Below are 57671 nucleotides of genomic sequence, written 5' to 3'. Positions count from 1 at the left end.
GCCCCCTGGGCTTCCGTCTTCGCTCTATGAGCTACGCCGCGACAAGTCGCCGTGGCGAGTTGAGTTCAGTAATACTCGATTCGAAGTACCAGAAAACTGCCGCCTCCCCATCGCCCGCAATTTGTTGGATCATATCCGCAATATACTCTCCATTTAACAAACGCTGTACCTAGACTTCAATTTATACTTCATAGATACTGTAACAAAAGTTACCAAACTTGATGGCCGGTAAAATAGGCGGAACTATCTTGACCCTCATAATTAAGGATCATGCACCTGTTTACAACATTATTTAGAGTATGATAATCGAATTAAATGGAGGTACAATAATGACAACATTAAAAGGTTTGCTAATAGGTATTTGTATCGTCATTTTTTTTATTTCCTGTGCCGGTAAATCGCAAGTACCGTTCAACACCATGGTAGCGGAGGCAGATAGCCGTGTTGGGGAACCTGTGACTTTGGGGGGATATATTTTATATTCCAAAGCAAGAGGGGAACAGACAGATATTACGATCCTGCAAACCCCGCTGGATTGGAATACGAAACCCCAGACCAGGGATAAATCTGAAGGCAGATTCTTTGCTTCTCACAACGACATATTCGATTCGAATGATTACAGCCCTGATGACCGAATCACCGTGACCGGAACCATAGCCGGTCTGACTGAAGAAACGGTCGAGCACTGCCCCAGCCCGTGCCTCAAAATCGAGAGCAGTGATATACGCATGTGGCGGGAACATGAATATTATCCGCCTATGATGGGAGGAGGCCCCTAACGCTAATTTGTCAGAAAATGAAAATTGTAGTCGGAACACGCTAAGCGGTTGATAATCCATAAGAAGAGTTTAAAAAACCATTTTCGGGCCTAAACATATAAAATGAACAGACGCCCCCTTTGTTAATAGGTCCGACTTTTTCGCTGGATAAATAGGGAGATAACATGGAAACGTACATTATTCTGATATTGGCTGTTGCCAATGTGTTTGGTGTTATTGGCACCTGGATAACTGATGCCAGGGGAAAGAATTTTGCCGTGGGGTACGCGGCAGGATTTATCCTTGGACCGATTGGCATACTGGTCCTTAAACACTTTTTCCTCACAAAGAAAGCTTAGCATCTGTCTAGAAAGACAGTATGCCCTTTGTAAAAGTGGGGGACGCCCATAAAATTATAAGTTTCTAGCTGGCGTAAACAAAAAATTGTACGCTCATGGCTGAATATTAAAAATGGGGTCGCCCGTTAAAGGATCTGTCAAACTTAAACACACCATACCGGGCAGCCTTTCTATAAGAGAGGATTTGATGGAAAAAAGGAAGTGGACGTTTTTCTTCTGGCCTCCTGCTACTGACCCAAATTATAGAAAAATCATGATTCGAATGGGCAGTTTTATGTCCTTTTTTTTGGCAGCAATATGGGGAGTAGCACTTATTGGTGTTATCGCGAGCGCTATTTTTACAAAAGATTCCCTGTCGGTCGGTATTTTCTGGAATGCGCTAATTCATTTTACGGCCGCAGGCCTGATTGGCTGGGGGATCGTCAAAAAATTCAAGGCTGCTCCTGTTGCGGGATTGATAGTATCTGTTATCGCGCTAATTGAGAACCTGGTAAGCAATGGTTTCATACATATAGACACAGTTCTATACTTGAGTATGGCCTGGATGTTCCTTCTATCTGCCCGCGGGATTTTTGAACATCACAAGATTACGTCTGATTAGGATCTTTGAAAGAAAAAGTAGGGGGACGCCCATTATATTGGTTAAAAAGTAAATCCATGACTGAGTGCTGAGGATCCGGCGTCGTTTTGTCAAACTTCCGTCTTCGCATTTACATGCTGCGCCGTGACAAGGCGCCGCGGCAAGTAGGGTTTCATTTCCAAGCCTATAGTAGGTCCGCGCGGGTTTGGATCTAATGGGGTTGGGCCTAAATGCATAAATAGATCGGTCGGTCCTCTTTTCCTTTTTAATTAGCCTGCCTACTAATATAATTGCCATTACTCCGCTTCATATTTTTACTGTGCACCTTGCTTCATGAGCAGTTCCAGAACATCTTTTTCTTTATTGATATTCGCCAAATCCAAAGGAGTTGTGCCATACTCGGTAACCGCGTTCACATCTGCACCTTTTAAGATAAGCAGTTCCGCTACATCAGTATGTTTATTTATAATTGCCAAATGAAGAGGAGCCGCTCTATATTCATCGAGTGCATTTACATTGCCGCCTTTTAAGATAAGAATTTCCGCCACATCCTTGTAGCCAAGTTTTGCTGCCCTGTGCAAAGGGGTTTTTCCGTCTTTATCGACCGCATCTATATTAGCGCCATTTAAAATGAGCGTTTCCACCACATCCTTGTGCCCACTGTCTGTAGCCCAATGTATAGGATAAGTCATAGATTTTGTGCAGGCATTTACATCAGCACCCTTTGAGATAAGCAGTTGCACTACCTCCTTATGTCCTCTATCGGCAGCAAAATGCAGCGGGGTTACACCACCTGGGGCAGTCATATTTACATCGGCGCCTTCTGCAATCAAAAGATTTACTTTTTCAAGGTCCCCTCTTATTGCACAGTCGCATAGGGATTCTGCTGCAGCGTATCCGCCCAAGACAAAAACGATTGCACATACGCATAAGAGGGTATGTTCCCATCGTTTCCTTGATTTAAACATGATACACCTCCCTTTATTGGTTTAGTGTTGAAGCTAACCCAAACGCATCAATTAGCAGGCAGGCTAATATAAAGTGGGTCTTCCAGCTTGTTTTCACCTAATTTTCAAATTTTAATCTGAAAAAATTCCGTTTACTCGCGCAGGAAATGTAAACTAGAAGTGAGGTGTCGCTGCACAGCGAAGGGATAATAGAGAGTATTGAAAATGAAATTGAATTTACGGCGTCAAACTGAGCTTAAAGAAGCGTATATTTGGCTACCAAATACCGGAAAACTGACATTCGTGTCAAGAATAATCGATAAATGCTGCAAATGGGGTCGGGCCGCGGTAAGTACTGGTTTATTTGTAAGAACCGCTAAAAACGGGGTTGTTTTTAGCGCTTCTAAAAGATGGGCGCATCTGCGCTTGCTGTCCGCTTTTTTAAACCATCAGAAATTTTTTCTGCCGGTTCTCAAATCTATTTTTTTCGTAAAAAAACCATCTCAGATACTTTTGCGACGGTTTGCTCGTCCTGTGTGAGTTCCACCTGCACGCGGGCAATCCGTCCCTGGGTATCGATTACGCGCGCAGAAGCGATGACATCTTTTGCGGGATCCGCTGCTTTCAAAAACTGAACATCACAATTCAAGGGCAATCCAACATGTCCCAGGGAATTGGCGGCAGCTGCCATGGTTTGCTCAGCCAAGGTAAACAGGGCGCCCGTATGGGTATACCCCAAAAAATTGGGCAATTGATTGGTGCCCGGCAAACGGGCTGAGGCGCGACCGGCTTCAAACTCCGTAAACTGGATGGAAAGGGCGCGGGTTAAAGGGGAGGCTTCAAGGGCCTTGCGCAATGCTTCCAGATCTTCTTTTTTAATGGCATCGCGAACGGCTTTGGATTCTTTGCTTGATTCAGCTACCTGGCGTTTCTGGCGGTTTCGCTCTTCTACACCGCGGGTCAACCAGGAAACCGCCTCATTGTAGGGTGTCGGGATGTTGTATCGCCGGCCTTCGGATACGATGACTTCATTTAAGTTGCCAATCTCGGTGGGGCGACCGGCTTCAACATCCTGCAGCATGGAGACGCGGTTGTCCTTGGTAGAGCCAAAGGCCTTTAAGGAAAAATCAAGGGGATCGTCGAGCTCGGGTAGATCGATGCCTTTGGCGCGTGCCACCTGGCCCAGCTCGAGCGAGAGGGCTTCGATGATACTAACCGACGGCTCATGCTTTACAGCGACCCCGCCGGTCAGACCGGTCAGGGCGGCCACCACATTGGTTGAGACATTGGCAATGAGTTTCTTCCAGATGACGCTGTTGATGTCGCTTGTGGCATGCACGTCCAGACCCACCGACTGGAACTGCTCAACCATATTCTCAAATCCCGGACGGGATACCCCGTCATAAGGGCCGATCACCAGTAAAGGGCCGAGGCCCCCTACGTAGCGAACTTCATTCATGCTCACCGGCATCCCCGAATGGGCCGTGATACCGCCCACCACCCGTTCCGATCCGACGCTTTCGGCAATGGCCTCTAAATTCCCAAGGCCGTTTTGAACCGAAAGAACGATCGTGTCATCCCTTATCATTGGCCTGGCGCTCTTGATGGCCGATCCGGTATGGTAGCCTTTAACGGCTATCATGACCACGTCTTTATCTCCAACTTCGTCTACGTTGGAGGTAATGTCGATTCGCGAATGGGTTCGCTTGCCGTCAGGCCACTGAAGCCATAATCCCTCCTTATCGATAAGACGGACACGCTCTTCCAGCACCTCGATCAGCGTCACCTTGAACCCTTTTTCCAAAAAAAGACCGCCGAAGATCGATCCCAATACACCTGCGCCGACGATTGCTATTTCCATGGATAATCACCCAGCCAAGTTTTAAGGTTAACAGAGGAACTACAGTGTAGCAGACATCGGAAAATAATAAAGGGCAAAAATGAAAGCAGGGGGACGCCCATCGTATTGGTTGATCAGTTAAATTAGTAAAAAACTAGCAATCATAGTGGAGACGTCAATTGCCGCATCTTCATCGCTTGCAGCAGCTTGGACAAAATTCCAAAAATTCTGGGTGTTTGACGCTCTCCGTCCCAACTCCAATCCTGCAAAACCCCTTGACATTAAAACAGATTTTAGGATACTTAAATTTTGTTTAAATAATGCGCTAACCCCCATAATGAGGTAGGCATAGTAAAAAATAGGCGCAAGGCGTCAGGCTCAAGGCTTAACGGTTAAGGTATTTTATCTAAATTCATAACCCGAATCAAAGAAGCCGCTAAATGACACGGAAACAGTAGCCCTGCTTCTCTAATTGAGAGGCGGGGTTTATCATTTTTAAATCAAGACTAGCCTTATTAAAAGATCATCGTTAATCTATCATTAAATGAAAAATAAGCTCGGACGACGATAGCTATCACATAATGCAAGATAAGAGTTAAAAAATAGGCCAAAAATAATGGAAGAAATTTATGATGTTGTGGGCATCCCTTGGCGCAAAAGGAGGACCAGATGAAACAAGTGCTCATTCGGCTGGCAAGCGTTTTGGCAGTAATCATTATCCTGACCTTGCCTTGTCAGGCAGGTTCAGCATCCTCTTTTTTTAAAAAAGGAAAACAAGCCAAAGTTTTGACTGCTGAGAAAAGAAAGTCGATCTTCAAAATTGACGAAGAGGCGCTGGCTATCCGCAGTATTAAATTCGAACTGGCATATTTAAACAATCAATTGCGAGACCCGTCAGCGCTGGTTACAAAACTATCTTTGACAGCCCCCGATGCAGACCCTAAAAAGGTTTTGAAAGTTTTCAGACAACGAAAAGAAAAGCTAACCAAGCAGCTTCTTGAGCATGCAAAAAAAATAGCCAGTGGACAGAAAGCAAAAGGTAATATTCCATCCCCCTTAGCACGACCCTTTCCGCCGCCGCCTCCAGGAAAAACCCCGTACCCGATGGCCTCAGGTTCAATTGAAGATGCGATGAAAGAACTTGGGTGGTCTACCCAGCAGGGAAAATCCGAATTTTCAAGTCCATGTGAGATCCGTAAAGGATGGCTCACCCATCCGGAGCAGTTTTCTATTGGAGAATGGAAGGGCGCATGCGAGAGCTCATCGTCATGTGAAGGGGGGATGTCCTATCAAATGAATCAGGCAACGTTGCCCTTTTACGGTAAAATGACAAATGATGAGGATGAAAACGCCTATTATTATTTTTTTGCCGAATTAGGCTACAAGTTTCCGGCCCCTCTCTGTGACTCCTGGCTAACCTGGGAATTTGAGCTGGGAGCCGGTGCAGGAATGTCATCTGATGCAGGCAGCAGTGTGGTTTATCTTGATTGTCTCACATTGGAAATGGAGGACATTCACGTTGAGGGGCCAACCCAAACCATTTCTCCTTCGATACTGGGGGGAAGCGTACTTGAGGTAAGTGAGAATGCTGTCTGGGAAAGTATTGCACCAATGACCTTTACGGGGCGCATCAATGTGAAACAGAGAAAAGAAAGTGGTCTGATAGTCGGCCTTTTTGTTTTGATGATGGCCAATTCAGGTGAAACCATAACGACCGGGCAATATCAAATTTTCAATATGTTTGACGATTTCCACACCGGTGTACGCTATCGATTTGAGCCACATGAAAAGCCAATGTGATTGGGGGGCACCGCCTGCTGTACCCCATCGCCACAACCGTTTTAAGAAAATTTGCACAAACCCTGGAGTAGAGTAACTACCGCATCACACTTAAAATCTGGCATAAATTGCGATTATCCCCTCAATGGGCAAATAGATTTCATGCGCATTGATTGACAGCTTGCCGGGCCTGCCGTAATTTTTCAATGACAGCAATTAAATATGGAGGAATACGACCCATGAAAAAATTTGATGCCATTATCATTGGCACCGGTCAGGCGGGGCCGTCGCTGTCGGCAAGATTGGCCGGCGCAGGAATGAAGGTCGCAATTATCGAGCGGAAATTGTTCGGGGGTACGTGTGTTAACACCGGGTGTATTCCCACCAAAACGATGGTGGCCAGCGCCCGTGCTGCATACATGGCCAGACGTGCGGCTGATTTCGGCGTGATGATCGACGGCAGCGTTACGGTGGACATGAAAAAGGTCAAAGCACGCAAAGATGACGTGGCGGGCCGTTCCAATCATGAAGTGCCGGAATGGATGAAAAAGATATCCAACCTGACCGTCTTCAAAGGGCATGCCCGATTTGAAGGTCCCCGGAAGGTGAGCATCGGCAATGAGGTCCTGGAAGCAGGCAAGATATTTATCAATGTCGGTGGCCGGGCATTTGTGCCGCCCATGCCGGGGCTTGATCAGATCGATTATTTAACCAATTCCGGCATGATGCAGATCGACTATCTGCCGGAGCATCTGGTCATTATTGGCGGCAGCTATATTGGCCTTGAGTTTGCCCAGATGTACCGGCGGTTCGGCAGTCTGGTGACGGTTATTGAAATGGGATCCCGCCTGATTGCGCGCGATGATGAAGATGTATCTGAAGCGGTTAAAGACATTTTGCAAAACGAGGGGATCGACATTCGACTCGATGCCGAATGTATTGCCGTTGAAAAAAAGGGCGATGGTGTGCAGGTTAAGCTCGATTGCGAAAAGGGCGCTAAGGCCGTCAACGGCTCTCACCTGCTCCTGGCGGTCGGGCGCACACCCAACACCGATGATCTGGGCTTAGATAAAGCCGGAGTTGATACGGATGAACGCGGCTACGTCCAGGTGGATGACCAACTGCGCACCAATATGCCCGGCATATGGGCGCTGGGCGACTGCAATGGCAAGGGCGCGTTTACCCATACATCCTATAACGATTACGAGATCGTTGCCGCCAATTTATTGGATGATGACCCCCGTCGGGTCAGCGATCGCATTCTTTGCTACGGTTTATACATCGATCCGCCGCTGGGGCGCGCCGGAATGACAGAGGCGCAGGTAAAACAATCGGGGCGCAAGGCGCTGATTGGCAAAAGAGCCATGAAAAACATTGGCCGCGCCATTGAAAAAGGCGAAACCCAGGGGTTTATGAAAATTTTGGTGGATGCAGACAGCAAAGAGATTTTGGGTGCGGCCATTTTAGGCGTTGGCGGTGATGAGGCCATCCATTCTATTTTGGATGTCATGTATGCGAAACAACCTTACACGGTGATCCAACGCGCCATGCATATCCATCCCACCGTGTCAGAGCTGATACCGACCATGCTCGCAGAGCTGAAGCCATTGAAAGCTAATTCATAAAAAGGCGGGAAAACATGCAAAAATTATTTCGCTGCAGAAAATTGATGGGTTTATCCGTGTTGATTTCAACATGCTTACTATACTTTCCGGTATCCCCTTCCCGGGCCGCTATGATAACCACTGAATACGTTATTCATCATGAATCCAGTAAACACTCTGACCGCACGCAAATAAAAGCGTTTTTAGGAAAAGCGGATGTGATTGCCCAGATACAGGCCAATGGAATCAGTCACAAGGAAGCTCTGGCGCGGGTCGATAGCCTGACAGATAGCGAAATTGACGCGCTAGCCGGCCAGATGGATCAGATCCCGGCCGGAGCAGGAGGCAATGGATCGGGCGGCATGCTGTCTTTACTGGGCCTGGCCCTTTATGCCATTATCGCTGCTATTGTGTTATATTTTGCGTTTCGCGGTGATAAGGAAGAAAAACCGCATAAGGCTTCAGAGGCCAATTATAAAGTCATCAATGGGCTCGAATCACGCCACGAAGCTGACAATTTTTAAGAAAATGCAAAAAGTAGTCAACCACACGAAAGCGCATAATTTAATTGACCTACCCCGACTTTAGAGTTGCCGGCATATCCTAAAAGCCGTTTGAATGAATCCATCCCTGAAACATCTGGGTGGCGGTTTAGGCCTTAACTTCCTGATAAGCGCCAGCCGAATAGGTCAATTCATAGCTATGGCTGTATAGTTCGAGGATATTACCGAAGGGGTCTTCACAATATACCATTCGATATGGTTTCTCACCGGGGTAATACTCTCGAACCGGCATGCGCTGCTTGCCGCCATGTTCAACAATCTTTTCAGCAAGGCTTTCGATGTCAGGATCCTGAATACAGAAGTGAAAAATACCGGTTTTCCAATACTCAAAATTGTTTTTAGGATCCTCGGCGTTACGAAATTCAAAAATCTCAAGACCGATCTTGTCGCCCGTCGATAGGTGGGCGATTTTAAAACTTCCCCATCCTTTACCGAAAACATCGTTGCACATAATACCGATGGCACTGTCGTCTTCGGTAATTTCCGTTGGCGGCATTATTACATAGAAGCCGAATACTTCGGTATAAAATTTTACCGCTTTTTCAAGGTCGGTAACGGACAGGCCGATATGCGAAAAGGTTCTTGGAAATATCATGATTACCTCCTACTGTTATTTGGGGACTATTTTTCATGTAAAACTGGCAACTGTTCAATATAGTGCTAAATTGCAAGGCTTCAAGCGTGAATAGGAGGCGTATCTTGTTAAGGAAGACAAAGGCCTGAATGGTTCCTGTCCGTGCATTATCGTGCTTCCGTCCCCGCTCTGTCCAGCTCCGCCGTAACAAAATGCCGCGGCAAGCAGGGTTTTATTCCCAGTACGCATCAGTCGCCGCATTTAGATGCATACACATCTTTTATTGTTTTACTCTGCCAGGATTTCATCGAGCAATTCATTGACGCAAGTAATATACCGGTTCCATGTCGGCGCAAGCTCCTGATCTCTGTGTAGGCAATCGCAAAGATCGTTACAGATTTTTAATTTGCCGATCTGCCCTTCATATTCAACAACGCAATTTGTTCTGCATTGATTTCTACCCAAAGCAGCTGCACTAAGATCAGCCAGCGATTGATCATAAATGGGGGCAAAGTCTTCCGGCAGATTTCTAACGTCGGGGATGGGCTGATTTGCCACACAACCTGCTATGAGCATCAAGGACATTACGATACACAATGCATAAACGTTCTTCATCATGGGCCTCCTTTCGCGTGAGGTTTTACCGCAGCTGTGCCCGTTTACGTAAATGAAAATTATTGCGTTTGCTGTAGATAAAAATTTTTAAGATTATGTTTTTTTTGATTTCCGAGTTTTTTTTGCCTGTTCCTTTAAGGTAGGATCAGTTTCATCTTCTAATACAGCGGCGCAATCACTCCAGGCAGAATCGCAATCGCGTATACAGCCAATGCCGTCAAAATTTCCGTCGTCGATAAATTTGTCATCACATTTATCAATACAAAGAGTTTGCAAATCGTCACAGCATCCCCCTACATTATCCGGGTCCTTTTTTTTGCAGTGGTTATGCCAGGAAACTCCACTCGGCGCTCTTTGATTTTCTTGACCAACCCGCTCATCTACCGATCCATCTCCATAAATATTTATGATCATCTTTGCCTCCTATTAATCATTTAGGTTTTCATTCAAATAAAAAGCCCATACCATAGAAACGGCATGGGCTTTTGCAAGCGAGTCTTTGAACCACCATGAGAATCGCGTTGAAATATTATTGTGTGGGTATAGCACTTCGTTGAGTACGTCATTTTGCTTAGACCTCCTTTCAAGAAATCCAAGGCGGAGCTCAACGAATCATTATTTGAACTATGGGTCTGCGCGGTTTAGCAGCGCCTCAAAACGAAACTTTACGGTTGCGCAATGATAAGCTCTGGTATCACCTGCTTTCTATATATGTAGATTTATAGTTAAAAAATACTATGGCACAACGTGGCAGCTGTCAAGCTGCCGAAGAGATGGTTTAGCCGGTAAGGTTAAAAAAAGATTTAAGGGCTCAGATCGGCCCTATTATGTCTGTTTGTATATCTTTTATTGACATAAACATATCCAGTTTGATTTATTATATTTTCAGTCAGCTACCGACTATAATCTCCAGAAAAAAGAGCCTCAAACATGCCAAAGCGCCTCCCATTTCTCTGCGTCTTTTGCCTTTATGCATGTCTGTTTGCCATCGGATGTGCTTCAAAACCCGTTCTGAAAAATTCTGAACCGTTGCCGGAAATCGTCAAAGAATACAAAACGGTAAATATATATGGCCACATTCCGGGCATGCAAAATACCGGCGTGCGTCTTGAAAAAGGCGATCTTTATTCAATGTTTGGGACCGGCAGTATAAATGTATGGCCAAGCAACCCCGATAAAAAACGGTATGTATATTCACCCGGTGCCAATACACTGGCCAGGGAGGGGAAAAACCACGCTGTTCTTCTGTCTTATATGGACTTTTCAGGTTATATTCTAAAGGCATTTTATCCCGGGTATTTATACCTGGGCCTAACTGATGGGGGACATGACCGATACGGCAACGCCAAGCAAAAAGTTTATTTTATAGATAATTTGGGTTCGTTTAAAATCGATATCATCGTCTGGCAGCGGGATGACTTTGAAAAGATAGCTGATTTTTATGAATCATTGTACAAGCAGAATCCGAATAATCCACAAATTAAACTGGCCTCGGATCTCGCAAACAAGCGCCGAGCCGTGTACGTTGCTGAGAAAAAAGCAACCGAAGAATTGGTTAAAGTTGAAAAGCAAATAGAAGAAATAAAAAAGAAGGCTGAATCGCAAAAAGCTGAGCAGACCAAAAGTATTCCGGAAGAGAAAATTATTGCGCCTGATGCACCCGTAAAGCTAAGCGCGTCTGAACAGGAAGAGGTCAATTACCTTGAAAATAAGCTTGCTCAGCTGACGGCAACTTTAGCCCAGCTGGAAGAAATGAAATTGAAGTTTGAGGAGGAGAGAAAAAAGAGCGATCTTCTGGCCAAACAGCTTGAAGAAAAACAGGAAATACTCACAAAGCTGGAAGAAAGCTCGAAAACCCCGCCTGTTATCGTCGTGGCCACACCCAAAGATGGCATCACCACAGAGGCCCCCTTTATCAATCTTACAGGGGTAGCCATCGATGATCTGGGATTAAAAGAGCTGAACGTTTATGTAAATAATCGACTTATCGAAGATCCGGATGTCCGCGGATTGAAAATACAGGAAAGAGCGTATCCAAAAAGATTTGAATTCACCAGCCGTATTCCCCTTGATAAAGGCGCAAACCGGATTAAACTACATGCAATTGATGCTGATGGCCTTTTGACCGAGCGTGAACTGACGGTCACTAAAATTCAAATGCATCGGAATTTTTGGGCGGTTGTCATCGGTATTAACAGCTACCCTCAAATTCGACAGCTAAACTACGCTGACAACGATGCCAAAGCGTTCTATCAATACTTGATCGATTTTAATAAAATACCTCCGGAAAATGTTATTCTGCTGCTGAATGAAGATGCAAGGCTAACGAAGATAAGAAGCAGTCTGGGCACACATTTAAAGAACAAGGCTGGCAAAGAGGACATGGTAATTATCTATTTTGCCGGGCACGGGGCGACGGAAAAAGATGTCAGTAGCCCGGACGGTGATGGACTGGAAAAATACCTTCTGCCCTATGATGTGGATCCAAAAGACCTGTACGCCACAGCATTGCCGATGGCAGAAATTTCACGTATTTTCAAAAGGATCCAATCAGAGCGGCTCATTTTTATCGCCGACTCATGCTACAGTGGCGCCAGTGGAGGGCGCTCGATTAGCCTGAATGATATAAGATCAAACTTATCGGATGGCTTTTTGGATCGAATTGCAAGAGGTAAGGGCAAGATCATATTGACGGCCAGCGGTGCCAATGAGGTCAGTGCTGAAAAACCAAACCTTAAGCATGGCGTGTTTACATATTTTTTGTTGGAAGGTCTAAAAGGAAAAGCCGACACCGATCAGGATGGTTTAATTACGGTTGATGAGGCTTATCGATATGTATCGGAGCATGTCCCTGATGCCACAGATCAACAACAACACCCGGTAAAGAAAGGTGCTGTGGAAGGCCAACTCATTCTAGGTATCATCGAATAACAAATCAGGTAAAAGCAAGGGGACGCCCATAAAATTATAAGTTTCTTCATGCTTCCAATCTCTCCTATTCAATTTCAATTGCTTTACATCCTTAAGTTTTATTATAAAATACCGATACATAAACAATTCCGAGGTTATATACGTGTACCTTCTGATCCCAATTTTATAGAAATTAAAAATGGGGGCCGACTCTGATAAGCATTTTATAAGACCTAACAAGAGCTAAGCCAAAAGACAAAAATAAAACTAGAAACTTATAATTTTATGGGCGTCCCCCTAGTCGTCCCCCTAGTCATGCAAGTTAGGAGTTTTGCGTATGGGCATATGGTCACAGGCCAGGTCGCTGGCGGAGAAAACACCGGATGAGCGAAATAAATATGTTGATTTTCTGCGTGCGGTGTCGATTCTGTTCGTCATTACCGGCCATTGGCTGATCGCGACCGCATATGTCCAGAACGGTGCGCTGACTTACGGCGATTTACTGGATATCCAGCCGACAACCCGCTGGCTGACCTGGCTGTTTCAGGTCATGCCCATCTTTTTTATCGTTGGTGGTTATGCCAATGCCATTTCTTTGGACAGCGCGCGCCGCAGGGCAGTGGGCTATGCCGGCTGGCTGGCGGCGCGCCTGCATCGGCTGGTGACACCGGTGCTGTTGCTGCTGCTGGCCTGGGCGGGGATTGCGCTGGTGATGCATTTTGTGGGTGTCGGTCGCCAAATGATTCAGTTTTCCTCTCAGGCGGCATTGATCCCGATCTGGTTTCTGGCTATCTACATTATGGTCGTTATCCTGGCGCCCCTGACGCGCGGTGCCTGGCACCGCTGGGGCTTTTTATCATTCTGGGCCCTTGCGGCTGTTGCCGCACTGGTCGATCTGGCATTTTTTACCACCCGCCTGCAGTGGCTGGGATGGAGCAATTATTTCTGGATTTGGCTGGCCGTGCATCAGCTCGGCTATGCCTGGTACGATGGCCGTTTCAGCGGACCGAAGCAACTGCTGGTGTTATCGCTTCTGGGGCTGACCGCACTGGTGCTGATGATCTTTTTGGGGCCGTATCCGCTGGCGATGGCCGGCTCCCCGGGTGATGGTGTCAGCAATACTCTACCGCCCAAAGTGCCCTTGCTGGCCCTGGGGATCTTCCAGTTCGGATTGCTGCTGTCCATTGAAAAACCGATGCGGCGCCTGCTGCAGCGGGTTAACCTCTGGACGGCCACCGTTCTGGTCAACAGTATGATCATGACGATTTATTTATGGCATGTGACCGTGCTGTTCATTGTGGTAGGTCTGGCTTATCTGGCCGGCGGCATTGGGCTGACACTCGAGCCGGGCACTGCCGGCTGGTGGCTCCTGCAGCCCGTCTGGATGCTGGTATTGTATGTCTTTTTACTGCCCGTAGCGCTTGTGTTCGCGCCGGTCGAGCGGCGATCCCTGCCGGCCGGCAGAACGACGCAAACTGCCGAACAGCAGATCAGCGGCGCCGTCTTGCTTTGTCTGGGCATCGCCCTTCTCGCACTTTACGGTTATGGCGGCGGGCCGTGGCGCGGATTCGATCTTATGGCATTTGTGCTGATACTGGCAGGTGCGGGTGTCAGCGGTTTGCTGCCGCGACCCGGCAGAAAAAAGCCCTCGCAAGCATGATAAGCACTTGGTTATAGAAATACGCCCATCAAATTAGGTGAATCGTAAAACCCTGATCGCCAGTGACTGCCTTGAGAAAATTTGCATAATTTTTAGTGCCTGATACATTCATATTCAAAGCCGCTCCTCTCAACACCCCTTTCTTTCGCATCAGGCCCCTGCCGCACCCCTCAGCTTGCAGACTCCAGCAAAATGAATTATATTCCTATCTTTTCCTAACGACCTGCAAGGGACTTGTCATGCGCATCGAAGATAAGCTGGCCATCCTGGCGGATGCTGCTAAATATGACGTTTCATGTGCATCCAGTGGCAGCCGCAGGAAAAATTCGGGTCGCGGGCTGGGCAATGCGGCGCCCTCCGGCATCTGCCATACCTACACCGAGGACGGTCGCTGCGTTTCCCTGCTAAAAATACTGTTTACCAACTTTTGTATCTACGACTGCGCTTATTGTGTCAACCGGCTTGGAAACGATATTCCCCGCGCAGCTTTTTCAACGCGTGAAGTGGTTGCACTCACCATGGATTTTTATCGGCGCAACTACATCGAAGGCCTTTTTCTAAGCTCAGGCATCATGCGAAGTTCAAATGAAACTATGGAGCGGTTGGTTCGAACGGTGCAGACGCTTCGCCAGCAGGGATTCAACGGATACATCCATTTAAAATGCGTTCCCCACGCAGATCAGCGCCTGATTCGGCAGGCTGGGCTGTTCGCCGACCGCTTGAGTGTCAATATTGAGCTGCCCTCTGAAAAAAGCCTGAAACTGCTAACCCAAAAAAAGACCTATGACTCTGTCCTGGAGCCGATGGGCGTCATCCGCGAAACCATTGCTGAGGTGCGTCATGATCGCAAGCGGTTGCGACACGTGCCGCATTATGCGCCGGCCGGCCAAAGCACCCAGCTGATCATCGGTGCCAGCCCGGAATCCGATCACAAGATTCTGTCACTGGCCAACCAGCTGTATCATGATCAGGCGCTTAAGCGCGTCTATTACTCCGCCTACGTACCGGTGGGTGAGCCCGGGATGCAACTGCCAGACCTCAGCGAACCTCCATTGCAGCGTGAAAACCGCCTCTATCAAGCCGATTGGCTAATGCGATTGTACGGATTTGGTATCGATGATGTGATCAGCAACGAAGACCCTTATCTTGACCTGAAGATCGATCCAAAGCAGAGCTTTGCACTGCGGAACCCGTCATTGTTTCCGATCGACATCAATTCCGCCGATCAGCGGATGATTCTAAAGGTGCCGGGTATCGGGCTAACATCGGCCAAACGAATTGTGCGCCTGCGGCGCAAAGGGCGCATTCGGTTCGAGCACCTTAAGCAAATGGGGGTGGTTATCTCACGTGCTCAGCCATATATCCGATGTGATGGAATGCCTGGCACACAATGGAAAGGCACATTTTTAAAGGACCAATCTGCTAATTCTAAGCGCAAAGCAGCCGGCAGCACACCACCGGTCGGGCAATCGCGACTTGTTTTTGTAACTGACGGCTCTTTTGAGGGGCTTCTGACAGCGCTATTTGAGGTCTATGCTGCCAAGCAGCCGCCGGATGCCATTGAGACAGCCAATGGCCATCAAATGGGGCTTTTTGAAAGCCGGGTTTCGATCACTACGAATCTGGATAAGTCCGATCGCGTCTGGAAAGGCCTCAAATCGCATCTGGGTGTCAAACGACGCCGGATGCTGTTTGAAGCTTATCTGTCAAACAACCCCAAAGTGGAAACAGCCATATATCAATTTGTTTGGGATACCATACCTGGCCGCAAGGGCCGCAAAAATAAGGCACACCTAAACGCCCATATTCAAATCGAAAAACTTGCCCAGAAGGTGCGCCGCGAGGCACATCGGATGAAAGGATTTGTCCGATTTGAACAAACCGGTGAGGGTCAATATCTGGCCCTGATCGCTCCCCAGTTTGATGTTTTGCCGCTGGTGCGGCGGCATTTTGAAATGCGCTTTCGTGATCAGAGCTGGATCATTTACGACACGTCCAGAAACTACGGGCTGTGCTACGACCAGCAGCGGATGCGTGAGCTGCAATTTGATGCGGCCGAGGTGGAAGCGATTCGCCAAAACGAACCTGTCAGCGAACAGCTTTGTCAAAACCTGTGGCAACAATACTATGATGCTGTCAACATTCCGCAGCGCGACAACCCCAAGCTGCATTTGCGCCAGCTGCCGCGCCGCTACTGGCAATATCTTACCGAAAAGCAAACCTGATGCTTTTCCTAAGCGGGAAGGGTCCAATTTTGAACTGTGAATAGAAATATCCGCCTGCAGACAGGGTTGGTGTACTTTAATTATTGACATTTATGTCAAACTTATCCAGTCTTTAGAAAATTGAAACGGAATTGAAATAATATCCGAATCTTATGCCCGATGACAGCGGGATAGGAGAATACTATGGAACCTTTGGTCCTTACAAATGCGGCACTTTTGATCATCGATGTGCAGCAGGGCTTTGACGACCCCAAATGGGGACAAAGAAATAATCCTAATGCCGAAGCCAACATAGCGCAATTGATTCGTTTGTGGCGAAAAGACAAAAGACCGGTGATACATGTCCAGCATAGTTCCGTGGTGCCTGATTCACCGCTACAGCCTGATCTGCCCGGTTTTGAATTCAAGCCGGAAGCGACACCGGTTGAGGGTGAGCCGGTCTTCAGGAAAACCGTCAACAGTGCCTTTATCGGTACGAAACTCGAAACATATCTCAGGAGTAACGGGATAGAACATGTTGTGATTGTCGGCCTAACGACAGATCATTGCGTTTCAACAACAACTCGGATGGCCGGCAATCTTGGTTTTAAGGTATTACTGGTTTCAGATGCCACTGCGACCTTCGATCGAAAGGGTCCCGACGGCAAACTCTATCCTGCTGAAGATATCCATGCGGTTCACATCGCCAGCCTCAACGGTGAGTTTTGCAAAGTGATTACAACCGATTCAATTACTTCATCCTAAAAGCAGAAACAAACCAGTTGAAGCCGAATACAGAATCCGTGCTGTTTTTCGAATTTTTGTTGGTAAATTTGACCCTCATCATGACGCAGCATTAATCTGTTTCACTCAGTATGAGATCAAAACGAAGTTTCACCAATACCGGATGATATGAAAGATGCGCTTGTCAGAAAGGCGGCTGAGTTTGCCGCCCAAAAACATAAAGGCCAAATCCGCAAGGGTCGCAATGAATGCCCTTATATCGAGCACTTAAAATCGGTCGCCAGCGTGATTGCTGAAGTGGGCGGTATTGATGATCCCCACATACTGGCTGCCGCCTGGCTTCACGACACGCTCGAAGATACAGAAACCAGCCCAGAGGAGTTGGAGGCAGCTTTTGGCAAAAGGGTGCGCCGGCTGGTCGAAGAGGTCTCTGACGATAAATCCCTGCCGAAAGATGAAAGAAAGCAGCTGCAAATACGACACGCACCCGAGCTTTCGCCGGATGCTGTGCTTATCAAGCTCGGCGATAAGATATCCAATATCATTGACGTGACCCACACGCCCCCGCCCCAATGGACCCTGGAGCGTCGCCTTACATATCTAAATTGGGCCGCGACAGTGATCAATAAATGCCCCAAGGTCAATTCTGCTCTGGAACACTATTTTGCCGAGGTTCTTGGAGAAGGCCGCAGGGCACTGCGTGCAGATTAAACAGTCCTCCCGAAAGAAACGGGGCGCCCATAAAATTATACGATAATAGCCGAATATAACTTCGCGGAAGAAGGCGGCTTCGGTGTAAGATGGCCATTTCTATAAAGAATCAAGATGGGCCTGTTTTGATCGGATCTGAATCGGACATGGACTTGCGGATTAGTTTCAAACGCTGTATGACAGAAAATCATAAAATATCATAAGGAGGTTTCAGATGCCCTTCTGGCAGCGTTTGGTATTTACGTTAATCGTCATTGTGGTGGCCAGCTCTCTGGCGGGTTTGATCTGGCACAGAATGTTCGGCTTCAGCTTGCCCAGCTATGTCGGCGGTGTCATCGGCGGCCTGACAGCTGTGCCCTTTTGGGAGCTTTTGAAACGCATCAGTGCCAAGAAAAATGAATAAACGGGATCGATGCGCAATAAACATGCGGTATTGCCTTCTGCGGCAATAATACATCTAGAAACTTATAATTTTATGGGCGTCCCCCTAGTTGCTCACATTCTTGACCCCTCTTTGTTTTTCAGCTATCAATTTTGAAGTGAACACCGAATGGTTTTGCTAAAGGAGGATTTTTATGGGTTGGTTTGGAAAATTGGCTTTAGGATCATTGGGAATGTTGATCGGCGGGCCTATTGGCGCTATTGCCGGGGCAGCATTGGGGCATGTCCTGATTGATAAGCGGGTTGATTTGACCGGAGCGGATCCAAGGGCCATACCGCGACCGCAATTTGAGTATGCCGAGCAGACCCAGGCGACCTTTTTTATCAGCTTGTTTTCAATTTTGGGCAAGCTTTCCAAAATAGACGGGGTGGTCAGCAAAGAAGAAATTGCGGTTGTGCAGGATTTTATCAACAGCCTGCCGATTGACGAAACCGAAAAGCAATTTGCGCGTCAGGTTTTCAACGAAGCCAAAGACTCACCCTACCGCATCGAAGATTTTGCCAGCCAACTGTACCAGGCGGTCCAGAACCAACCCACACTGGTCTTGACCTATTTTGAGCTCCTGTTCCGGATCGTGGCGGCCGACGGCACCTATCATCCGGCTGAAGAAGCTGCTTTGAAACAAGTTAAAGTGATTTTTAACCTCAGCGACAAGCAATATGAGGATATCAAAGCGGTCTATTTCAATGATCTGGATAAGCACTACAAAATGCTCAACTGCTCACCTGAATCATCAAATGATGAAATCAAATCCAATTACAAAAAATTGGTCAAAGACTTTCATCCCGACGTCATTATCTCAAAAGGGCTTCCGGAGGAATTTATCGAATTTGCAGAAAAACGGTTCCGTGAAATCCAGGAAAGCTATGAAAAAATTGGGCAGGAACGAAACTTTTGATTTAAAGGAGTTGGGGCCACACTTTTATATACCTACGTAAAGAAAAAGCCATAAATGCCGACAAGGTGTAATAACTGTCAAAGGAAAATTAAGGCCGACGACGAGCACCATCATCAATCCAAGATATTGTGCGAAGAATGCTGGATGGCGGTGCGCGCAACGCGCCCGCGCAAAACCCACTGGCTGTATCTGAAGTCCATCAAAACCGATTATTTAATTTCGGCGAAAAAAGGGCATAAGTAGCGAAATGTGGATCACCATTGCGATTGTTGCGGCCACTGTTTTCCTTATTGGTTTCGTTCTGTTATCCGCCTTCGGGAGCTGGGGGCAACGCTGGGGCGCTACGCCCGAGGAGTTTGATATGCCGCTGCCCGGCGATGAATGGCTGGAAGGCGGGCCGCCGGTGCGCGTGCGCATGACAAGGGCCTTGTGGGTGGCGGCCCCACCGAAAGATGTCTGGCCCTGGCTGGTGCAGATGGGCCGCGGTGCGGGCTGGTACAGTTACGACCGTCTTGATAACGGCGGTCGTCTATCAGCCAGGCACCTGATTTCCTGGGTGCCCGAGCCCAAGCTGGGTGATGCAGGTCCCGTTGGCTATTTGCGTCACATCGAGTCGGGCCGGGAGTTGGGGTGGTGGCTCAAGGGCGGGCAGTTTTTCGGCGCTTACGTTCGAAACGTCATGTTTTACCGGGTGACCGGCGACGGAAACCGCACCCGCCTGCTGAGCAGGATGCAGGCTGATGCCCGCGGTTTTTTCGCCAAATGGGCCTGCTGGCTGTATCGAATCATCGACAGCATCATGGCGCGCCGGCAGCTGCTGGGCATCAAAAAGCGGGCTGAGCTATTCGGGACCCGCACTGCAGATCCGGAGCACCCTGAGACGGGCGCACGGGATCAATTCCAACTCTATCAGGCGATTTATGCCTCGGGGGAACAAGTCGGCGCTGCGAACCGGGAAGACGCCGCGATCTGGCATCAAGCGGCCATCGAAGACGGCGTGATCAAACCCTGATATGATAGATCGGGTGGACAGAAAGCTATAAACCCATAGGATGGATGCGGTATGAAAGAATTTAAAAATAAGGTTGTTGTTATTACGGGAGCCGCCAGCGGTATCGGGCTGGGTCTGGCAAAATTGAGTGTTGAAAAACAAATGAAGGTGGTTTTGGCCGATGTGGAGGCCGAGGCCCTGGAAAAAGCCGCATCCGAATTTACAACCGCCGGAGCGGATGTGACTGCTGTGGTCACCGATGTTGCCAAACTCGAGGATGTCAAAAACCTGGCGCAAAAAGTTGTCGATACTTATCAAAGCATAGACCTGCTAATCAACAACGCCGGTGTTGCTGCCGGCGCGGCGTTGTGGGAAAGCACATTAAATGATTGTGATTGGGTAATTGGTGTTAACATGTGGGGCGTGATCAACTGTATACGCGAATTTGTCCCCCTCATGCTCGAGCAGAATACCGCCGGTCATATCGTCAACACCTCATCGATAACAGGACTGACGACCTTTCATCCCTCGGCCCTTTATCAGCTGACCAAACATGGTATCGTGGCCATTTCAGAGCAGCTCTATCACGATCTGGCCATCAGGGGCGCCAAAATCACTGTGTCGGTGCTGTGCCCGGGATTTGTGGCCACGCAGATCATGGATGCCGAGCGTAATCGGCCCGAAGCATACCGAAATGATCCTTCCGCCAGCGAACCCAATTCGCGAATGGAAGAATTGGAAGTCATATTTCGGCATATGATCGAAAACGGGATGTCGCCTGCAGCTGTGGCGGAAAAGGTATTTGAGGCTATTGCCGAGGAAAAGTTTTTTATTTTCACGCATCCGGAATTGAAACCTCAGATTCAGTCGCGCATGGAGGACATTCTTAAAGAACGCAACCCGGTCCTTCCTCCCTTGGACCAGCCGTAATTTATTACCGCAGAGGCGCAGAGTTTGCAGAGATATTTTTAATTTTGCTTTCCGTTGACCAGCCGTCGCTAAAGCTATGGCCTGGCAGGGAGGACGGAAAGCAAAAAAAAATCTGCCTACGCAAGTATTATACAAACCATGATCATCATCCCTTTACTGCTATTTTGGTAACATTTAAGTGGCTCAATTAGTAATACGGCTGAGAATAAATTGTTTTACCCGCAGGCTTGAGATGGTTTTGCCTTGTCGGCGTCTCAACGACAAGGCAAAAAAAATTTTCTCTCTGCGACCTCTGCGTCTTTGCGGTGAGTATTAAAACATTGAATCCCCCTGCATTTGTATTTTTTGTTTAAGTTAGGAGCGGTTACGGCGATAATTATCATATAACCACCAGATATGCGGCTAAGTTTTCCTGATTGACAGGACGGGCTATAGGAAGTCAGCAGACTGGAGGCTAAAAATATTTTCAAAGAGGATCAAGATGAAAAGACCGACATGGGTGACCGCGGTGGGGGTTTTGGGTATCATTTTTGCCTGTCTTGGCATTTTAGGCGCCGGGCAGGAAATGCTAATGCCTAAATTAATGAAGATGCAACAGGAAATGTTTACCGATTTTGGAGAGATGATTGAAGCCGAAATGGAAAAGGAAAGAGCCAAGCAATCCTATAATGGAGAGCAACCTCCGGGCGGTGATGAATTTCCGATGGGCTTTTTTGATTCAATTATTAATATATTTGATTTTCCTGAATGGTATGGTACATGGTCAATCATAGCGGGGATTCTGAAACTGCTCGTCTGTGCATTTTTTCTGTTGGCATCAATTCAATTGCTGCAATTAAAACCATCTTCGATTCATTTATTTTACGGGGCCGCCGGTGCAAGTATCGCATTGGGCGTTCTTAAGGGGGCTATTGCATTATCGGCTGGTTCTTTTATTGCTACGGCCATGATGATTGGCGGCGTTTTTGGCATCATCATTGATATCATCTTAATAATTGTTGTTGTGACCGGAGACAAATCCGCTTTTTATCAGCAGGTTCAGCCACCCATGCCGCCTCCCATACCGCTAAATAGGTAAGCGCTATTTCAAAAGTGCATCAATTACTCTTGGGTTGAGCCCGTTTCCCGCTTGTCCGCCTTTGGTGGGTTAGCCCGTTAATTCTAAAATCAGATATTTTACCCATTTTCAGCGAATTACCGGAGTAACCGACTAACCTGAAATTTTGCACTATCATTGTTAAGCAGTCTTCATCTTTATGTAGTCTCCATCGATATACCTTAAAACGCTTCGCCTGCATGAATTAAAGGGGGAAAATATGATATCTTTCTTCCACGTCGTCGGAATCATTTTTGTTGTCCTGTTTGTGATCATCAGCGTTCTATTTATTCTGTATCTGATTTTCAGAAAAGATGTTACGCCGCTGATGGTCGACGAGGACATGCCGATTCTTTTGCCGTTGCCGATTCCCACCAAAAACAGGCCGTTCCTCATGCGGTTGCTGGTGTGGCTGTTTGATATTCGCAAGTGGCGGCTCAAAAAGAACTGGCATTTCCTGCGGGAAAATGGTGATGAGATCGTGCTTCCCATCGATTTCGAGTTTGACGGCGCCTCCATCCCCCGTATTTTCTGGGCCATTCTCAGCCCGGTGGGTTTGCTCTTAATTCCCGGTTTGATTCATGACTACGGCTACCGCTACAATCAATTATGGTTCATAAATGCAAGCGGTCAAATTGCACCCTATATGAAAGACGCCGGGCGCAAGGCGTGGGATGATCTGTTCAGAGAGGTGGGCATCCAGGTCAATGGTTTTGCGATCATTGATTTTATCGCCTGGGTGGGCGTGCGCCTGGGCGGAATTTTTGCGTGGCGCAAACACCGGCAGGATAATGAAACCCCCATACCGCCTGTTTTGTAATGGGCAATGCCGGACTGCCTCAATTTCTCACTTATAATACACTTTATTATTATATGATTCCTGTGTTGGGACTATTAGCGGCTATCTGTTAATTGAAATGCCGTCGACCATAGTTATGTTAGATCAATGAAAAACAAAATCCTGATTGCTGCTGTTGTGATTGTGGTGGTGGGTTGCAGTACCCGGTTTATATATTTTCACCTGGACTGGCTGATTCCGTGGTACATCAGCGATTATATTTCTCTGGACAGCGAGCAGAAAAACATGCTCGAAAAGCGCCTGCTGGCGCAGCTGGAATGGCATTGCCGCACCCAGTTGCCGGTCTATGCCGAGGCCCTGCGCGTACTGGGAAATGATGTTGCCGATCCGGCAAATCCCATCGATGTTGAACGTCTAAGGTTTCACTATGCCCGCTTTATGGAACTGTGGCAAGCCCTGTTGCGTGAAATCGCTTCGGATGTTACCGACTTGCTGTTGACCGCGTCAGATGAGCAAATCGATGAGCTGTTTGCCAATCTGGCAAGCCGTAATCAGGAGTTCAGGGAAAAATATGTTGATTTACCTGCAAATGAATTGGATAAAAACCGGCAGGCGCAGATGCTCAAAAGGGTGGATTATTGGATATCAGATCCCACCGCGTTGCAAATACAGGCTGTTGCCGAATGGAATGCCACCCTGATGCCCATTGCCGAACAGTGGCTGCAAAACCGCGAAAGGACCCAGGCCCATGCGCGCACGGTGCTGGAAAAGCGCGACGACAGCCTTGAATTTCGCAAAGAAATGTTTGATCTAATCGTTTATTCCGAGCGTCTGCGGCCGGAAGCCTATCAGCAAAAAATCGATTTCAATACCGACGTCACCCTCAAGTTAATGGTTCAACTGGATCGTCTGCTAACGGACGAACAGCGGCAGCATTTTATAAAGCGAATTGAATCTTTGGCTTCTGATTTGGATAGCATCAGCTGCGACCCGTACACGATAAAAACAGAAAACAAGCGCATACGTGCCCGATAAATGTTGCGGAATCCAAGGGGCGTCCTTCCGTTTATTAATTTTGCAACACTTCAGGAAAATGATGATGAGCGATTCAACCTACCCGTATGTCAATCATATGAACATTTTGCATCAAGCACTCGAACGGATCGATATTGCGGCATTGGTCAACGCATGCAAGGATAAGTGGTACAACCAGACCCTTTGCCGGGTGAACGATTCGGTTGTTCGACTGGGCATTGTCGAGGGTGAATATCACTGGCATAAACATGAAAAAGAAGATGAATTCTTTTTGACGCTTGAGGGCAAGCTCATAATTGATATTAAAAACAGCGACTCGATTGAACTAAAACCCCAACAGGGGTATGTTGTTCCCAAAGGGGTGGTGCACAAAACCCGTGCGCCGCAAAAAACGGTCATCTTAATGATCGAAAGTGCCGGTATCGTTCCCACCGGCGATGTTTAGCTTCCATCTGATACCGAAATGAGGTCGTGACGAATGCAGCCGATAGGAAAAAACACATGGAAATGGGTGATAATCGCAACGGGGATGCGGATATCTTTTTTTACAAAAGCGGCAGATAACCTGTTGTTTGAATATATTGAACGGATAAAACCGAGGAATTGAGCGATGAACACCGTTTTTCTGATCGGCATTGCCGTTATGGCCGGGGTTGCGGTTACACTGCAGGCGCAGTTTATGGGGTTGCTGGATCGTTCTCTGGGAACCCTGACCGGCGTGTTTATCACTTATGCCGGCGGCGGATTTGTGATTGCCATGCTGATGGCCGCCTTGCGCGGCGGCAATCTTAAAAGCTGGCAAAGCGTGCCCTGGTATGCTTTTTCTGCCGGGGTGCTGGGTCTTGTGATTGTCGGATCCATCGGGTATGTGGTGCCGCGCCTGGGGGTGGCCAAAGGATTTACCCTGATCGTTGCCTCGCAGTTTTTGATTGCCGCATTGATCGATCATTTCGGCTTTTTGGGTGCTGCGGTGCGCCCGATGGACTTGACGCGCTCGCTGGGTCTTTGCTGCATGCTGCTGGGGGTCTGGCTGGTGGTGAAATAAACCGGATCGGCGGGCGCAGCGCACGTCCTGATTTGATCTTGAGGCTTTAAATTAAAATTCGGTTCTACCGATCCAACGCTAAAGGAGATAAAACCATGCCGTTTGTAAACATCAAAGTCACCAGGGAGGGTGTCACTTCAGAGGAAAAAGCGCAATTGATTTTAGGGGCCACCAAACTCCTTGAGGATGTTTTAGGCAAAAATCCCGCTACCACTGTCGTGGTCATCGATGAAGTTGACACCGATAATTGGGGCATTGGCGGGGAAACAGTCACAGTTAGACGGCAACGCGGAGAGTGATATCATTGACTGTAATGAATCGAAAACAGAGGTTAAGGGCCTGCGCTGCTATGGTTTCGATGCTAGCGCTAGTGGTCGTTTTTGCCTGCGCGCATTCGAAAAAGCAGACCGGCAGCTCCGTGCGTCACGACGGGCGTGAGCGCTATTATATCTTGCATCAGCCGTCCGGCCAGACGTCGCATCCGGGCAAACGGCCGCTGCTGCTGGTGCTGCACGGCGGCGGCGGAACGAATCAAAATATGCTGCGGCTGACCGACAGCCGCTTCAACGCGCTGGCCGACCGCGACGGCTTTTATGTGGTGTATCCCCAGGGCATTGACAAATCCTGGAATGACGGTCGGCCGGATAATATTTCTGGAGCGCACCGCAAAGGCATCGATGACGTCGGGTTTTTGCAAGCGCTGATTGCGGATCTGAGCACGCGCTATCCGATTGATGAGCGGCGCATCTTTGTAACCGGTATTTCAAACGGCGGGCTGATGTCATTTCAGCTAGCCTGCAGCCAGCCCGATACCATTCGTGCGATTGCCCCGGTAACCGCCCAGATTCCGGTGGCCATCACCCCGCTGTGCACCGCAGATTCGACTGTCAGCCTGGCGATTTTCAACGGCACCGAAGATCCGCTGGTGCCTTACAACGGCGGGCAAATCAAAGCATTTCGCCGCAAACGGGGTGCGGTGCTCTCAACCGATGAAACCATCCGGATCTGGCGCCAAAAAAACCGCTGCAGCCCGCAGGCCACCACCACCCAGCTTGCCGATCGGGCTGATGATGGCACCCGCGTGACCAAAATCGAATATGATTTGTGTGAAGATGAATCAAAGGTCGTGCTGTATCGGATCGATGGCGGCGGCCATACCTGGCCGGATGGACTTCAGTATCTGCCGGAATGGTTGGTGGGCCGCACAACCCGCGATATCAACGGCTGTGATGAGATCTGGGGATTTTTCAAAAGCCTAAAATAAGACCCTGGCATCGGCCAAAAGATAAAGACCCCGCGGATTGCCCGGCAATCCGGCGGGGTCTTTGCACTTCGCACATGTTACGGATGCAGTGGGTTTACAGGCTGATATTCATGTGACGAAGCGTTTCGTGGGTTAAACCACCTTCAGCGAGGTTGTTGGCCCGCTGGTAGGATTTGAGCGCAGCCTGAGTATCGCGCCCAATGACGCCGTCGATGCGTCCGGGATTATGCCCGGCATCGCGCAGTCCCATCTGGACTTGCCTGATAATCGAAGCGTTGACATTGGTTTCACACAGGATTCGCCGCCATTCCATGTGGCCGTCGCTAATCTTTTCGGTCCGCGTAATGGTCTGGTATTCAGCAGGAATGGTAGTTTTACGTTCCTGCGCCGCTGACAGCATTTTACGGACTTTAACGGTCTTGTATTCGGCCGGAATTTCGACTCTGCGTTCTTTTGGCGGTTCCACCATAACTCTTTTTTTGATGGTTTTATATTCAGCAGGTACGAAGAGCTCCTTAGTGGTCGGCGGGCTGACCATCACTCGTTTGGATACGGTTTTATATGTGGCCGGTACTTCCACCAGGCACATAATCTCACCGGTGGCATGATCGATTTTTTCAATCGGACCACGGCCTTTCTTCCAAACGGTATGGGCCTCTTTGACCAGAACCCGTTCCTGCCGCATTTCATACTGTGCCGGTACTTCAACCAATCGCTTGGATTCCGGTTTGACCAACACCTTTTCTTCAACCCATTGATACTGGGCGGGGATGATTTCCATCCGCTGTGAAGCTTCTTTAACCAGAACGCTTTGCTCTTCCCACGTATACTGGGCCGGGATGAGCTCCAGACGTTCGGATTCGCCGCGTTTCAAAACCTGCTCGCTAACTGTCCGATACTGGGGGGCAATGAATGTTCTTGCCCAGCATTCGCCCGCCTTGGCATTGGGTGGAAAAAGACTGCTTCCGGAATGAGAAGCGCTCATGTCGGCAGAACCGGCATTGGCTGCGCGTTGCTCGGCAGCCGCAGCAGCCTCGTTCGACATCTTCAGCTCTTTCTTATAGACTTCGATAATCTTTTCTTTTTCCTGATTATCAGCGCGCAGTTGATCGATCTTTTTGTTTTTTTCATTGAGTTTGGTTTCATATTTACTGGCCATTGTATTGTTGCTGCTGGATGCACAGCCGGTCAGCATGGCAGCCGCAACCCCAATGGCAACAATACCAATTATTGAGGTTACAGGTCGTTTCATTATTTACCTCCTCTTCCAATGTTTGTGTTTCGGCACGCAAAATGTTCGCACCACTTCTACCAACTTTAACTTCTGCCTATTACATTGTGGCAAAATTCTTGCCGGACGACGAACTGTCGACCCGTTATTTTTTTAACAAGCTTATATAATTAGATAAATTTGTTTAGAAAATTATTCGATACGTTAAAATGAAGGACCAAAAATGGGGGATATTACGCGGTTGGCGGTGATATAACCCCGATTTACAGGAAGGAAAGTCCAAAGAAAGGTCACAGGGGCATCTAAATCCAAAATATCAAAAATCAAATTCAATTCGACGGCGCTCATCGCTGGCCAAACAAATTCCAAATCTCAATTTTCAATGATTCAAACCTTTGGCATTTTGAATTTGGTTTTTGCCCTTCGACCCTGCTCAGGATCGAACTATTTGATTTTTGTGTTTTGGGATTTGGAATTTTTTTTTAAGATCTTAGATGAAGGTAGAGATAGTAATCCGCAATTGGCGTTAATAGGATGGAGGCAACCCTAGCGTGCCACCACAATCAGCAGCGAGTTTTGCAGGCGCTTTTGCAGGGCAGCCATGTTTTCCGGCTGGTGGGGCAGGGTTTGCAGGGTAGCCGCGGGCGCTTCCAGCTTGCTGAGGATTTCAGATAGCCGCGCTATTTTTGTGGCGCAACTGGCGTTTTCATACACACGGGTTTCACCGGTTTGCTTGTGTTTGACAGCGATCATCGAGCGCACAACGCCCACCACCTCACCACGCATGTTGAGCAGCGGACCGCCGCTGTTGCCGGGCTGAATGGGGACCGTTGTTTGATAGCTGGCCGAGTCATTTTCCAGGCCGGACAATTTGCTGATTTCCCCATCTGTCAGTTTGGGATCGACACCCATCTCATCAATACGGGGAAAGCCGATGGTAAAAACTTTGTCACCAACATCAATTTCGTCGGTGGCTAGCGGCAAAGCCGGCGGCAGTTGCGCGATGTCGCCCACCTGTAAAATGGCAATATCGTGTAGCGCATCTGACAGAATCGGCTGGGCTTTAATCTTTTGACCGGATGCGTCCAACAGGAAAATTTCAGCGGCCGACGCCACCACGTGATGATTGGTAATCACATAGCCTGCTGAGATCGGCCATCCGGTGCCTAAAGAAGCCCCGTTAAATGGCGCCAGGCGGTTGCCGGTGGCCGGGCCTTGCTTTTTGCCGTCGATTTTGCAGCTGAGCTGTTCGGCCAGGGGATGATCGCCGGCAAGTTCTGCGATGGAACCATAGGCCTGGCGGGCACCGCTGAGGTTATCATTTTTTAAATGCGTCAACCCGCTTTTATAAAGCCAGCCGATGGCAACGTCCAGGTTGCGGGTTTCAGCCACATCTTCTTCCCGGGCGCTACTGGCATTGAGCATGCCCAGGCTGTATTGGGCAATGGCCAGGTCCTGTTCGGCGGCTTTCAGGTACCAGGTTTTGGCCTGATTGCGGTCGCCACGAACCCCACGTCCCTCGGCGTACATGTTGGCCACATTATACTGGGCATAGGGGTTGCCCCGCTGGGCGGCAGCAAAAAACAGCTCAAAGGCTTTGGATGGGTTTTCGGTTGTGCCCCGCCCGGCATCGTACATGGCTCCCAGATTGACCTGGGCCAGCTCATGACCCTGTTCGGCCAGTGCCTGCCAGATCTCAAAGGCCTTAGTATAGTGCCCGGCATCATAGGCCTGCCATCCCTGGTCGTAGCGGGACTCCGATAAGGTTGATTTTGCAGGGGTTAAATTGGGGGATAGAAAAAGCAGAAAGCATATGGCCGCTACTGTCATCGGCCAGCGAAGTTGTGTCATACGGGCGGTTTCTCCATTCCGAATCAGATAATATCATTATAGTCGAAATTTTTCAAATCGTCAATTTTGGTGGATACAATACCCGCGCGCCCGGCAGCGGCATCAAATCATATTATAAATTTAATAGCTTACCGCGGACTTTTTTGCATTTTCAGCCACAATATGAGAAAATGTGAGGTATCATCCGCACAATCGGCAAAAAAGGAGGAGGGTATGCAAGTATTTAGTGACGGACGGGATTCCGGTGACCTGGGGCCGGATGGCAGTGTCGATCGTAACCGCGCGATTTTAAACTACATCCGCAAATCAATGCGGGCGACCTGGCCCTGGACCCGATTTTTGTCGATATTGGGATTTATCGGTACCGGGCTGACGATTCTGGCCGGTCTTGGCATGATTATCGGTGAAAGTATTATCCCGGTTTCAGAAAAAACACCGCCCCTGCTGCTGATGGGCATCCTGTACATTCTGAGCAGTGTGATTTATCTGATCCCATCGATCTGGCTGTCAAAGTACGCGACCGCCATCAGCGCTTTTTTAAAGGCCGGCGATGCCATAGAGCTGGGTAAAGCGATTGCGTATCAGAAATCCTTCTGGAAATTTATCGGTATCCTGACCCTGATATCCATTGGCCTGGCCCTTGTGGGTATTGCGGCGGCGATTCTGATTCCGGCCTTTTTTGCCCTGCGTGCATAACCCATTCAGAAACGGCTAAAAATAAACACAAACAGCGCTTTAAGATGACAGATTCTGTTTCTCATACTCCGTCGCACAAGCCCTCACTTCCGATTGTCTCCCTGACTGTCGCCAATCTGGTACCCCTGATTGGCGTCATTTTTTTGGGCTGGGATGCGGCCGCCATCGTGCTGCTGTACTGGATAGAGAACTTGATTGTCGGGTTTTACAACATCATGCGCATGATGCTGGTAAAAGTCGATTCCCGGGGCCGGCAGTTGAAGAAATTGTTTATGATCCCTTTCTTCTGCGTTCATTTCGGAGGTTTTTGTGCTGTGCACGGATTTTTTCTGCTGACGTTTTTTAAAATCGGATCCCCTGGCAAGGCCCTTGAAGCCCCGGAGGCCTGGATGGGCCCGCTGATCTTTTTGCAGCTGCTGTATTCGGTGGTCATGCAATTGTGGCACAGCCGACCACCGGGACTGGAGTGGCCGGCATTGGGTCTTTTTATCAGCCACGGCGTATCGTTTATTCGCAACTTTATCAACGGGCAGGAATACCTGACGCTTAAGATGAATCAGATCATGACCCGCCCTTACAAACGAATTGTGTTGATGCATGTGGCCATTATATTGGGCGGTGTTTTGATTATGAAGCTGGGCTCCCCGGTGGTGCTGCTGTGTGTCCTCATCTTTTTAAAAATCGTCATGGACATATGGCTGCACGTCAAGTCACACAGCAAGGCAAATGGGAAGTAAAGTGGATGCCAGACCATCCTGATACAAGGAAATGGTGATGTATACGAAGTGTCCGACATGCGGTCGCCAGACGGGTTTTTGGGACAGATGCAAAGCCTGCGGCGAGCCCCCCAGCAAAAAAACCGCCTTGCGGGAAGCGCTGGTGATCACCGGCATTGTCATCAGTCTGCTGGTGGTGATGGGGGTCGTTGTCTTCAACGTCGACGACAATTCATTTCGCATATTCAGGAAAATGGGGCTCGGCAAATCCCCAGTTTATGAAGTCACCCGGGCCTCGGAAAATCTGCCGGTTCCCAAAGATCCGCCGATCACCCTTTCGCCGCAGCGAATCGAGGCCTTAAGAGAGCTGTTTGAAAGCGGTCAATTTGCATCCTTAAATACCATTTACGAAACCTATCAGCAGGCATTTGAAGACGATTTCAGCACTGAATACGCGCTCGAAGATGCCTGGCGGGTTTTTGAAACAACCCTGCCCGCCTATGAGAAGATATTTGCGGCCTGGATTTTACATTCGCCCGGCCACTTTGCCCCTTATCTGGCCAGAGCGCATTATTATCACGCCAAGGCCTGGGAGAGCTGGGGCTATAGCGCAGTCAAAGACAAAAAACCGGTGCAGTTTAAGATGCGCTGGGCCAATTTTCAAAAATCGATGGCGGATATCCAAGTTGCGCTGGGGATCAATCAACAGCTCTTAACCGCCTATCTGATGTTGATCCGCATCAGCTATGTCATGGCTAAAGAAACCGATCTGCAGCGATGGTCGCAAGAGGCCTTTAATTTGTTTCCGTCTTCCTTTTTACTTCGCTTGCAATATCTGTACGCCATCTCACCCCGCGGGATGGGCAGTTACCGCCGGATGGAAGAATTTGCCAAATCAGCCGAATTGTATGTCGATATCAATCCCCACTTTACCTGCCTGTATGGCTATATTTACAGCGAGCAGGCCTACGATTTATTGCGCCAAAAAAAATATGATGACGCCCTGGCGCTGTATACCAAAGCGATGGCTTACGGCGATGATTGGTATTTTTATTCAAAAAGGGCCCAGGTGCGCTATGCCCATTTCAAGGATTTGGATAAAGGGCTGGCGGATGTCGAACGCAGTATCTATCTGAGACCGACCGTCAGCGAAAATTTTCACCTGCGCTCTCGAATACATTTTGAAAAAGAGAATTTTAAGGCCGCAGCAGAAGATCTGCAAACCGCCTGCGATCTGACGCCCCATCATCCTGAAATTCTGCACTGGCAGCAATGGGCCACCACCCGTTTCCTTAACTTGGGCCATAAAGTTTTTGAAACCGACCGGCAGCAGGCCATTGAGCAATATGGATTTGCACTCAGGTTCGATCCCCAAAACAAGGAGGCCTTTTATTGGCGGGCAGCGGCGTATTCGCACCTAAACCAGCATGAACGGGTTATCGAGGATCTGCAAAATGCGATGCAGCTGGACCCGCGGCATTATGATTCGTATGCCCTGATGGACTACACGCTTGATCAATTGGGCAAATCGCGCAAGATGATGGCATACTGGGACCGCTTCATCGAACTGCAGCCGGAGCATGCCAGCGCCTATCTTGAAAGAGCGCGCCATTACTTTCAGCAAAATAATCTTTCCCGTTCACTGGCGGATGTGAAAACATCATGTGATCTGGGCAATCAAGAAGCCTGTGATCGCTATCAGCGGCATAAAGATCAATGGGGAAATTAGCGTGATGTATGATGTGGCTATCATAGGCGGCGGTCCTGCCGGTGCTACCCTCGCCCGGCTCATTGGCGACCGCTATAAGGTGTTGTTGATCGAACCGCGGCGGTTAACAGAGGACTGCGAGGGTTTTGCGGCCCTCAAGTGCTGCGGCGGATTGCTGGCACCCGATGCCCAGATGATGCTGTCCAAACTGGGTTTGGGCCTGCCCAAAGGTGTTTTAGAAGATCCGCAGTTGTTTGTGGTTAAATCCATCGACTTACCGCAAGGTTTAGAGCGCTATTATCAGCGTCACTACATCAATATGAATCGCCAAAAATTTGATGCTTGGCTGCTGTCACTGGTGCCGGCCTCCGTGGATATCCGGACCGGTTGCCGGCTTCAATCCTATGCGGCGTATGGCGATGGTTTCAAGCTCACTGTCGCGCAGGGACAAAAGCGGTTCAGCGAGCAAGCCAAAATGATCGTAGGCGCCGACGGGGCCAAATCTAAGGTGCGCGCCCAGTTTTCTGCCCCGCATGCTGTTCCTCAAAAATATGTTGCCATACAGGAATGGGTTGAAAGAAAAAATGACCGGCCCTATTTCACGTCCATATTTGATGGCCGCATCACCGACTATTATTGCTGGACGATACCCAAAGGCAGCTATCTGCTGATCGGAGCGGCCCTGCCTTACCGACAGAAAGCGGCTGAAAAATTTGCGCTCTTGAAATCAAAACTAAAAGCCTACGGCATGCAGATTGGTAAAACCATATTTAGAGAGGGCACGCTAATCCTCAGGCCTGTGCGGCAACAGCAATTGTCAACCGGCCATAAAGGAATTGCCTTGCTCGGTGAAGCCGGCGGCTGGATTAGCCCCAGCTCGGCCGAAGGGCTCAGCTATGCATTCAAAAGCGCCTTGATGCTGGCCGAGGCGATGCACGGCACACCAGAGGGTTTTGAAAAGCGCTATTTAGAGATGACCGCAAAACTGCGCAAAAATATATTTTTTAAAAATGTGAAAGCGCATTTCATCTTCAAACCGCTGCTCAGAAAAATCATCATGCGCAGCGGGCTTCAGAGCATAACATTGGGGCGCCATTAATGCCCCCAACGTAAAGGGATCGGTATATCTGACCGATATATAAATGTAAGCTCACGGTATTATTGAAGAACGAGCATGGATGCCATTCAATTTGAGTCTTTTTCCGTGCCGACCCTCATCTTAATTGTCATTATTTTGTGGATCGGTGTTTGTACAATTTTATCTGCTATCGGTGGCTGGAGAATGCTGGCGGGGCACTATCGATCCAATTCTGACTTTGACGGTCGGAAACTGTGGTTCAAAAGTGCCGGGTTGCGCAGATGGACCAATTACAACAACTGCATCACCGTCGGCGCCAACAAATATGGACTCTATATGGCCATATTGCCGATTTTTCGTATCGGCCACCCGCCTTTGTTCTTCCCCTGGCAAGACATTTCAACTGAGGCGGGAAGCAGACGCTTTTTCGGCAATTTTGTCAAATTTACATTTATCAAACAGCCGGAAGTACCGGTGTTGTTTCCCGAACGGCTGGCGGCCAGAATTTTTAAAATCAAAGAAGACAGCCTGTCGGGCTTGTAGACCTAAGCACTGCCGTCTCATTTTGGCTGTATAATAAGAAAATACGGCCAGCCCGGCAGCCCGGTTGACGAAAGAGTAAGAGGAGGTACCATCAGATGTATTTACTGGTGAATGTTTTAGAGCAATCCGAACAATTGCCAACCATTATGGAGCAGTTTGCCAAAATCGGTATCACGGGCTCAACGGTGATTGACAGCACCGGTATGGGGCGGGTGCTGATGCGCACGCGGGCAACGCTGCCCGTGATGCAGCAAATCAACAAGGTCACCACCGATCTGGAATCTTCAAACAAGACCATTCTGACGATCATCAGAGAAAAGCAGCGCCTGGACAAAGCCATCAAAATCGTCAAATCTTTATGCGGTGATCTGGATCAGCCCGGCAAGGGGATACTGTTTACGCTGCCGCTCGATTTTGTCGAAGGCGTATCGGAGCTAGGTTAAACCGTTGATCGCAGACTTTTTTTGCTTACGCATATGAAATAAATGCCCCGACCCACCGGACTCGGCTTACGGCAACCTGCCCTCCGTACCCGCTTAGGGTATTGACATTTGAATTTGTTCAGACGTATGTGTTATCCAAGAAGCGCTTAAGCCTTCTCATTGCCATTCCCCCGCATATGTTTCTTTTAGCTGAGGCGTATCTAAAATGACCCAAGATGAACTCAAACACCGTCTGGCGGCTATTATCAGCGCCGATGTGGTTGGTTACAGCCGTCTGATGGCCGAAGATGAACTCGCCACTGTACGGACCCTGGCTGCCTGGCGGGAAAAAATTTCTGTGATTGTTGATGCCCATCAAGGCCGGGTGGTTGATTTTGTCGGCGATAATATGCTGGCCGAGTTTCAAAGTGCTATCGATGCGGTGGATGCGGCCATGGAAATTCAACAAACCCTGGCCCAACTGAATGCGCAAATTGATACCCATCGGCAAATGAACCTGCGCATCGGCATCAACATTGGCGATGTTCTGGTAGATGGGGATCTTATCTATGGTGACGGGGTCAACATCGCCGCCCGACTGGAAAGTCTTGCTGAAACCTGCGGCATCTGTATCTCGGAAGTTGTTTACAGCCAGGTGCACAACAAACGCGAGCATAAGTATGTTGATATGGGGCCCCAGACGCTGAAAAATATTCCCGATGCAGTGCATGTGTACCGGGTGGTCCCCGAGGGGCTTGAAAAACCCCCATTGACTGCGGCGGCTGTAGCGCAGCCCGCCACAACGCCACCGCTTCCAGAAAAGCCTTCGTTGGCCGTCTTGCCATTTGCAAATCTCAGTGCCGACCCCAAGCAAGATTATTTCAGTGACGGATTGACGATGGATGTCATGACTGCTCTGGTTAGAATTCCCGGTCTTTTTCTGATCAGCGAAATTTCGATGTTTAGCTACAAGGCTCAGATCCCTTCCATTGACGAGCTGCGCACCAAATTGGGTGTCAGCCATGTATTGGATGGAGGGGTTCGCAAAGCCGGTGATCGTGTCCGGATCACTGCCCGGCTGGTCGAGACCGCCAGCGGCCGACAGATATGGGCTGAACGGTTTGATCGCAAGATTGACGATATCTTTCTGGTACAGGATGAGATTACCGAACAGATCGTCACCGCCATGGACGTACAGCTGGTGACCGGCGAAGTTGGTCGCAGCATAAGGGAAACCCTTCAAAATCCAGAAGCGCTTGAATGCTATTACCGGGGCTGGGAAGCCCTGTTTGGGTCTACCAGAGAAGATATCCGCGAAGCCCAGCAAATGTTTGAAGAAACCATCCGGCTGGAACCGGAAGCCTCTTTCGGTTATGCCATGGCGGCCTGGTCACACTGGTGGGCGGTCGCGCAGGGACTATGCGATGATGTTTCCGAATCACTGGTGCTGGCGGCTGAGCGGGCCGGCAGGGCCATGGAACTGGATGACTTTACCGGGCTATCGCATCTGGTGATGGCTGAAATCGATCTTTTTAATCGTGATCATGAAAAAGCGCTGGCGGCTGCGGAAGAAGCGGTCATCGCACGACCCAGTTGTGATCTTTCGTTTGTGGCCAAAGCCAATATCTTAATATACCTGGGCCGGGCGGAAGAAGCCATCGGCATGGCTAAATTTGCCATTCGTCTGGCGCCGGTTTGCCCGCCCTTTTTTCAGGCGGTTTTGGCCTCGGCCTACTTCGGCAGCGGCTTATACGACAAAGCCATCGCTGCGGCGACAGAAGCGATCCAGGCCGATGCGAATCATCAGGCTGCTTATCTGATCCTGGCCGCCGCCAATATTGCGCTGGATCGACTGCAAGCCGCCCAAAAAGCCGCTGCTGAAATCAGGCGAATTTCCCCGGATTTTCGTCTCGAAACCTATGCGGCCACCCAGCCTTACAAAGACCCGGCAACACTGAAACAGATCATCGGTGACCTGCAAAAAGCAGGATTAAGGTGATACCTTTTAGGACGTGGTTTAATGCTGCGGCGCTGGGCTGGAATTCAGATATTGGTATTTTTTAATTGACGGTAGACGAGCACCATGCGCCAGATGAATCCCACCATCAAGGCCCCGCTGAACAGAATCATAAAATTGGATGCGAAAAAGGTAAAGATGAAATAAGATGGGTTGTCGAGCTGATAGGCGGAGATTAGCAGCTGGATGCCAAATACCATATAAAAACCGGCGATGACGACCAAGACAACCTGCCGGATCCACCAGTACCGGCTGACCTGAGGCTGCTCCTCAGGGGTCTCATTTTCAGCGTCTTGCATAAAATCCTACGCTTTGAATATGGTGCGAAATAAACTGCCGATTTCAGGTTTGGTAAGGACTTCGATTTTGCCTTTGTGATTTTTAACGATGCGGTCAACGACCATCAATCCCAAACCGGTGCCGCTGTCGCCTTTGTTGGAAAAAAATTCTTCGAACAAATTTTCCTCTGTCGATTTGTCCATTCCACCGGCGTTGTCCTCAACTTCAAACATATAAAAATCTTTATTATAAAATTCAGCCCGGACAAATACCGAGTGCGACGTTTTGCGCTTATCCTGGTCGCAGGCTTCCAGCGCATTCCAAATCAAATTGCTGAGCATGCGGACAATGCTGGGGACATCCATCGTGGTATAGGGCAAGGCTGGATTCAACTGGCTGATCAGCTGGATTTCAAAATTGCCCGCTTTTTCCTGAAAAAGCGCCACTGCGCGACGCGCGATTTCACTGGGTTTGACTTTTTGAAATGTGGGCGGTCGTTCTTTGGCAGAGTACAATATATTCTGGGTGACCCGGGAGATTTCATGGATGTTTTTGCGAACAATTTGCCAGCCCTTGCTGGTTAAGGCCATATCATTGTCTTTGATGCCCTCTTCGATCACATAGGAACCGCCCTCCAAAACCTCCAGCATGTTTTTTAAATCATGGGTTAAAACCGCAAAGGATTGGCCCAGGGTGACCAGCTCTTTTTGCACCTCTTTGATCATATTAACGTTGGTTAGCATCTTGATCACAGCAGTCACATTGCCGGTTAAATTGAACAGAGGCGCCGAGTAAACTATCATTTCATTGGCTGAACCGTCCTTGAGCAGAATGGTTTCTTCGGCAATGTGGACTTTTTTATCGATAAAGCTTTTTTGCACCGGGCATTTGCGGCATTTGTGCTCTGTGCCCTGAAAGACATTATAGCAGGACTTGCCCACCGCATCTCCAAAGTCGTTGCGGAAGGTTTGATTCGCGAAAAGGATATTCAAATCAGCGTCCTGAATCGTTAAATAACAGGGAAGGGCATCCAGCACACTTTTAAATGTTAAATCGTAAAATTGTGAGGTGTCTGATGGGCTCATTTGCAATTCCGTCGGGCGATGGCCGCCTAAATGCCGAAGCTATCGCGTGTGTTCATTTGAATGACGATGACCTGACAGGGTGCGAACTTGGAGACGTTGGCCGCGGTCCGGACGCGGGTGGCGCGGTCCTTTTCCGGTATGCCAAGGGCGCCCAAAATGATGACATCGATCTTGTTTTCTCTGGCATATTGGACAATTTCGATGTCCGGTGTACCGATTTTTACGATGTATTCATAATCATTGATATTATTGCGCAAGACGTCGGTATATTTTTGCTTTAAAGCGCCAATGGTCTGCTGCACGATGTTGTTTTCCGATTCGGATGGTTCTTGCGCATGGCCGGCATCCGATGCCGAATTTGAATCCGAATTGCCGCACGGGTCAGAGGGCATGATCACATGAAAGATATGCAGCTTGGCCTTGTATTTTTTGGCCTGGTCCATTGCATGAACCAGAGCGGATTCAGCATGCTTTGAAAAATCGGTGCAAATCAGGATGTTTTTGTTTTCCGGCATAATCTAATGTGCTTAATCCAGGTGAATGTTTTCTGATAAAAGTCGATCAAAATATGGAATTATAAGCGAATTTAATTATATAATCGGTTGCGGTGTGTCAAGGGCCACCTCAGATGCCGGGGTTGGCGGTTAAGGGGCCAGTATCAGACTGGATCCCTGCAAAAAGGGTTTTTACCACAGGGTTATCCACTACAGTATTAACCGTTTGCCGGGTTGTAAAGGTGATGATGGTGGATTCTGCCGGCTATTGACCGTTGATTTTTGGGTATTATATTTAGTTGGCTGTGGATAATCCTGGTCCTTATCCGCAGCCGGAGGTTAAAACGGTAATGCCATATCGTCAACCTCCATTGTGTGTTGATTCGGGGCGGCCTGCCATATGCGGGGCCGCCCTTTCTTGATTGCATGAAAATTAATGAGAAAGTAAGTTAATATTAAATACAGCAGCTTGTGAAATTTTGAGAGGTAAAGGCAAATACCAAACAGATAAAAAGGATGATGATCAATTTAATCTCATTAATTTTCACCCTTCGGGCGAGCCGGAGACGTCCATCTGCTGCGTTATTCAGGGCCAAACATAGTTGACTATAGCTTGGCCCTGAAATGCCTTGCATATGAAAGCCTCCAACTCGTGCAAAATTTAGGTAATAAGTTGTGCTTTTCAGCGATATTCTGCACATCACCGGTTCCTGTTCTTTTGCAACAATCCCTAATACTCTCAGATCCGCCCGTGCTGGCCGCGGTAATCGCGAACGATCAATCAGGCCGTTCTGTTTGATAAAAACCCCCGACCTCCTATTTAACCAAGATCCACTTGACTTATATCCGATTTTGCATGATACCTGCGAAGCCTGTTGCCCAAGGGGCGGGTTTATATAACCGAAAACGCTTTTCCAGGACGTGCCATTACCATGACATTGCAACATTCCAGCGATCCCGCAAGCCGGTCGTTTAACTGGCGGCCCTATGTGCTGCTGGCCATCGCCCCTTTGTGCTGGGCCGGCAACATTGTTTTAGCCCGGGGAGTGGTTGATATCATTCCCCCCGTCAGTCTTGCTTTTTGGCGCTGGACGGTTGCTTCCCTACTGCTATGGCCTTTTGCGCATCCGCATGCCAAACGGGACTGGCCCCTTTTTGTCCGGCACTGGAAGATGATGCTGTTTTTGTCGCTGGTCGGCATTTCAGGCTTTAATACCCTGCTATACATGGCCGTGCACACTACCACGGCCATCAACGGCGCCCTTATCCAAACCACCATGCCGGCCGTTATTATTTTAATATCGTTGCTGGCGTTTCAAGAGAAGGTCAGCCGGCTGCAAAACCTGGGGGTCGGCTTATGTATCATCGGCGCCGGTCTGGTGGTATTGCGCGGTCAATTATCAACGATTCTGGAAATGTCTTTTGTGCGCGGTGATCTGCTAATGCTGGTGGCTGTTTTGCTGTATGCGCTGTATTCCGCATTTTTGCAACGCCGGCCCTCGATTCACCCGTTCAGCTTCCTGATGTATACCTTTACCCTGGGAGCCCTGGGCTTGCTGCCATTGTATCTGTTGGAGCTAAGATTCAGCCCGGCATTTGCGCTTAGCTTCGAAGTGGCCGCCAGTGTTCTGTACGTGGCCGTTTTTCCGTCAATTGTGGCTTTTTTTTGCTGGAATCGCGGCGTTGAGCTGATCGGCGCCAACCGTGCCGGTCTGTTTATCAATTTAATTCCGGTGTTTGCCTCCATACTGGCCATCGTCTGGCTGGGGGAATCGCTGAGGGCCTTTCATTTGATCGGAATGCTGCTTATCTTTACGGGTATGGTTTTGTTCAATCGGTAATAGAACCCATCTCAAAAATGCATCTAATCCGCCGGAGACGGACCCTTGAGCGTGATCACCTATTTTTGAGATAGGTGCTAGTTTTTCAATTTGAACGTTACCACATTTGGAAATTTCTCGGGAGGTATCATGGTTTCGATTTCATTTGAAGATTCACAGTTTTTAGTCCCTCTTGAAAGCGGTCCCTTATGACCGGCCTCAACTTTTTTGATTCCCGTGATTGGAATTTTAGTGGTGGTATTTTTGGGCAAGTATGGTCCAAGGGCCTATCGATATCTCAGGGGCTTATTTGAGCAATACAAGACTTATCCAGGGGATATAGGTAATCAGGGCTAAGGCCACCAGCAGGATAGCGATAAAGGGCAGTGAGGCCCCGTAGAGCCTTAGCACCGGACGCTCGAAGCGGATACTGGCGATAAAAAGATTGATGCCCAGTGGGGGAATGGATGCGCCGATTTCCAGGTTGGCCAAAAAGATGATGCCCAGGTGAATGGGGTCGATGCCATAGGCCGCCGCAATGGGCGCCAGCAGCGGGACCACCACCACCAGGGCCGAAAAAATTCCCATCGTACAGCCCACCGCCAAAAGAAACAGGTTCAAAACCAGCAAAAACAGAAATTTGCTTTCGATATGGGTCTTGAAAAAATCCAGCAGCTGCATCGGTATTTCAGCATCGATAAGATAGTTGGTCAGACCCATGGCCGCGCCCAGAATGATCAGGATGGCACCCACTAAAACCATGCTTTTGCGCATGATTTCGGGCAAGTCCTTCCAGCGAATATCCCGGTAAACAATCACTTCGACCAGCAACACGTAAACCGCCGTAATGGCGGCCGCCTCACTGACGGCAAATTTGCCGCTGTAGATGCCACCCAGAACCACCACCGGTAAGGGCAATTCCCAGAGCGCCTCCCGCAGGGCCTGCAAAATTTCAGACAGCTTAAAACTGGTTTTGGGCACATCGGCGCGCAGCGCTCGGGTAATACTGAACAAAGACAGCAGCACGACCAGTAAAATGCCGGGCAGGATACCGGCAATAAACAGCTGATCGATTCTGATACCGGCGATGATGGCATAGATGATCAGCGGCAAACTGGGAGGAAACAGCAATCCCAGGGTTCCGGAGGTAGTCAGCAAGCCTAGGGAGAAATTTTCCGGATACCTGGCGCGTGTCATTGCCGGCAGCAAAATGCCGCCCAAAGCAATGATAGTCAAACCGGTAGCTCCGGTCAGGGCAGTAAAAATAGCGCAGCAAATCAGCGCAATCACTGCGATACCGCCGGGCAACCAGCCCAGGATCGCGTTTGACAGACGGATCAATCGTTTGGGTGCGCCGCTTTCTGAAAGCAGGAATCCGGAGAAGGTAAACAGCGGAATGGCCACCAGCACTGGGGTAGTGGCCATGCGGTGCATCTCAATCACAACGGCCGATAGGTCAATGCCGCTGATAAAAAACAGGTAAAGGGCCAGCCCGCAGATCGCCACAAAAACAGGCACCCCCATCAGCATTAAAACTATGGCGGCAAGGATGGCCAGCAGCGTCATGATGGCTTTCCGTGCTTGCTGGGGTTGCCGGATGCAAAGATCAGCGCCAGTTCGAACCAGCAACGCAGGCCAAAGCGCAATGTCATCAATGCGAAGGTGACCGGGATAATGATTTGCGGAACCCAGAGGGGAATTTGCAGAAAGGTGGTACCGCCCATTTGGGCCTCGTTGCTGACAAATGTCCAGCCCGCATAGACCAACAGCGCGCAAACCAGGGTTGAGATCAAGTTGGAGATGGCCTTAAGATACTGATTGCCGCGGCCGGAAAACCATCTTGAAAATATTTCAATGGTGATATGTTTGCCCTCTTTGGTTGCCAGGCTGGCGCCGATAAATCCGACCCACAAGACCAGATAGCGAACCAGGGGGTCGCCCCACGAAATTCCGCTGCTAAAAACGTTGCGCAGTATAATCTGCAAAAACGCCACCAGAATCATCACACTGAGCATGGTGCATAGGGTGAACTTTTCGATACGGCCGAGGGTCTGATCCCATTTTTGCCAGTGCTGCATTATTGATTTTTCTTTCGATAGGTTTTGATGTGGGCATTGACCTCATCCAGGACTTTTTGGGAGAAGGTTTCGCCTTCCAGCCGCTGGATGGCTTTGGCAGATACATCTTTAAACTCCGTCACCTGATTCTCTGTAGGGACAATGATTTTAATGCCCTGCTTGACCATCACCTGCATGGCTTCCTGGTTCTCGCTGCGGATGGTTTGCTTCAGCTGGCTCATGTGGCGCTGCCAGACGTCTATGATGATTTTTTGGTGGGCGGGGGTGATTTTGTTGAACACCTTTTTCTTGATGACCACCGCACCGATTAGATAGATGAGATTGACATCGGTGATGTAGCGGATTTTGGTAAACCATTGTAAGGAAATGGCACCGCTGGGCGGCGCATAAACCACATCTACTAGACCGGTTTGAAGACCCACCAAAACATCGGGCACTGTTAGCGGAATGGCCGAAACATTGGCTTCATCAAAAATGATGCGCGTCATGGGTGCATCTTCCCAGGTCCAGACTTTGAGTTTTCTGAGATCGGCGAGGGTGGCCACCGGCTGGGTTGACATCAGGTGCACAAACCCCCCCTCGGACCAGCCCAAAAGGACATATTGGTTGTCGTCAAAACCCTTGCGATAAAACCCATCCATCTGGGTTAACACATAGTCAACTTCTTCGTGGGACTTGAAAAGAAACGGTATTTGAAAGACGTCCATTTCGTTAAAAATCGCCGACAGGCCCGCTGACGTCAGGCCCGCTGCATGTATCTGACCAATATGCATTTTGCGCAGCATATCCTTTTCATCTCCCAGCACCCCTCCGGCATAAAACTTACAGCGCACTTGGCCATCGGTTTTTTGTTTGATCTCAGCGTTAATGGCATTAAACGTTTCGATCCACGAACTGCCTTCCGGCGCCAGGGTGGCCAGTTTAATGACTACTGTTTTGGCTACGCTGGGTGTGGGTGAAAACATAAACAAGCACGTGATGATAGCGATGGCGACACGGATCATTGTTACGGGTCGTTGCATGTCTGGATCTCCTAAAATAATTCGTCTGCCTGAGCAAGTAATGATCTGGCTTTTTGCTGGGCCACGGTATTGAGCAACGTTAATTCGGGGACCTTATTGACGGGTGATTCCAGAACCGCCTGAAGGCTGGTCTCAAACAATTGACGGTCTAACGTTTTGCGCGCATACTGGTCGGCAAAAAAGACCCGGGTCATTAAAAAAACATCCTGGCTAAACGCCATGGCTTTTTGAAAATGATCGTGCGCCTTTTCAAGATTGCCACCGGCGATTTGTGGCCTGGAGGCAAACCATATGCCCATAAACAGATGCGGGCCACCATAGTAGAATTGTTCATCAAGAACGAGTACCCGATTCATAAGGGCTTCCACACGGGGCAGTTCCGCCAGGGCAGCGATGGAGCTTGAATTGAGCCGAACCCAGCTTCCCCAGCATGTTGCCGCCCAGAACATATAGGGGACATCTTTTTTGCCCAGAGACTGAACCGCGGTCTCAAATTCGTCAAACGGTTTGGCGACAGGGTCTTTTATACCCCGGATTTTCAGAGCTCTCATGGCATATGTTTTTGCGCGTGCGAATAAAACGCGGGCATATTCCGGATCTTCATCTTCAATAAAGGCGGATGCAAATGAGGCATACACCTGGGCTGCCGTAATCAATAGACGGGCATTGTCCGGTACGGATTCAACCATACCGTCGATCAGCATCAGATAAGCGGGCATTCCTTCGCGGATGACGCGTAAATCAGACTGCTTGTTGGCAGATCTTGAAATATCTTCCAGAAGCGTTGCGGTGGACGCGACAGTCATTTCCTTATTGGAAATACAGGCTGTCGGGATTGTGAGGACAAATATGAGTGCAAGGATCCGGATCCAATTCTGCCTAAAGACCATTGCCGACACCTCGAGCGGTTAAATGATTAGGGTTCAAGGCGTTATATTGCCAACCGCCGCACTTGTCAACCTGCCAGCACCTGATGTGAGGTTCTTTAGTGCAAGATTAGGGACTAAAAAAGGGCGGCCCAGCTAAGCTCATACTGGTTAATTGCCACCCTTTTTTGGATTCAAGAATTTTATAGGTAGACGTCTGAATCAGAATCGCATCGAAGCAAATCCTGCGGCGCCGACAGAAAAAGTTGGGGTGTCGACGAAAATGAAAAGCGCAACCTAGCAGACAAGGAAAGGTTTGATCTCTGCATTTACGATCGCGACGCAGACGCGTTCGTTATTCAGCTGGAATGTAAGGAATTTCTTCTCCCCACCATCCACGATCTGATGACATTGCCACATGTTCGGCTGTCGGATTTTTGTATCCGCCCCAGCTAAATTTCACGTGATCCCAATCTTTGAACGTGGTGTCGTGAGCTAAAAACTCGTCACTGCATCCTGAGAGCAGCAACCCCATGATCAGTAATACTATCAGCTTTTTCATTTTCTTTCCTCCTTTTCTAAAATCTGCCCCCAATGCCCGAATACAGAATTTGGTAATACGCCAATATTAAGCATAATTTATTAAAAGACAACAAAAAAATGAAAAGAAGAGAAAAAAAAGGTGTACTACTTTATATGTAGAAGTATTGTGTAAAATTCCCCACTTCCTCCATCGGTATCGACCGCTTCGATAGCTTGACTATCCCAACGTCTGTGCATGAACAACCTAAAGTTTGCCGCCGTGATGACCGATGATTCTTTCGTGTTCCATCTAAGGCATGGGTTTTGCTCTTTACAGGCCGGCAACACCAATTTTAAATATTTAAGATCGCGCATGTATTCCTTAATATACTGAAATATTTTGAGAAAAATAGATTTTTATCCGGCTTATGTGCTCTGCGATCTGCTTTCTTTAGGCAAAAATGAACACCCGACACAGCAAATTATTCTTTTACCTTTCAGTCTTTTTGGTAATGGCTGCGGCAACTTCTTGTTCCACCCATCCACAAGCCGGTATGTCGCTTGTGCCGGATGCCTTGCTGGCAACTGAAGATGAACAAATGCTCTGGAAAAAATCGGAGCATGAGCAACGCGCACTGGAAAGCAATGGCCTTATCTACTCAGACCCGGAACTTGAGGCCTATTTGAATCAGGTGGTAGTCAAACTAAAGCCCGAAACGGCACCGGCTGAATTGAACCTGCGTGTTAAAGTCATCAAGAATCCGTATCTGAATGCATTTGCCTATCCCAACGGACTGATCTATATCCATACCGGACTGCTGGCCCGCATGGATAATGAAGCGCAGCTGGCCACAGTGCTGGCCCACGAGATGACCCATTGCATCCAGCGGCATGCCCTGCAAGCATTCAGGAAGGTTAAAAGCCAACCGGCGTTTTTAATTGCCGCGCAAAAAACTCTGCTTAAAACAAGAGGTTTGCAGGATCTGGCAAATTCCCTGGGGATGGCCGGGGCGATGGCGGCCGTCAGCGGGTACACACGGGAGCTGGAAGCTGAAGCAGATCGTGTTGGATTCGATTGGGTTTTGCGGGCGGGCTACAACCCCAAAGCAGCGCTGGCCCTATTTGACCAGATGCTTTCGGATATTGCACATGACGGACATGAAGAGCCCTTCTTTTTGGGCAGCCATCCCCAAATTCGGCAGCGAACTGAAAATTTGCAGAATCTGCCCGTGCCTGATATGATAGAGATGTTGGCGTACCCTAAAAGCAACCAATTATTCCTTGCAAAATTGGATCGGTTGCTCTTAGATAATGCACGATCCGATATACGGCTGGGGCGGTTTCAAGTTGCCAGAGCAGCAGTTGAAAAATATCTGCAAATAAAGCCGGATGACACCCGGGCCTATTTCCTGCTCGGAGAAATTCACAGACAGCGCGGAAGTCATAGTGATGCCCAAACAGCGCTTGGCTATTACAGCCAAGCCATTGTGCTGGACCCGAGCTTTGCCGCCCCTCACAAAGCGATCGGACTCATTCATTATAAAAAAGGTCAGCATGCGCTGGCCAAAAAATTTTTCGAGTCGTGCTTGCAGCTTTCTCCCGATTCCCCGGACAAAGCTTACATCCAGGGGTATTTAAAACAATGCACGTTCAAAGAGGAAGGCTAATGAAAAAATTATTGTGGTTTTGTTTATTGATCGGTGTTGTCAGCTGTCTCGCCTGTGCGCATGGCGGCGGGTTCACCCGGCCGGCTTCTTACGGATTTTCTGTCGATATTCCTGAGGGCTGGCGTAAAATTGATAACAATCGCTATCTTTTGGTGACTAAAGAAAATCCCTTTAAACAGTATATCCTGGTGCAAAATCGTCCCATCGGCAAATCGTTTCGCAATACCAAAAAAACAATGCGCATGACCATGCTACCGGAAGAGGCGGCCCAGATCGTTATCGATGAGTTAATATCCGATCAGAATCTGATTAATTTAAAGTTGCTGAACAACTCTCCAGAAACCATTAAGGGATTCGCCGGTTTTAAAATCCTCTACACCTATCAGGATGCGGAAGGCCATAGCTTTAAAACGCTTTATTACGGATTTATCAAAGAAGACACTTTCTTTAACTTGCGCTTTACGGCTTCAGATCAGTTTCATTTTCAAAGAGACATTGGGGGCTTCCGTTATCTGATGAACAGCTTTGAGGTCATCAAGGCAGAAGCGACCTGATCGCCCCGGCGGGTCGCGTCCGATAGTTGGTATAAAGGCTGCATGGCGTGGTTTTTAATTAGCGGCGGTTTTCTTTAATCGATAAAAAATTCAATATCGGAATTGCTCAGAATCTGACCTTCGAATTTGACAGCCGCATCCTTGGTTTTTAACACCCGCACCCGATTATCCCGGGTGATCTCATAGGTTTCCAGGTAGCCTCTTTCCTGCAGTTCCTTTAATCCGATGCGTACCTTTGATTTTAGTTGTTTCATTTCCTGAGCCATATTCAAATTAACGGCCTGGGCCAGACGCGTGATGTCAATTTCCGATTCTGTTTCGTATTGGCCCTGATAGAAACGGTAAAACGCTTTGCTGACATCAGATTTCAAGCGGCTTCTGAATCGCATGTCGATGTTGGTCACAAAACTTTCGGCATACATTTCCAGAAAATAGGGATTGATGATAATTCGGATGCGGCCGCCGGTCTGGTCTTTATCGGCAAAACTCAGGATCGAGCCGGTCAACTCCTTTATCGTTTTTCTTTGTCTCCCTTTGCCACTTAAGAGCTGCATATCGATCCGGGTGCCTGCCAGTCGTTGAATACTCTGCCAGATTTTGGCGCTGTTGGACGGGGTTGGGTCAATGCCTGCAATCCGGGCCAGATCCTTGAGGGAGGTTTCAAAAGCGTCATTTTCAAAGCGGGTCATCAGCATGAGCAGACAAAACAAAATGGTTTCGTCAAAAATGATCAGCAGTTCTCCGACCACTTGCATGCAACCCCACGAGTTGGCATCGCCGGAATCCAGCCGGACGAGTGGCCACTCGGCAGATTTGAATCGACTTTTAAAATGAAACGGTGAAACCCGGGTCAGCATGGTGGGCATGAAACTAAAAAAGCGCTGCACCGGCGGCTGCCGCTGAATATGGGCCTTTACATCATCAGAAGCTTGCTGGATAATCTTTTTGCCGGTTAACTTTTTCGATAGATTGTCGGTTACGCGATTCGCTGGCGACACCATGTCTGATGAGATCGAAAGCTTTTTATCTGCGCCTTGCATTTGTGCCTCCTGTTGATTAAACACAGCCCTCCCCGAGCACGGCGGTGTTCATTCCAAACTAGTGATCAGACAATCGTATGGTTATGGAGTGGCCTTTAAATTTTTAAGCCAGCTCATGGTGTCGCTATTATGGTTGTTGCTTTTTAAGGATGGCCAGGATGGTTGCTGCTATTGTACGGAAAATTCCGCAGATTGTCAAAACAAGGTTGTACTCTCAAAGTTTCGGTATTAGTTTCTTCATGTCGTATACTGAAGTTTTCATATTCAAGCTGCATTTCCCTTAACTAGGTGTCAGGTGTCAGCAATACGAACCTGATGAAACTCATCAGATTCCGATTGCCGTCTCTTTCTGAAACCTGACACCCGACACCTGAACACTATCAAAGATATGATCATCTATGACCCAAATATGAAAGAAGGCCTGGTGGAATTCGGTATTGAAATTCCACTGTCGCGCAGCCGGGCGGCCACAACCTTTGCCAAATTAGAGCGTGACCCGGTTTTGGCACCCAAGGTCGATCTGTGGCATATTGGCCGGATTAACGAAACCATCACCCGCAGTGATCTGTTGCGCGCGCATTCCGCTGAATATGTAAAGCGCTTATATTCGGACCAGCTTGAAGAAGAAATCATCAAGACTTTTGAATTAATCGATGAAAACGGCCGTTACTATCGCTACAACCCGGACAATGCCACCTATCCGTTAATCCGTTTATTTGATCGTCTTTTGCTTAAAGTGGCGGGGACCGTCCAATGCTGCCGGGAGGCCCTTGAAAAAAATTTTTGTTTCGTTTTTGGCGGCGGCATGCATCACGCGAAACGCGAATTTGGCGCCGGTTTTTGCCTGGTGAATGATATTGTGGTCGCCCTGCGCAAACTGCAGTCTGAAAATTTAATCCGTACGGCCTGGGTGATCGATCTGGATGCACACAAAGGGGATGGTACGGCCGTTTTAACCGAAGAAGACAGCTCGATCACCACCCTTAGTATTCACATGGCCAACGGCTGGCCGCTGGATGGTGACGCTTACGATAGTCAGGGCAGGCTCAATCCCTCTTTTGTTCCCAGCGATATTGATATCGGCGTCGCCGCCGGAGAGGAGCACACCTACGTCGCCAGACTGCAAGAGGGGCTTGATAAACTGGGCAGTATCGGGCCGCCGGATCTGGCCCTTGTTTTAGCTGGATCCGATCCGTTTGAAAAAGACGAGCTGCCGTCGACCGCTGAGCTGAAACTAACCCTGGCGCAGTTAAAGGAAAGAGATCAGCTGGTCTATCATTTTCTAAAATCCCAGCATATCCCACGGGCATATGTGGCCGCCGGCGGCTACGGTGAGAACGCCTGGGAGGTGGATTGGCAATTCCTTCAATGGGCCCTCCCCGACAATCTCTAAAAGTGGTTTCTAAATCCTCATTGCACTAAAAATTTTACCGCAGAGACGCAGAGGGCGCAGAGAGAAAGTATCTTTGCCTTGTCGCTGAGACGCCGACAAGGCAAAACATCTCAATCCTTCGGATTATCAAAAACCTACATCTTGATATATTTACCTCTATCTCTAATGCACCAAGAAGAATTCTTAAATGGATTGGTATTGGTATGATAGGTGCCGCAGGCAGATTGTTTTTTGCTTTCCGTCTTCTCAACGGAAAGCAAAATAAAAAATTTTCTCTGCGAACTCTGCGTTTTTACGGTGAACAACTTTCATTTTTCTTTTGACTGCTGTAGGTTGGCGAGCATCTGTGAAATGTCGGTGGTAGGCAGTTTGCACACAAAGTTGGTGCAGACATAGGCGGTGGCGCGGCCATCTCTAGCGGTCATAAATTCGGTGTACGGTGCCAGACGAATGATGTCAGCAGCCGCTTTTTTGTCGGCTGGACGCAGTAAAACTACCTTGCCGGGCACAAACGGCTTGCGTAATGCCGCCAGCATGGTTCGCGTGTCTTTGGCTCCGGGGCGGCCGACGATGACCACTTCATAATTTGGATTCAGCGCGTACTGCAAGGCCACCATCAGCTGGGTATGGCCCGCCGGGTATTGATTGGCCGATCCGGCAAAAGCGCGGCCGATCGCTTCGGCTTTGGCTAAATATTCCTGCCGGCCGGTCATATGGCCCAGGCGCAGTAAATTCAGCGTGGCCACCGAGTTGCCCGATGGCAGGGCGCCGTCATAGATGTCTTTGCTGCGAATCAACAATTTTTCGCTATCGTCAGCCGTCATAAACAACCCCCCGCCGTTATCATCCCAAAAATGGGTGAGCATTTTATCGTTGAGGCGGATGGCTTCTTGCAGATAAGTTGCCTCCAAAGTGGCTTCGTAAAGTTCCAAAAAGCCCCAGACCGTAAAGGCATAATCATCCAAATGCGCCGGCAGGCCGGCATTGCCGTTACGGTAGCGTTTGACGAGACGGCCATTTTCTGCGCGCAACTTGCGCAGCAAAAAATCTGCGGCCTTGACTGCCGCAGCAGTGTAACGGGGCTCGTTTAAAACCGAACCGGCTTTGGACAGCGCAACGATCATTAACCCGTTCCAATCGGTAAGGATCTTATCGTCTTTAAAGGGATGAATGCGCTGCTGGCGCTTTTTAAACAGCAGTATGCGGTTTTTTTCCAGCTGCCGGCGCAATTGTTTTTCAGGCAGGCCCAGTTCCCCGGCCAACTCCGGCAGCTGCTGCTGTAGGTGTAATATATTTTTTCCGGCGGCATGCTCGGTCTCCGGAGAAGTGAAGTTGCCATCGGCAGCCACATTATAAATTTTGCCAAAAGTCTTGGTTTTTTCTTTGCCGATGACTTCTTGGATCTGCGGCAGGGTCCATAAATAAAACTTGCCCTCAATCCCTTCGCTGTCCGCATCTTCCGCGCTGTAAAATCCGCCTTCAGATGACGTCAGATCGCGTAGAATATAGGTCAAAATTTCATTAGCGGTCTGGGCGTAAAACGCTTTTTGGGTTGCCTGGTAGGTCTCGGTATAGGCGATCGCCAGCAGGGCCTGGTCGTAGAGCATTTTTTCAAAATGAGGCACTAACCATTGCCGGTCGGTTGAATAGCGGTGGAAACCAAAGCCGACATGATCGTAAATTCCGCCCAGCCGCATGCGGGTCAGTGTTTTTTCTACCATGGCCAGTGCCTGGCGGTCCTGAGCGTGGTAATACTGTCGGAGCAAGAAGGCAAATACGTGCGGTGTCGGGAATTTGGGCGCCGGTCCGAAACCGCCGAAATCGACATCATATAACTCATTTAGTGTACTACGGGCGTTGTCGATGATGGATTTGTCAAGGGCGCTATCGTTATCAGGGGTGCGTCGGGAGGCGATGAATTCGGTAATCTGATCGGCGCTTTTTAAAATGTTTTGTTGATCATTTTGCCAGAGGTCAGCCACCTTGGGCAACAGCTCCATTAACCCGGTGGTCCCCCAGCGGGTATTTTTGGGGAAATAAGTGCCTGCAAAAAAAGGTTTTCGCTCGGGCGTTAAAAAAACCGTATTGGGCCAGCCCCCCCGGCCGGTCATGGTCTGGGTAACGGTCATATAGACCTGATCGATATCCGGGCGCTCTTCGCGGTCCACCTTGATGGCAACGAAATAGCGGTTTAACAGAGCGGCCACCTCGGCATCCGAAAAGGATTCGCGCTCCATTACATGGCACCAGTGGCAGGTGGAATATCCGACGGATAAAAAGATGGGCTTGTTTTCTTTTTTGGCCTTGGCAAAGGCCTCCTCGCCCCAGGGGTACCAGTCGATTGGATTGGTGGCATGCTGCAGCAGATAAGGGCTGGATTCGTTGATTAAGCGGTTATGTTTAACATTTTTTTTGAGGGAGTGGTCATCACCTGCTTCCGCACCGTTGATACTCACGAATCCCTGTAGCCATATGATCCCCAGTATGGTAAACAACATCGCCGGGAATACGACTTTAGGCATTCTTTTGAACCACTTCGATTTCACGGTAATCTCCAAGACAAACGATGATCTGATCAAGTCTCCAAATTTTAACGAAAGCCCGTATCTAGAGACTAACCACTCAAATGACAAAAACAAGCAAGGTGTCATGAAACGCCCATTGGATAAAAAACCGATTTGCAGCTCATAAAAGGATAACATCAATGTGGAAATATCTAACTCTGATCAACAAAAACCTGATCATCGCCATTCCACTGATGATGGCTGCCGGATTTGTTTTTGGAATTTTGTTTGAGGCAGCATTTCTGAAAAATCTGATCATTCCGTTCACTTTCCTGATGGTATATCCAATGATGGTTACGCTGAAAATCAAGAAGGTGTTTGAGGGAGGCGATATTAAAACCCAGGTGCTGACCCAGTGTATCAACTTCGGAGTTGTTCCCTTTGTCGCATTCGGACTCGGAGTTTTGTTTTTCAAAAACCAGCCTTTCATGGCACTTGGTCTCCTTCTGGCAGGACTTGTGCCGACCAGCGGTATGACCATATCCTGGACAGGTTTTGCAAAAGGAAATGTAGCGGCTGCGGTCAAAATGACAGTGATCGGTTTGACACTCGGCTCAATTGCAACGCCTTTTTACGTCAAATTCCTGATGGGCGCCAACCTTGACGTGAATATTGCGGCAGTTATGAAGCAGATCGTACTGATTGTGTTCCTGCCCATGATTGCCGGATACCTTACCCAGCAGCGCCTTGTGAAAAAGGTCGGCGTTAAAGAATTTCAGCAGCGATATGCACCCCGTTTCCCCGCGCTTTCAACCATCGGCGTCGTCGGGATTGTTTTTATCGCCATTGCCCTGAAAGCCAGGGGAATTGCCAGTTCACCCAATATGCTATTTTACATCCTGATTCCGCTTTCACTGATTTATACCGCCAACTATATCCTCAGTACAACCGTTGGTAAGTGGCTTCTTTCCAGAGAAGACGCCATTGCCCTGGTTTACGGCTCGGTGATGCGAAATCTCTCCATTGCGCTTGCAATTGCCATAAATGCTTTTGGAGCACAGGGTTCAAGTGCCGCCCTGGTTATTGCCATTGCCTACATTATTCAAGTGCAGTCTGCGGCCTGGTATGTGAAATTGACTGACACCATATTTGGCAAAGCCCCTGATGCACAGGGGGCTTTTAAAAATGAATAAAATAGCGCGTCACAATGGCCCGGCACTACTCCTTTAAGCGCTGCCCCTTGCGCCAGGGTTTCTGGCTCTTTTTGATTTTTGCCATCATTAGCATCCAGGCTTATTAGCCTTCATCTTTGGCTACATCCAATTGCTTTCTTGCGAATATATTAAATTTATGGCCAACCCGCGTCACAAGCGTTCTAAGCTGGTGGCATTGTCCGATCGCGGCCGCAATGCTTTTCGACAGGCCCGCAGGAATGAAAATAAAATCATCGAGCAGGCCTTGCCGGGTATTGATCCGCAAAAGGCTATCGAAGCCCATAAATTGCTGGCAAGCATCCGGACAGCTATAGATAAAGGAAAGGAGTAGCGCTTTTGGAAACGTTTACCGAGCTTAAAGAATTCGTGGAAAACCCGGGCTATTCTAAGCAAAGGCAGCGCGCTCTGGCCGGTCTCAGCGATGGAATGATTGATGCCCCCATCATCGATCTTATTAACGGCTTTAACAGCCTACCTTATTGTTTTACCATCCAATGCTGCTATGGGCATTTCATATATAACCCGCAACAGGATCGATATAACTGTGATCCTTTGCCAAAAAGCGACCCGATAGAAACGGTGAAATACCGAATCGCATACATTTGTTTTTGTATTGAAAACAATGATTCGGGCAGGGGGCTGCTGGAGGCGTTTAAGGAAATGACGGCTATCGATCCTGATTACATTCAATTTTGCTGTGCCGAATGGTTTTGGAAAAGACAGGTCAATTCTTATGCGTTGCAGGTTGAACCCGATCGCTTCAAATATCAAGATACGGCCCAACTCAATTACAGGGAAGCATTACACGTAGAAAAAACCCGCAACGCGTTTATCGGTCAGCTGCATGAGTTACTTCAAAAACAGTCGCTTTAGTAGGTAATCTACGCAAATACCCATCTTTGATAAAAATCTGACAAACTGCAGATACCATTTCTGTATCTGAAATATGATCGAATTTTTATATTTTATGATATCACAGATTTTATAAGGTATGACTTTTTGAAGATTATCTTAATTCAAAAAGTATTTGGTTTTCGCCTTGATCGTGATATTACCGGCTACTACTGCGGTTGCATAGTTCACTGGGCCGTCGTAAAAAGGCTTTTATAATTCGTTACAGCCTAACACTAAACAGGCTGTCGCTTGAATTAATATAAAAACGTTATACCGGTATCTTATTTGGTTACACGATGATCGCTCTCATGCATAAATATATGGACAGACTTCGTCTTCTTTTTATGGCAAGCATTGCCATTATCATTCTTGGCTGCGGCACCTGGGTGGACTATCGCGACTCCAGCGGTGCAGGCAAAGCAAACACAGAGGTGGCCATATTCAAGGCGCATTTGGAGGATACACGCCGGATCGTCAGCGCCTCTGATGAACGCGTAGAATATGAGTACGATCCAGCGCAGAAGCCAACGCTGGGTTTCGCCGCACATCCACGAATAAGATTGCAACCCGGTCAGTACACCATTACAGCTGAAACGTGGCCATTCGGTTCGCGGTATGAATTCAAAGTCAATTTAGAGGCAGGACACGTGTACAAAGTCCAAACCGCCTTGTGTTCGTTGGAATGTATTGCGGCCGGCAAACCCTATCGGCATGACAGGTGGATTCAGGATATCACGGCGCGTAAACGAATATCAGACGTCGTATTCGAGTGCTATTCGAAAAAGAAGAGGCAGGGAGAGAGGCAAAAAGTACCGTGTCCGGTTGAAGAAGAAACCCGTGACACCGGTGATGCAGACAAAGCCAGCGCAGCAGCGACCAAAGCTGAAGAGAACACTCGCGACGCCGGTGATGCAGGCAAAACCAGCGCAGCGGCGGTCAAATCCGAAGAAGGCACTCGCGACGCCGGTGATGCGGACAAGGCCAGTGCGGTGGTGGACAAATCCGAAGAAGACACCCGCGGCGCCGGTGATGCAGGCGAAGTAAACGCAGAGGTGGCCATATTCAATGTGCATCAGGATAATACACGCCAGATCGTTAGCGCTTCTGACGGACGCATAGAATACCATTACAATCAAAAGCTGAAGCGAACTAAGCAGAAGGACCCACATATACCGATACAACTGGTACCCGACCAGTACACAATTACTGTTAAAACCTGGCCATTCGGTACGTTGTATGAATTCGAAGTCGATCTAAAGGCGGGACACACATATGTACTCGAAACCGACTTGTGTGCGTTTGATTGTATTTCGACCGGCGAACCCTATCGGCATGACAGGTGGATTCAGGACCTCACGATAGGTGACCGTATATCAGACATCGTATCCGAGTGCTATTTGGGAAAGAAGAGGCGCAGAGACAGACAGAAGGTACCGTGTCCGGACGACTAATATAGTCCATGAATCAATTTTTATCTTTATAATCGGTCAAGATGAGGTTGCCATCAGCAAATCCAACCGGCTCAAGGCCCGCATAAAGGATCAGAGTGACGGGCTTCTTTTATTAATTTAGCAAATCCCGGGACAAAAATATTCGAAAATACCCTCCAAAAAAATTATGAATAAAGAGCGTGTAACGAAAAATTAGCGCTACCTATAACGCATTACTCTTCAAACCTACTATACTCATTCCTCATTTTACCGCGGCGACTTGTGGGGTCGACTTGTCGCGGCGGAGTTCGTCAGAGCGGAGACGGGCTTGCCGCGGCGTAGCTCGCCAGAGCGAAGACGGGTCCTACTCCTTTAAGCGCTGCCCCTTGCGCCAGGGTTTCTGGGTCTCTTTGATTTTTGCCATCATCAGCATCCAGGCCTTTTTGTTGTAAACCGGCACCTGGCCGCGGTTGTGCTGGTAAAAGGGGGTGTCTAGCTGGGCGACATGAAAGGAATATTCGGCATTTGAGATGCTGGTCTGCCAGTGACCGGTTAAGCGACCGATGACCGATCCGCCGATAAACAGCAAACAGATGACAAGGGCATACAGGGCCGGCTGTAGGACACCTGATCTTTTGGCAGCGGAAATATAGAGCGTGTTGGGTTCCGGGCAGACCGCCACGCATTTTAAGCAGGCGTGGCATTCATCGGAGAGCACACCGGTGGTTTTGTGGACCTTGATGTCCACCGGACAGCTGCGCGTGCACTGGTGGCACTGGGTGCAGGTGTCTTCGTTGCGGTGGATTTTAAAGATACTGATAAAACTGAGCACACCCAGAAGCGCCCCGTAAGGGCACAGATAACGGCACCAGAAATTGCGAATCAATATGGATAAAACAAACAAGGCCACCAGCACCCAGAAGGCAAAGGCGGAGATGTCTCTGAAAAAGAGCAGCATCTTGATATCGGCTACCATGTTGTAGGGGCTGTAGATAAAATAGTCCAGATCGCGGGCGTTCATCTTGATAATGATGGCCCAGACAAAAAACAACAGCAGCAAATATTTGAGACTGCGCAGCGGGTAGTCCAGCCAGTGAGGCACGCGGACGTCTTTTCTGAAGATAAAGCGATGCAACCGGTTTAAATACTCGGTCAACAGGCCAAAAGGGCACACCCAGCTGCAGAAACCGCGCTTGAGCAAAATGGCGGTCGCCAGGATCACCAAAAAAATGACCAGGCCGGACGGGTGGATGGGATTGAAAATGCCGGTCACCAGCCAGTATTTAAAACTGATCAGAGAGCTGATGGGCAAAAACCCCTCGATGCCCGGCGGCCGAGTGATGGTCGGCAGAATGCCCTCTTCCAACTGGTTGACAAACAGGGTAAACTGCACGCCGATCAAAATGATCATCGCCAGAAAACCATATTGGATGATTTTACGAACGAATTGTATGGGTAAGTTTTTCATATGCTCTTTTAACTATTGAAGGGCTTGAAGCGTTTGCAAAATTAGCCCGCTCCATAAATGATCAGTCCGCCCGGGCGAGGTGCAAACTCATGCATAAGGGGGCCTAGCGAAAGAACAAATCCCGTTTGTATAGCAGTTAATTAAATAAATATTCAACATCGTGCCGCCAAATCATTATGAGACGATAAGTTGTTCTTTCATAACGCCCCCTAATGCATTCAAACAGTGCATCCGCCTTAGGCGTACTGATCATTCATTCCGCTATCATCACGCTTTGGGCAAAATAGACACCGACCCCTCAACTATTTTATTGAGAAGATTCCTGAATTAGGCCGCAGAATAGGGCAAAATGGGTATCAGAGGCTTTGATTTATGTCAAATTGGAGGTTATCTCACTGGTTGCTTTTTCTGGATGGGTTTTTCACCACGAAGCACACGAAGGGGCACGAAGTTGTGTATAATTTATTTTTTCTTGATTTTTGTCCTTCGTGTTCTTCGTGAACTTCGTGGTGGAATCAGGTCTAATGTAATAACTTAGCTTGTTTATTCTTCGATATTACGAAGTTTTATGAAGTTCGGTGGCACACACTACGCCGATGCCGGCGCGGGTCAGGGCGTCGGCGGTCAGATTGGTGGAGCGGTGCTTTTCGATATAATTTTGTTCGAGGGCCGGCATCAATCCCTGGGCTTCGACGTCGCTTTTGGCCATAAAATAATCCAGAATGTCGGAT

56 protein-coding genes are annotated in these 57671 nt (G+C 48.6%); 38 read left to right on the top strand and 18 right to left on the bottom strand.

Annotated features, from left to right (window positions below; translation table 11 throughout):
* Nucleotides 1-329: 329 nt before the first annotated feature.
* The 3 genes from QNJ26_15580 (at nt 330) to QNJ26_15570 (ending at nt 1718) form a co-directional block, all read left to right on the top strand.
* Nucleotides 330-779: a Slp family lipoprotein gene (locus tag QNJ26_15580; GenBank protein MDJ0986960.1), complete on the top strand. Its 450-nt coding sequence runs from the start codon at nt 330-332 to the stop codon at nt 777-779.
* Between the two features lie 164 nt (nt 780-943).
* Nucleotides 944-1117, top strand: a complete 174-nt coding sequence (locus QNJ26_15575; GenBank protein MDJ0986959.1) for a hypothetical protein — start codon at nt 944-946, stop codon at nt 1115-1117.
* Between the two features lie 187 nt (nt 1118-1304).
* On the top strand, nt 1305-1718 hold the full coding sequence (locus QNJ26_15570; protein ID MDJ0986958.1) for a hypothetical protein: 414 nt from the start codon (nt 1305-1307) through the stop codon (nt 1716-1718).
* A 293-nt stretch (nt 1719-2011) separates the two neighbouring features.
* Here QNJ26_15570 and QNJ26_15565 read toward each other — a convergent pair whose 3' ends face one another.
* Both QNJ26_15565 and QNJ26_15560 read right to left on the bottom strand, forming a co-directional pair.
* Nucleotides 2012-2665 (bottom strand): ankyrin repeat domain-containing protein, encoded by a 654-nt coding sequence (locus tag QNJ26_15565; protein MDJ0986957.1) that lies wholly within the window; start codon nt 2663-2665, stop codon nt 2012-2014.
* 457 nt (nt 2666-3122) lie between these two features.
* On the bottom strand, nt 3123-4505 hold the full coding sequence (locus tag QNJ26_15560; GenBank protein ID MDJ0986956.1) for a 2-dehydropantoate 2-reductase: 1383 nt from the start codon (nt 4503-4505) through the stop codon (nt 3123-3125).
* Nucleotides 4506-5153: 648 nt separating this feature from the next.
* On the opposite strand from QNJ26_15560, the gene QNJ26_15555 reads away from it, so the two are divergent.
* The 3 genes from QNJ26_15555 (at nt 5154) to QNJ26_15545 (ending at nt 8391) form a co-directional block, all read left to right on the top strand.
* Entirely contained in the window at nt 5154-6284 is a 1131-nt protein-coding gene (locus QNJ26_15555) for a hypothetical protein (protein MDJ0986955.1), read from the top strand.
* Between the two features lie 218 nt (nt 6285-6502).
* Entirely contained in the window at nt 6503-7888 is a 1386-nt protein-coding gene (locus tag QNJ26_15550) for an FAD-containing oxidoreductase (protein MDJ0986954.1), read from the top strand.
* 14 nt (nt 7889-7902) lie between these two features.
* Nucleotides 7903-8391, top strand: coding sequence for a PA2779 family protein (locus tag QNJ26_15545; protein ID MDJ0986953.1), 489 nt, complete (start codon nt 7903-7905; stop codon nt 8389-8391).
* Nucleotides 8392-8518: 127 nt separating this feature from the next.
* Here the strand turns inward: QNJ26_15545 and QNJ26_15540 are convergent, their stop codons facing one another.
* From QNJ26_15540 to QNJ26_15530, 3 genes are all read right to left on the bottom strand, one after another.
* Entirely contained in the window at nt 8519-9025 is a 507-nt protein-coding gene (locus tag QNJ26_15540; GenBank protein ID MDJ0986952.1) for a lactoylglutathione lyase family protein, read from the bottom strand.
* 267 nt (nt 9026-9292) lie between these two features.
* Nucleotides 9293-9622 (bottom strand): hypothetical protein, encoded by a 330-nt coding sequence (locus tag QNJ26_15535; GenBank protein MDJ0986951.1) that lies wholly within the window; start codon nt 9620-9622, stop codon nt 9293-9295.
* Between the two features lie 90 nt (nt 9623-9712).
* A complete protein-coding gene (locus tag QNJ26_15530; protein ID MDJ0986950.1) occupies nt 9713-10033 on the bottom strand; it encodes a hypothetical protein in 321 nt (106 codons plus the stop codon).
* A gap of 516 nt (nt 10034-10549) precedes the next feature.
* On the opposite strand from QNJ26_15530, the gene QNJ26_15525 reads away from it, so the two are divergent.
* From QNJ26_15525 to QNJ26_15445, 17 genes are all read left to right on the top strand, one after another.
* Complete coding sequence (locus tag QNJ26_15525; protein ID MDJ0986949.1) at nt 10550-12550, top strand: caspase family protein; 2001 nt, start codon at nt 10550-10552, stop codon at nt 12548-12550.
* A 316-nt stretch (nt 12551-12866) separates the two neighbouring features.
* Complete coding sequence (locus tag QNJ26_15520; protein ID MDJ0986948.1) at nt 12867-14189, top strand: acyltransferase; 1323 nt, start codon at nt 12867-12869, stop codon at nt 14187-14189.
* 239 nt (nt 14190-14428) lie between these two features.
* Nucleotides 14429-16414, top strand: a complete 1986-nt coding sequence (locus QNJ26_15515) for a putative DNA modification/repair radical SAM protein (GenBank protein MDJ0986947.1) — start codon at nt 14429-14431, stop codon at nt 16412-16414.
* A gap of 183 nt (nt 16415-16597) precedes the next feature.
* Nucleotides 16598-17158, top strand: a complete 561-nt coding sequence (locus QNJ26_15510) for a cysteine hydrolase family protein (protein MDJ0986946.1) — start codon at nt 16598-16600, stop codon at nt 17156-17158.
* A gap of 147 nt (nt 17159-17305) precedes the next feature.
* A complete protein-coding gene (locus QNJ26_15505) occupies nt 17306-17848 on the top strand; it encodes an HD domain-containing protein (GenBank protein ID MDJ0986945.1) in 543 nt (180 codons plus the stop codon).
* Nucleotides 17849-18062: 214 nt separating this feature from the next.
* Nucleotides 18063-18251, top strand: coding sequence for a hypothetical protein (locus QNJ26_15500; GenBank protein ID MDJ0986944.1), 189 nt, complete (start codon nt 18063-18065; stop codon nt 18249-18251).
* Nucleotides 18252-18423: 172 nt separating this feature from the next.
* Nucleotides 18424-19188 carry a TerB family tellurite resistance protein gene (locus tag QNJ26_15495; protein ID MDJ0986943.1) on the top strand — a complete coding sequence of 255 codons (765 nt, stop codon included), beginning with the start codon at nt 18424-18426 and terminating at the stop codon, nt 19186-19188.
* A gap of 54 nt (nt 19189-19242) precedes the next feature.
* Nucleotides 19243-19431, top strand: coding sequence for a hypothetical protein (locus QNJ26_15490; protein MDJ0986942.1), 189 nt, complete (start codon nt 19243-19245; stop codon nt 19429-19431).
* A 4-nt stretch (nt 19432-19435) separates the two neighbouring features.
* Complete coding sequence (locus QNJ26_15485; GenBank protein ID MDJ0986941.1) at nt 19436-20200, top strand: hypothetical protein; 765 nt, start codon at nt 19436-19438, stop codon at nt 20198-20200.
* Between the two features lie 51 nt (nt 20201-20251).
* The gene (locus QNJ26_15480; protein ID MDJ0986940.1) at nt 20252-21109 is read left to right on the top strand and encodes an SDR family NAD(P)-dependent oxidoreductase; all 858 of its coding nucleotides are present in this window, start codon (nt 20252-20254) and stop codon (nt 21107-21109) included.
* Between the two features lie 481 nt (nt 21110-21590).
* A complete protein-coding gene (locus QNJ26_15475; protein ID MDJ0986939.1) occupies nt 21591-22187 on the top strand; it encodes a hypothetical protein in 597 nt (198 codons plus the stop codon).
* A 238-nt stretch (nt 22188-22425) separates the two neighbouring features.
* The gene (locus QNJ26_15470) at nt 22426-23025 is read left to right on the top strand and encodes a DUF1353 domain-containing protein (GenBank protein MDJ0986938.1); all 600 of its coding nucleotides are present in this window, start codon (nt 22426-22428) and stop codon (nt 23023-23025) included.
* 126 nt (nt 23026-23151) lie between these two features.
* The gene (locus QNJ26_15465; GenBank protein MDJ0986937.1) at nt 23152-24039 is read left to right on the top strand and encodes a DUF6279 family lipoprotein; all 888 of its coding nucleotides are present in this window, start codon (nt 23152-23154) and stop codon (nt 24037-24039) included.
* A gap of 64 nt (nt 24040-24103) precedes the next feature.
* Nucleotides 24104-24484, top strand: a complete 381-nt coding sequence (locus QNJ26_15460; GenBank protein ID MDJ0986936.1) for a cupin domain-containing protein — start codon at nt 24104-24106, stop codon at nt 24482-24484.
* A 165-nt stretch (nt 24485-24649) separates the two neighbouring features.
* A complete protein-coding gene (locus QNJ26_15455) occupies nt 24650-25084 on the top strand; it encodes a DMT family transporter (GenBank protein MDJ0986935.1) in 435 nt (144 codons plus the stop codon).
* A 95-nt stretch (nt 25085-25179) separates the two neighbouring features.
* Entirely contained in the window at nt 25180-25383 is a 204-nt protein-coding gene (locus QNJ26_15450; GenBank protein MDJ0986934.1) for a 4-oxalocrotonate tautomerase family protein, read from the top strand.
* A 14-nt stretch (nt 25384-25397) separates the two neighbouring features.
* Nucleotides 25398-26348 (top strand): PHB depolymerase family esterase, encoded by a 951-nt coding sequence (locus QNJ26_15445; GenBank protein ID MDJ0986933.1) that lies wholly within the window; start codon nt 25398-25400, stop codon nt 26346-26348.
* Nucleotides 26349-26442: 94 nt separating this feature from the next.
* Here the strand turns inward: QNJ26_15445 and QNJ26_15440 are convergent, their stop codons facing one another.
* Both QNJ26_15440 and QNJ26_15435 read right to left on the bottom strand, forming a co-directional pair.
* Nucleotides 26443-27600 carry a peptidoglycan-binding domain-containing protein gene (locus QNJ26_15440; protein MDJ0986932.1) on the bottom strand — a complete coding sequence of 386 codons (1158 nt, stop codon included), beginning with the start codon at nt 27598-27600 and terminating at the stop codon, nt 26443-26445.
* A gap of 525 nt (nt 27601-28125) precedes the next feature.
* Nucleotides 28126-29430: a trypsin-like peptidase domain-containing protein gene (locus tag QNJ26_15435; protein MDJ0986931.1), complete on the bottom strand. Its 1305-nt coding sequence runs from the start codon at nt 29428-29430 to the stop codon at nt 28126-28128.
* Between the two features lie 213 nt (nt 29431-29643).
* Between QNJ26_15435 and QNJ26_15430 the strand changes: the two genes are divergently transcribed.
* The 7 genes from QNJ26_15430 (at nt 29644) to QNJ26_15400 (ending at nt 36592) form a co-directional block, all read left to right on the top strand.
* Nucleotides 29644-30126, top strand: a complete 483-nt coding sequence (locus QNJ26_15430) for a hypothetical protein (protein MDJ0986930.1) — start codon at nt 29644-29646, stop codon at nt 30124-30126.
* 44 nt (nt 30127-30170) lie between these two features.
* Nucleotides 30171-30863 (top strand): DUF6498-containing protein, encoded by a 693-nt coding sequence (locus tag QNJ26_15425; GenBank protein ID MDJ0986929.1) that lies wholly within the window; start codon nt 30171-30173, stop codon nt 30861-30863.
* A 37-nt stretch (nt 30864-30900) separates the two neighbouring features.
* Entirely contained in the window at nt 30901-32571 is a 1671-nt protein-coding gene (locus QNJ26_15420; GenBank protein ID MDJ0986928.1) for a tetratricopeptide repeat protein, read from the top strand.
* Between the two features lie 4 nt (nt 32572-32575).
* Entirely contained in the window at nt 32576-33649 is a 1074-nt protein-coding gene (locus QNJ26_15415; protein MDJ0986927.1) for an FAD-binding protein, read from the top strand.
* A gap of 75 nt (nt 33650-33724) precedes the next feature.
* The gene (locus QNJ26_15410; GenBank protein ID MDJ0986926.1) at nt 33725-34171 is read left to right on the top strand and encodes a hypothetical protein; all 447 of its coding nucleotides are present in this window, start codon (nt 33725-33727) and stop codon (nt 34169-34171) included.
* Nucleotides 34172-34266: 95 nt separating this feature from the next.
* A complete protein-coding gene (locus tag QNJ26_15405; GenBank protein MDJ0986925.1) occupies nt 34267-34614 on the top strand; it encodes a P-II family nitrogen regulator in 348 nt (115 codons plus the stop codon).
* 205 nt (nt 34615-34819) lie between these two features.
* The gene (locus tag QNJ26_15400) at nt 34820-36592 is read left to right on the top strand and encodes an adenylate/guanylate cyclase domain-containing protein (protein MDJ0986924.1); all 1773 of its coding nucleotides are present in this window, start codon (nt 34820-34822) and stop codon (nt 36590-36592) included.
* A gap of 44 nt (nt 36593-36636) precedes the next feature.
* Here QNJ26_15400 and QNJ26_15395 read toward each other — a convergent pair whose 3' ends face one another.
* From QNJ26_15395 to QNJ26_15385, 3 genes are read right to left on the bottom strand one after another with little or no spacing between them, the layout of a single operon-like run.
* Nucleotides 36637-36909, bottom strand: coding sequence for a hypothetical protein (locus QNJ26_15395; protein ID MDJ0986923.1), 273 nt, complete (start codon nt 36907-36909; stop codon nt 36637-36639).
* Nucleotides 36910-36915: 6 nt separating this feature from the next.
* Nucleotides 36916-37974, bottom strand: coding sequence for an ATP-binding protein (locus QNJ26_15390; protein MDJ0986922.1), 1059 nt, complete (start codon nt 37972-37974; stop codon nt 36916-36918).
* A 26-nt stretch (nt 37975-38000) separates the two neighbouring features.
* Complete coding sequence (locus QNJ26_15385) at nt 38001-38489, bottom strand: universal stress protein (protein ID MDJ0986921.1); 489 nt, start codon at nt 38487-38489, stop codon at nt 38001-38003.
* A 911-nt stretch (nt 38490-39400) separates the two neighbouring features.
* Here QNJ26_15385 and QNJ26_15380 point away from each other — a divergent pair.
* A complete protein-coding gene (locus tag QNJ26_15380; GenBank protein ID MDJ0986920.1) occupies nt 39401-40309 on the top strand; it encodes a DMT family transporter in 909 nt (302 codons plus the stop codon).
* A 285-nt stretch (nt 40310-40594) separates the two neighbouring features.
* Here QNJ26_15380 and QNJ26_15375 read toward each other — a convergent pair whose 3' ends face one another.
* From QNJ26_15375 to QNJ26_15355, 5 genes are all read right to left on the bottom strand, one after another.
* On the bottom strand, nt 40595-41854 hold the full coding sequence (locus QNJ26_15375; protein ID MDJ0986919.1) for a TRAP transporter large permease subunit: 1260 nt from the start codon (nt 41852-41854) through the stop codon (nt 40595-40597).
* A complete protein-coding gene (locus tag QNJ26_15370) occupies nt 41851-42366 on the bottom strand; it encodes a TRAP transporter small permease (protein MDJ0986918.1) in 516 nt (171 codons plus the stop codon). Before QNJ26_15370 ends, QNJ26_15375 begins: the two co-directional genes overlap by 4 nt.
* Nucleotides 42366-43388, bottom strand: coding sequence for a TRAP transporter substrate-binding protein DctP (gene dctP, locus QNJ26_15365; protein MDJ0986917.1), 1023 nt, complete (start codon nt 43386-43388; stop codon nt 42366-42368). Before dctP ends, QNJ26_15370 begins: the two co-directional genes overlap by 1 nt.
* Before the next feature lie 11 nt (nt 43389-43399).
* The gene (locus tag QNJ26_15360; protein MDJ0986916.1) at nt 43400-44278 is read right to left on the bottom strand and encodes a TRAP transporter TatT component family protein; all 879 of its coding nucleotides are present in this window, start codon (nt 44276-44278) and stop codon (nt 43400-43402) included.
* A 331-nt stretch (nt 44279-44609) separates the two neighbouring features.
* Nucleotides 44610-44816, bottom strand: coding sequence for a hypothetical protein (locus tag QNJ26_15355; protein ID MDJ0986915.1), 207 nt, complete (start codon nt 44814-44816; stop codon nt 44610-44612).
* A 421-nt stretch (nt 44817-45237) separates the two neighbouring features.
* On the opposite strand from QNJ26_15355, the gene QNJ26_15350 reads away from it, so the two are divergent.
* Entirely contained in the window at nt 45238-46443 is a 1206-nt protein-coding gene (locus tag QNJ26_15350; protein MDJ0986914.1) for a M48 family metalloprotease, read from the top strand.
* Nucleotides 46443-46997: a hypothetical protein gene (locus QNJ26_15345; GenBank protein ID MDJ0986913.1), complete on the top strand. Its 555-nt coding sequence runs from the start codon at nt 46443-46445 to the stop codon at nt 46995-46997. The genes QNJ26_15350 and QNJ26_15345 overlap by 1 nt, the downstream gene beginning before the upstream one ends.
* 74 nt (nt 46998-47071) lie before the next feature.
* Here the strand turns inward: QNJ26_15345 and repC are convergent, their stop codons facing one another.
* Nucleotides 47072-48037: a replication protein C, IncQ-type gene (repC, locus tag QNJ26_15340; protein MDJ0986912.1), complete on the bottom strand. Its 966-nt coding sequence runs from the start codon at nt 48035-48037 to the stop codon at nt 47072-47074.
* Between the two features lie 409 nt (nt 48038-48446).
* Between repC and QNJ26_15335 the strand changes: the two genes are divergently transcribed.
* Nucleotides 48447-49430 (top strand): histone deacetylase, encoded by a 984-nt coding sequence (locus tag QNJ26_15335; GenBank protein MDJ0986911.1) that lies wholly within the window; start codon nt 48447-48449, stop codon nt 49428-49430.
* A gap of 308 nt (nt 49431-49738) precedes the next feature.
* Here the strand turns inward: QNJ26_15335 and QNJ26_15330 are convergent, their stop codons facing one another.
* Nucleotides 49739-51976, bottom strand: coding sequence for a thioredoxin domain-containing protein (locus QNJ26_15330; protein ID MDJ0986910.1), 2238 nt, complete (start codon nt 51974-51976; stop codon nt 49739-49741).
* A gap of 158 nt (nt 51977-52134) precedes the next feature.
* Here QNJ26_15330 and QNJ26_15325 point away from each other — a divergent pair, with 158 nt between their 5' ends.
* The 4 genes from QNJ26_15325 to QNJ26_15310 all read left to right on the top strand — a co-directional run bounded on the left by QNJ26_15325 (nt 52135) and on the right by QNJ26_15310 (nt 55493).
* Nucleotides 52135-53127 (top strand): bile acid:sodium symporter, encoded by a 993-nt coding sequence (locus QNJ26_15325; protein MDJ0986909.1) that lies wholly within the window; start codon nt 52135-52137, stop codon nt 53125-53127.
* A 157-nt stretch (nt 53128-53284) separates the two neighbouring features.
* Nucleotides 53285-53479 carry a hypothetical protein gene (locus tag QNJ26_15320; GenBank protein MDJ0986908.1) on the top strand — a complete coding sequence of 65 codons (195 nt, stop codon included), beginning with the start codon at nt 53285-53287 and terminating at the stop codon, nt 53477-53479.
* Nucleotides 53480-53484: 5 nt separating this feature from the next.
* Nucleotides 53485-54021: a hypothetical protein gene (locus QNJ26_15315; GenBank protein MDJ0986907.1), complete on the top strand. Its 537-nt coding sequence runs from the start codon at nt 53485-53487 to the stop codon at nt 54019-54021.
* Nucleotides 54022-54362: 341 nt separating this feature from the next.
* A complete protein-coding gene (locus QNJ26_15310) occupies nt 54363-55493 on the top strand; it encodes a hypothetical protein (GenBank protein MDJ0986906.1) in 1131 nt (376 codons plus the stop codon).
* 343 nt (nt 55494-55836) lie between these two features.
* On the opposite strand, the gene QNJ26_15305 is transcribed toward QNJ26_15310, so the two are convergent.
* On the bottom strand, nt 55837-56940 hold the full coding sequence (locus tag QNJ26_15305) for a 4Fe-4S binding protein (protein MDJ0986905.1): 1104 nt from the start codon (nt 56938-56940) through the stop codon (nt 55837-55839).
* Nucleotides 56941-57671: the final 731 nt, after the last annotated feature.

Source organism: Desulfobacterales bacterium, assembly GCA_030066985.1.
Classification (GTDB): domain Bacteria; phylum Desulfobacterota; class Desulfobacteria; order Desulfobacterales; family JAHEIW01; genus JAHEIW01.
The sequence above is the reverse complement of the archived record's forward strand: the minus strand, read 5'-3'. Positions and strand labels throughout refer to the sequence as shown.

Bases quoted from the DNA above. Each gene is read 5' to 3' on its own strand.
- QNJ26_15580 (MDJ0986960.1), top strand. From the start codon at position 330: ATGACAACATTAAAAGGTTTGCTAATAGGTATTTGTATCGTCATTTTT.
- QNJ26_15575 (MDJ0986959.1), top strand. From the start codon at position 944: ATGGAAACGTACATTATTCTGATATTGGCTGTTGCCAATGTGTTTGGT.
- QNJ26_15570 (MDJ0986958.1), top strand. From the start codon at position 1,305: ATGGAAAAAAGGAAGTGGACGTTTTTCTTCTGGCCTCCTGCTACTGAC.
- QNJ26_15565 (MDJ0986957.1), bottom strand. From the start codon at position 2,665: ATGTTTAAATCAAGGAAACGATGGGAACATACCCTCTTATGCGTATGT.
- QNJ26_15560 (MDJ0986956.1), bottom strand. From the start codon at position 4,505: ATGGAAATAGCAATCGTCGGCGCAGGTGTATTGGGATCGATCTTCGGC.
- QNJ26_15555 (MDJ0986955.1), top strand. From the start codon at position 5,154: ATGAAACAAGTGCTCATTCGGCTGGCAAGCGTTTTGGCAGTAATCATT.
- QNJ26_15550 (MDJ0986954.1), top strand. From the start codon at position 6,503: ATGAAAAAATTTGATGCCATTATCATTGGCACCGGTCAGGCGGGGCCG.
- QNJ26_15545 (MDJ0986953.1), top strand. From the start codon at position 7,903: ATGCAAAAATTATTTCGCTGCAGAAAATTGATGGGTTTATCCGTGTTG.
- QNJ26_15540 (MDJ0986952.1), bottom strand. From the start codon at position 9,025: ATGATATTTCCAAGAACCTTTTCGCATATCGGCCTGTCCGTTACCGAC.
- QNJ26_15535 (MDJ0986951.1), bottom strand. From the start codon at position 9,622: ATGATGAAGAACGTTTATGCATTGTGTATCGTAATGTCCTTGATGCTC.
- QNJ26_15530 (MDJ0986950.1), bottom strand. From the start codon at position 10,033: ATGATCATAAATATTTATGGAGATGGATCGGTAGATGAGCGGGTTGGT.
- QNJ26_15525 (MDJ0986949.1), top strand. From the start codon at position 10,550: ATGCCAAAGCGCCTCCCATTTCTCTGCGTCTTTTGCCTTTATGCATGT.
- QNJ26_15520 (MDJ0986948.1), top strand. From the start codon at position 12,867: ATGGGCATATGGTCACAGGCCAGGTCGCTGGCGGAGAAAACACCGGAT.
- QNJ26_15515 (MDJ0986947.1), top strand. From the start codon at position 14,429: ATGCGCATCGAAGATAAGCTGGCCATCCTGGCGGATGCTGCTAAATAT.
- QNJ26_15510 (MDJ0986946.1), top strand. From the start codon at position 16,598: ATGGAACCTTTGGTCCTTACAAATGCGGCACTTTTGATCATCGATGTG.
- QNJ26_15505 (MDJ0986945.1), top strand. From the start codon at position 17,306: ATGAAAGATGCGCTTGTCAGAAAGGCGGCTGAGTTTGCCGCCCAAAAA.
- QNJ26_15500 (MDJ0986944.1), top strand. From the start codon at position 18,063: ATGCCCTTCTGGCAGCGTTTGGTATTTACGTTAATCGTCATTGTGGTG.
- QNJ26_15495 (MDJ0986943.1), top strand. From the start codon at position 18,424: ATGGGTTGGTTTGGAAAATTGGCTTTAGGATCATTGGGAATGTTGATC.
- QNJ26_15490 (MDJ0986942.1), top strand. From the start codon at position 19,243: ATGCCGACAAGGTGTAATAACTGTCAAAGGAAAATTAAGGCCGACGAC.
- QNJ26_15485 (MDJ0986941.1), top strand. From the start codon at position 19,436: ATGTGGATCACCATTGCGATTGTTGCGGCCACTGTTTTCCTTATTGGT.
- QNJ26_15480 (MDJ0986940.1), top strand. From the start codon at position 20,252: ATGAAAGAATTTAAAAATAAGGTTGTTGTTATTACGGGAGCCGCCAGC.
- QNJ26_15475 (MDJ0986939.1), top strand. From the start codon at position 21,591: ATGAAAAGACCGACATGGGTGACCGCGGTGGGGGTTTTGGGTATCATT.
- QNJ26_15470 (MDJ0986938.1), top strand. From the start codon at position 22,426: ATGATATCTTTCTTCCACGTCGTCGGAATCATTTTTGTTGTCCTGTTT.
- QNJ26_15465 (MDJ0986937.1), top strand. From the start codon at position 23,152: ATGAAAAACAAAATCCTGATTGCTGCTGTTGTGATTGTGGTGGTGGGT.
- QNJ26_15460 (MDJ0986936.1), top strand. From the start codon at position 24,104: ATGAGCGATTCAACCTACCCGTATGTCAATCATATGAACATTTTGCAT.
- QNJ26_15455 (MDJ0986935.1), top strand. From the start codon at position 24,650: ATGAACACCGTTTTTCTGATCGGCATTGCCGTTATGGCCGGGGTTGCG.
- QNJ26_15450 (MDJ0986934.1), top strand. From the start codon at position 25,180: ATGCCGTTTGTAAACATCAAAGTCACCAGGGAGGGTGTCACTTCAGAG.
- QNJ26_15445 (MDJ0986933.1), top strand. From the start codon at position 25,398: ATGAATCGAAAACAGAGGTTAAGGGCCTGCGCTGCTATGGTTTCGATG.
- QNJ26_15440 (MDJ0986932.1), bottom strand. From the start codon at position 27,600: ATGAAACGACCTGTAACCTCAATAATTGGTATTGTTGCCATTGGGGTT.
- QNJ26_15435 (MDJ0986931.1), bottom strand. From the start codon at position 29,430: ATGACACAACTTCGCTGGCCGATGACAGTAGCGGCCATATGCTTTCTG.
- QNJ26_15430 (MDJ0986930.1), top strand. From the start codon at position 29,644: ATGCAAGTATTTAGTGACGGACGGGATTCCGGTGACCTGGGGCCGGAT.
- QNJ26_15425 (MDJ0986929.1), top strand. From the start codon at position 30,171: ATGACAGATTCTGTTTCTCATACTCCGTCGCACAAGCCCTCACTTCCG.
- QNJ26_15420 (MDJ0986928.1), top strand. From the start codon at position 30,901: ATGTATACGAAGTGTCCGACATGCGGTCGCCAGACGGGTTTTTGGGAC.
- QNJ26_15415 (MDJ0986927.1), top strand. From the start codon at position 32,576: ATGTATGATGTGGCTATCATAGGCGGCGGTCCTGCCGGTGCTACCCTC.
- QNJ26_15410 (MDJ0986926.1), top strand. From the start codon at position 33,725: ATGGATGCCATTCAATTTGAGTCTTTTTCCGTGCCGACCCTCATCTTA.
- QNJ26_15405 (MDJ0986925.1), top strand. From the start codon at position 34,267: ATGTATTTACTGGTGAATGTTTTAGAGCAATCCGAACAATTGCCAACC.
- QNJ26_15400 (MDJ0986924.1), top strand. From the start codon at position 34,820: ATGACCCAAGATGAACTCAAACACCGTCTGGCGGCTATTATCAGCGCC.
- QNJ26_15395 (MDJ0986923.1), bottom strand. From the start codon at position 36,909: ATGCAAGACGCTGAAAATGAGACCCCTGAGGAGCAGCCTCAGGTCAGC.
- QNJ26_15390 (MDJ0986922.1), bottom strand. From the start codon at position 37,974: ATGAGCCCATCAGACACCTCACAATTTTACGATTTAACATTTAAAAGT.
- QNJ26_15385 (MDJ0986921.1), bottom strand. From the start codon at position 38,489: ATGCCGGAAAACAAAAACATCCTGATTTGCACCGATTTTTCAAAGCAT.
- QNJ26_15380 (MDJ0986920.1), top strand. From the start codon at position 39,401: ATGACATTGCAACATTCCAGCGATCCCGCAAGCCGGTCGTTTAACTGG.
- QNJ26_15375 (MDJ0986919.1), bottom strand. From the start codon at position 41,854: ATGACGCTGCTGGCCATCCTTGCCGCCATAGTTTTAATGCTGATGGGG.
- QNJ26_15370 (MDJ0986918.1), bottom strand. From the start codon at position 42,366: ATGCAGCACTGGCAAAAATGGGATCAGACCCTCGGCCGTATCGAAAAG.
- dctP (MDJ0986917.1), bottom strand. From the start codon at position 43,388: ATGCAACGACCCGTAACAATGATCCGTGTCGCCATCGCTATCATCACG.
- QNJ26_15360 (MDJ0986916.1), bottom strand. From the start codon at position 44,278: ATGGTCTTTAGGCAGAATTGGATCCGGATCCTTGCACTCATATTTGTC.
- QNJ26_15355 (MDJ0986915.1), bottom strand. From the start codon at position 44,816: ATGAAAAAGCTGATAGTATTACTGATCATGGGGTTGCTGCTCTCAGGA.
- QNJ26_15350 (MDJ0986914.1), top strand. From the start codon at position 45,238: ATGAACACCCGACACAGCAAATTATTCTTTTACCTTTCAGTCTTTTTG.
- QNJ26_15345 (MDJ0986913.1), top strand. From the start codon at position 46,443: ATGAAAAAATTATTGTGGTTTTGTTTATTGATCGGTGTTGTCAGCTGT.
- repC (MDJ0986912.1), bottom strand. From the start codon at position 48,037: ATGCAAGGCGCAGATAAAAAGCTTTCGATCTCATCAGACATGGTGTCG.
- QNJ26_15335 (MDJ0986911.1), top strand. From the start codon at position 48,447: ATGAAAGAAGGCCTGGTGGAATTCGGTATTGAAATTCCACTGTCGCGC.
- QNJ26_15325 (MDJ0986909.1), top strand. From the start codon at position 52,135: ATGTGGAAATATCTAACTCTGATCAACAAAAACCTGATCATCGCCATT.
- QNJ26_15320 (MDJ0986908.1), top strand. From the start codon at position 53,285: ATGGCCAACCCGCGTCACAAGCGTTCTAAGCTGGTGGCATTGTCCGAT.
- QNJ26_15310 (MDJ0986906.1), top strand. From the start codon at position 54,363: ATGGACAGACTTCGTCTTCTTTTTATGGCAAGCATTGCCATTATCATT.
- QNJ26_15305 (MDJ0986905.1), bottom strand. From the start codon at position 56,940: ATGAAAAACTTACCCATACAATTCGTTCGTAAAATCATCCAATATGGT.